At 68.3% G+C, this 57,671-nt stretch carries 49 protein-coding genes and 1 pseudogene (1 of these 50 cut by a window edge); 19 read left to right on the top strand and 31 right to left on the bottom strand.

What is annotated here, in order from left to right; genetic code table 11:
• The 6 genes from SGFS_RS48025 to SGFS_RS48000 all read right to left on the bottom strand — a co-directional run.
• Positions 1–192, bottom strand: the 5' portion of a protein-coding gene (locus SGFS_RS48025; protein ID WP_286259003.1) for a hypothetical protein. The gene continues 579 nt to the left of window position 1, outside the view; the window shows 192 of its 771 coding nt (coding positions 1–192); its start codon is at positions 190–192; its stop codon lies off the left edge, out of view.
• Between the two features lie 531 nt (positions 193–723).
• Positions 724–2,238 (bottom strand): class I adenylate-forming enzyme family protein, encoded by a 1,515-nt coding sequence (locus tag SGFS_RS48020; protein ID WP_286259002.1) that lies wholly within the window; start codon positions 2,236–2,238, stop codon positions 724–726.
• Positions 2,238–2,894, bottom strand: a complete 657-nt coding sequence (locus SGFS_RS48015; protein WP_286259000.1) for a VOC family protein — start codon at positions 2,892–2,894, stop codon at positions 2,238–2,240. The genes SGFS_RS48020 and SGFS_RS48015 overlap by 1 nt, the downstream gene beginning before the upstream one ends.
• Positions 2,895–2,925: 31 nt before the next feature.
• Positions 2,926–4,086 carry an alpha/beta hydrolase gene (locus tag SGFS_RS48010; RefSeq protein WP_286258999.1) on the bottom strand — a complete coding sequence of 387 codons (1,161 nt, stop codon included), beginning with the start codon at positions 4,084–4,086 and terminating at the stop codon, positions 2,926–2,928.
• A 666-nt stretch (positions 4,087–4,752) separates the two neighbouring features.
• Positions 4,753–7,038 carry a cytochrome P450/oxidoreductase gene (locus tag SGFS_RS48005; protein WP_286258998.1) on the bottom strand — a complete coding sequence of 762 codons (2,286 nt, stop codon included), beginning with the start codon at positions 7,036–7,038 and terminating at the stop codon, positions 4,753–4,755.
• Positions 7,039–7,082: 44 nt separating this feature from the next.
• Positions 7,083–7,382 carry an isochorismatase family protein gene (locus tag SGFS_RS48000; protein WP_286258997.1) on the bottom strand — a complete coding sequence of 100 codons (300 nt, stop codon included), beginning with the start codon at positions 7,380–7,382 and terminating at the stop codon, positions 7,083–7,085.
• A 175-nt stretch (positions 7,383–7,557) separates the two neighbouring features.
• Between SGFS_RS48000 and SGFS_RS47995 the strand changes: the two genes are divergently transcribed.
• Positions 7,558–8,865 (top strand): winged helix-turn-helix domain-containing protein, encoded by a 1,308-nt coding sequence (locus SGFS_RS47995; RefSeq protein WP_286258996.1) that lies wholly within the window; start codon positions 7,558–7,560, stop codon positions 8,863–8,865.
• 54 nt (positions 8,866–8,919) lie between these two features.
• On the opposite strand, the gene SGFS_RS47990 is transcribed toward SGFS_RS47995, so the two are convergent.
• Complete coding sequence (locus SGFS_RS47990) at positions 8,920–9,510, bottom strand: CoA transferase (RefSeq protein ID WP_286258995.1); 591 nt, start codon at positions 9,508–9,510, stop codon at positions 8,920–8,922.
• A 430-nt stretch (positions 9,511–9,940) separates the two neighbouring features.
• On the opposite strand from SGFS_RS47990, the gene SGFS_RS47985 reads away from it, so the two are divergent.
• Positions 9,941–12,286, top strand: coding sequence for a transketolase-like TK C-terminal-containing protein (locus SGFS_RS47985; protein ID WP_286258993.1), 2,346 nt, complete (start codon positions 9,941–9,943; stop codon positions 12,284–12,286).
• Positions 12,287–12,463: 177 nt separating this feature from the next.
• Here the strand turns inward: SGFS_RS47985 and SGFS_RS47980 are convergent, their stop codons facing one another.
• A complete protein-coding gene (locus SGFS_RS47980) occupies positions 12,464–13,327 on the bottom strand; it encodes a LysR family transcriptional regulator (RefSeq protein WP_286258990.1) in 864 nt (287 codons plus the stop codon).
• A 213-nt stretch (positions 13,328–13,540) separates the two neighbouring features.
• Here SGFS_RS47980 and SGFS_RS47975 point away from each other — a divergent pair, with 213 nt between their 5' ends.
• The 4 genes from SGFS_RS47975 (at position 13,541) to SGFS_RS47960 (ending at position 17,120) form a co-directional block, all read left to right on the top strand.
• Positions 13,541–14,404 carry an NADP-dependent oxidoreductase gene (locus tag SGFS_RS47975; protein WP_350284061.1) on the top strand — a complete coding sequence of 288 codons (864 nt, stop codon included), beginning with the start codon at positions 13,541–13,543 and terminating at the stop codon, positions 14,402–14,404.
• A gap of 5 nt (positions 14,405–14,409) precedes the next feature.
• Positions 14,410–14,853, top strand: coding sequence for an SRPBCC domain-containing protein (locus SGFS_RS47970; protein ID WP_286258988.1), 444 nt, complete (start codon positions 14,410–14,412; stop codon positions 14,851–14,853).
• A gap of 152 nt (positions 14,854–15,005) precedes the next feature.
• On the top strand, positions 15,006–15,698 hold the full coding sequence (locus SGFS_RS47965; protein ID WP_286258987.1) for an NADPH-dependent F420 reductase: 693 nt from the start codon (positions 15,006–15,008) through the stop codon (positions 15,696–15,698).
• A 390-nt stretch (positions 15,699–16,088) separates the two neighbouring features.
• Entirely contained in the window at positions 16,089–17,120 is a 1,032-nt protein-coding gene (locus tag SGFS_RS47960) for an SMP-30/gluconolactonase/LRE family protein (protein WP_286258986.1), read from the top strand.
• Positions 17,121–17,830: 710 nt separating this feature from the next.
• Here the strand turns inward: SGFS_RS47960 and SGFS_RS47955 are convergent.
• The 8 genes from SGFS_RS47955 to SGFS_RS47920 form a co-directional block, all read right to left on the bottom strand.
• Positions 17,831–18,940, bottom strand: coding sequence for an XdhC family protein (locus tag SGFS_RS47955; RefSeq protein ID WP_286258985.1), 1,110 nt, complete (start codon positions 18,938–18,940; stop codon positions 17,831–17,833).
• 169 nt (positions 18,941–19,109) lie between these two features.
• On the bottom strand, positions 19,110–21,308 hold the full coding sequence (locus tag SGFS_RS47950; protein WP_286258984.1) for a xanthine dehydrogenase family protein molybdopterin-binding subunit: 2,199 nt from the start codon (positions 21,306–21,308) through the stop codon (positions 19,110–19,112).
• Positions 21,305–22,285, bottom strand: coding sequence for an FAD binding domain-containing protein (locus SGFS_RS47945; RefSeq protein ID WP_286258983.1), 981 nt, complete (start codon positions 22,283–22,285; stop codon positions 21,305–21,307). Before SGFS_RS47945 ends, SGFS_RS47950 begins: the two co-directional genes overlap by 4 nt.
• Before the next feature lie 13 nt (positions 22,286–22,298).
• Entirely contained in the window at positions 22,299–22,949 is a 651-nt protein-coding gene (locus SGFS_RS47940; protein WP_286258981.1) for a (2Fe-2S)-binding protein, read from the bottom strand.
• Positions 22,950–23,381: 432 nt separating this feature from the next.
• The gene (locus SGFS_RS47935; RefSeq protein ID WP_286258980.1) at positions 23,382–24,320 is read right to left on the bottom strand and encodes an NADP-dependent oxidoreductase; all 939 of its coding nucleotides are present in this window, start codon (positions 24,318–24,320) and stop codon (positions 23,382–23,384) included.
• A gap of 168 nt (positions 24,321–24,488) precedes the next feature.
• The gene (locus tag SGFS_RS47930) at positions 24,489–25,934 is read right to left on the bottom strand and encodes an aldehyde dehydrogenase family protein (RefSeq protein ID WP_286258978.1); all 1,446 of its coding nucleotides are present in this window, start codon (positions 25,932–25,934) and stop codon (positions 24,489–24,491) included.
• 80 nt (positions 25,935–26,014) lie between these two features.
• Positions 26,015–27,040 carry a cyclase family protein gene (locus SGFS_RS47925; RefSeq protein WP_286258977.1) on the bottom strand — a complete coding sequence of 342 codons (1,026 nt, stop codon included), beginning with the start codon at positions 27,038–27,040 and terminating at the stop codon, positions 26,015–26,017.
• Positions 27,041–27,243: 203 nt separating this feature from the next.
• Positions 27,244–28,044 (bottom strand): HpcH/HpaI aldolase family protein, encoded by an 801-nt coding sequence (locus SGFS_RS47920; protein ID WP_286258976.1) that lies wholly within the window; start codon positions 28,042–28,044, stop codon positions 27,244–27,246.
• Positions 28,045–28,429: 385 nt separating this feature from the next.
• Between SGFS_RS47920 and SGFS_RS47915 the strand changes: the two genes are divergently transcribed.
• Complete coding sequence (locus SGFS_RS47915) at positions 28,430–29,326, top strand: AraC family transcriptional regulator (protein ID WP_286258975.1); 897 nt, start codon at positions 28,430–28,432, stop codon at positions 29,324–29,326.
• 682 nt (positions 29,327–30,008) lie between these two features.
• Positions 30,009–30,608 (top strand): HutD/Ves family protein, encoded by a 600-nt coding sequence (locus SGFS_RS47910; RefSeq protein WP_286258974.1) that lies wholly within the window; start codon positions 30,009–30,011, stop codon positions 30,606–30,608.
• 287 nt (positions 30,609–30,895) lie between these two features.
• On the opposite strand, the gene pruA is transcribed toward SGFS_RS47910, so the two are convergent.
• The 3 genes from pruA to SGFS_RS47895 form a co-directional block, all read right to left on the bottom strand.
• On the bottom strand, positions 30,896–32,542 hold the full coding sequence (pruA, locus tag SGFS_RS47905; protein WP_286258973.1) for an L-glutamate gamma-semialdehyde dehydrogenase: 1,647 nt from the start codon (positions 32,540–32,542) through the stop codon (positions 30,896–30,898).
• A gap of 59 nt (positions 32,543–32,601) precedes the next feature.
• Positions 32,602–33,285, bottom strand: coding sequence for a GntR family transcriptional regulator (locus tag SGFS_RS47900; RefSeq protein ID WP_286258972.1), 684 nt, complete (start codon positions 33,283–33,285; stop codon positions 32,602–32,604).
• An 89-nt stretch (positions 33,286–33,374) separates the two neighbouring features.
• Positions 33,375–34,325, bottom strand: a complete 951-nt coding sequence (locus tag SGFS_RS47895; RefSeq protein ID WP_286258971.1) for a proline dehydrogenase family protein — start codon at positions 34,323–34,325, stop codon at positions 33,375–33,377.
• A gap of 918 nt (positions 34,326–35,243) precedes the next feature.
• Between SGFS_RS47895 and SGFS_RS47890 the strand changes: the two genes are divergently transcribed.
• From SGFS_RS47890 to SGFS_RS47880, 3 genes are all read left to right on the top strand, one after another.
• Positions 35,244–36,422, top strand: a complete 1,179-nt coding sequence (locus tag SGFS_RS47890; protein WP_286258970.1) for an FAD-dependent oxidoreductase — start codon at positions 35,244–35,246, stop codon at positions 36,420–36,422.
• Positions 36,419–37,630 carry an allantoate amidohydrolase gene (locus tag SGFS_RS47885; RefSeq protein ID WP_286258968.1) on the top strand — a complete coding sequence of 404 codons (1,212 nt, stop codon included), beginning with the start codon at positions 36,419–36,421 and terminating at the stop codon, positions 37,628–37,630. The genes SGFS_RS47890 and SGFS_RS47885 overlap by 4 nt, the downstream gene beginning before the upstream one ends.
• A gap of 441 nt (positions 37,631–38,071) precedes the next feature.
• Positions 38,072–38,830, top strand: a complete 759-nt coding sequence (locus SGFS_RS47880) for a GntR family transcriptional regulator (protein ID WP_286258967.1) — start codon at positions 38,072–38,074, stop codon at positions 38,828–38,830.
• Between the two features lie 53 nt (positions 38,831–38,883).
• Here the strand turns inward: SGFS_RS47880 and SGFS_RS47875 are convergent, their stop codons facing one another.
• Complete coding sequence (locus tag SGFS_RS47875) at positions 38,884–40,095, bottom strand: FAD-binding oxidoreductase (RefSeq protein ID WP_286258965.1); 1,212 nt, start codon at positions 40,093–40,095, stop codon at positions 38,884–38,886.
• An 81-nt stretch (positions 40,096–40,176) separates the two neighbouring features.
• Positions 40,177–41,433 carry an aromatic ring-hydroxylating oxygenase subunit alpha gene (locus tag SGFS_RS47870; RefSeq protein WP_286260408.1) on the bottom strand — a complete coding sequence of 419 codons (1,257 nt, stop codon included), beginning with the start codon at positions 41,431–41,433 and terminating at the stop codon, positions 40,177–40,179.
• Between the two features lie 256 nt (positions 41,434–41,689).
• Here SGFS_RS47870 and SGFS_RS47865 point away from each other — a divergent pair.
• Positions 41,690–41,996: pseudogene (locus tag SGFS_RS47865) on the top strand (hypothetical protein); the annotation flags it as partial.
• Here SGFS_RS47865 and SGFS_RS47860 read toward each other — a convergent pair.
• The 6 genes from SGFS_RS47860 to SGFS_RS47835 all read right to left on the bottom strand — a co-directional run bounded on the left by SGFS_RS47860 (position 41,920) and on the right by SGFS_RS47835 (position 47,690).
• Positions 41,920–43,023, bottom strand: coding sequence for a mandelate racemase/muconate lactonizing enzyme family protein (locus SGFS_RS47860; protein ID WP_286258964.1), 1,104 nt, complete (start codon positions 43,021–43,023; stop codon positions 41,920–41,922). The pseudogene SGFS_RS47865 and the gene SGFS_RS47860 sit on opposite strands and share 77 nt — an antisense overlap.
• 67 nt (positions 43,024–43,090) lie before the next feature.
• Positions 43,091–43,312: a hypothetical protein gene (locus tag SGFS_RS47855; protein WP_286258963.1), complete on the bottom strand. Its 222-nt coding sequence runs from the start codon at positions 43,310–43,312 to the stop codon at positions 43,091–43,093.
• 78 nt (positions 43,313–43,390) lie between these two features.
• On the bottom strand, positions 43,391–44,509 hold the full coding sequence (locus SGFS_RS47850) for an alcohol dehydrogenase family protein (protein WP_286258962.1): 1,119 nt from the start codon (positions 44,507–44,509) through the stop codon (positions 43,391–43,393).
• A 151-nt stretch (positions 44,510–44,660) separates the two neighbouring features.
• Positions 44,661–45,584, bottom strand: a complete 924-nt coding sequence (locus SGFS_RS47845) for a glycine betaine ABC transporter substrate-binding protein (protein ID WP_286258961.1) — start codon at positions 45,582–45,584, stop codon at positions 44,661–44,663.
• Between the two features lie 26 nt (positions 45,585–45,610).
• A complete protein-coding gene (locus SGFS_RS47840; protein WP_286258959.1) occupies positions 45,611–46,540 on the bottom strand; it encodes an ABC transporter permease in 930 nt (309 codons plus the stop codon).
• Entirely contained in the window at positions 46,533–47,690 is a 1,158-nt protein-coding gene (locus SGFS_RS47835; RefSeq protein WP_434028162.1) for a quaternary amine ABC transporter ATP-binding protein, read from the bottom strand. The genes SGFS_RS47840 and SGFS_RS47835 overlap by 8 nt, the downstream gene beginning before the upstream one ends.
• Before the next feature lie 254 nt (positions 47,691–47,944).
• Between SGFS_RS47835 and SGFS_RS47830 the strand changes: the two genes are divergently transcribed.
• Both SGFS_RS47830 and SGFS_RS51935 read left to right on the top strand, forming a co-directional pair.
• Positions 47,945–48,727: an IclR family transcriptional regulator gene (locus SGFS_RS47830; RefSeq protein ID WP_286258958.1), complete on the top strand. Its 783-nt coding sequence runs from the start codon at positions 47,945–47,947 to the stop codon at positions 48,725–48,727.
• Positions 48,728–48,878: 151 nt separating this feature from the next.
• Positions 48,879–49,190 (top strand): integrase core domain-containing protein, encoded by a 312-nt coding sequence (locus SGFS_RS51935; protein WP_434028161.1) that lies wholly within the window; start codon positions 48,879–48,881, stop codon positions 49,188–49,190.
• A gap of 832 nt (positions 49,191–50,022) precedes the next feature.
• Here the strand turns inward: SGFS_RS51935 and SGFS_RS47815 are convergent.
• The gene (locus SGFS_RS47815) at positions 50,023–50,988 is read right to left on the bottom strand and encodes a LamG domain-containing protein (protein ID WP_350284060.1); all 966 of its coding nucleotides are present in this window, start codon (positions 50,986–50,988) and stop codon (positions 50,023–50,025) included.
• Between the two features lie 175 nt (positions 50,989–51,163).
• The gene (locus SGFS_RS47810) at positions 51,164–51,616 is read right to left on the bottom strand and encodes a ribosome-inactivating family protein (RefSeq protein WP_286258955.1); all 453 of its coding nucleotides are present in this window, start codon (positions 51,614–51,616) and stop codon (positions 51,164–51,166) included.
• A gap of 42 nt (positions 51,617–51,658) precedes the next feature.
• On the opposite strand from SGFS_RS47810, the gene SGFS_RS47805 reads away from it, so the two are divergent.
• Positions 51,659–52,006 (top strand): hypothetical protein, encoded by a 348-nt coding sequence (locus SGFS_RS47805; RefSeq protein ID WP_286258954.1) that lies wholly within the window; start codon positions 51,659–51,661, stop codon positions 52,004–52,006.
• A 573-nt stretch (positions 52,007–52,579) separates the two neighbouring features.
• On the opposite strand, the gene SGFS_RS47800 is transcribed toward SGFS_RS47805, so the two are convergent.
• Positions 52,580–53,545 (bottom strand): pirin family protein, encoded by a 966-nt coding sequence (locus SGFS_RS47800; RefSeq protein WP_286258953.1) that lies wholly within the window; start codon positions 53,543–53,545, stop codon positions 52,580–52,582.
• Between the two features lie 217 nt (positions 53,546–53,762).
• On the opposite strand from SGFS_RS47800, the gene SGFS_RS47795 reads away from it, so the two are divergent.
• The 3 genes from SGFS_RS47795 (at position 53,763) to SGFS_RS47785 (ending at position 55,141) form a co-directional block, all read left to right on the top strand.
• Positions 53,763–54,248 (top strand): MarR family winged helix-turn-helix transcriptional regulator, encoded by a 486-nt coding sequence (locus SGFS_RS47795; RefSeq protein WP_286258952.1) that lies wholly within the window; start codon positions 53,763–53,765, stop codon positions 54,246–54,248.
• A complete protein-coding gene (locus SGFS_RS47790) occupies positions 54,245–54,718 on the top strand; it encodes a MarR family winged helix-turn-helix transcriptional regulator (protein ID WP_286258950.1) in 474 nt (157 codons plus the stop codon). The genes SGFS_RS47795 and SGFS_RS47790 overlap by 4 nt, the downstream gene beginning before the upstream one ends.
• A 75-nt stretch (positions 54,719–54,793) precedes the next feature.
• Entirely contained in the window at positions 54,794–55,141 is a 348-nt protein-coding gene (locus tag SGFS_RS47785) for a tetratricopeptide repeat protein (protein WP_286258949.1), read from the top strand.
• 163 nt (positions 55,142–55,304) lie between these two features.
• On the opposite strand, the gene SGFS_RS47780 is transcribed toward SGFS_RS47785, so the two are convergent.
• Positions 55,305–56,720, bottom strand: coding sequence for a PepSY-associated TM helix domain-containing protein (locus SGFS_RS47780; RefSeq protein ID WP_286258948.1), 1,416 nt, complete (start codon positions 56,718–56,720; stop codon positions 55,305–55,307).
• 166 nt (positions 56,721–56,886) lie between these two features.
• Between SGFS_RS47780 and def the strand changes: the two genes are divergently transcribed.
• Entirely contained in the window at positions 56,887–57,543 is a 657-nt protein-coding gene (gene def / locus SGFS_RS47775; protein WP_286258947.1) for a peptide deformylase, read from the top strand.
• Positions 57,544–57,671 lie beyond the last annotated feature (128 nt).

Genomic DNA, 57,671 nt, shown 5'->3' with positions numbered 1-57,671 from the left:
CAGTGCCATGAAGACCAAATCCCTTCGTTGGGGCCGGAACAGCACGACAGAATCCGTGCTGACCAGCAGGAACGGAGTGCAGGTGGCGTGACGGTCGGCCTTGTCCCGGGTGGCGGGACGCGCGCAGTGGAGTCCCGGATCTCGCGGCTCCGCGTCGGAGCGGGCTGGGCCGTACCGCTTGGTGTTCGCCATCGACGGCTGCCTGCCTCGTCGCGCCAGGCAGCGGCAGTGGGGCCCGCTTACGCCGACCATGCGCGCCATGTTAGAAGTGGATGGCTGTCGTTGAGATTTCAGTTCCGGGTCGAGCCTGCCGACGGGGGATGTGCTGTCCGCTGTCCGACAGGTCGAGCTCCCGGTGCACCGCGGCGGGGAGGCGGCTGGCCAGGAGGACGCCGACGGGTTCTTCGCGCAGCGTCTCCACGACCAGGCCCGCTGCCGAGCAGGGGGTCCGAAGCACGCCGACCCCGACGCGGCCGTCGAGCAGCTGCTCGACCTGGCGCGGGTCACCATGTGGCTGAAGACCTTGAGCCGCACCTCGGGATGGCGGCGACCTAGGCGCGTACCTGGCTCGGTAACAGCCCGTGGGTTGCCGACCCGGTGTCCGCCGGCCAGTGCGCGGAGCTCGCCGCGTGCCACCTTGCGCGCGGCGTCCGCCGCGGCGGAAGGGGAGCTCTCATCCGACCGCACTCCTTCGTCGACTGCGTGCTGGTCCGGTGCTCGGCGTCAGGTCGATGCGGATCCGAAACGCTCCCGCAGCCGACGCTTGTCGATCTTTCCGTAGGCGTTGCGTGGGATGGCGTCGACGAACTCGAAGCGCCGGGGCACCTTGTACGGTGCGAGCAGCCGCTTGGCGTGCGCGGCGAGCTCGTCTCCCTCGGCGCCGTCGTCGCCGGGCACGACGACCGCGGTGACCGTTTCTCCCCAAGTGCGGTGCGGCGTACCGATCACGGCGACGTCGGCGACGCCGGCGTGCTCGAGCAGCGCCCGCTCGACCTCGATGGCGTAGACGTTCGACCCGCCGGTGATGATCAAATCCTTGGACCGGTCGAGCAGGAACAGCCGGCCCCCGAAGTCGATCCTGCCCAGGTCACCGGTGCGCAGCCAGCCGCCATGCAGGGCCTTCGCCGTCTCCTCCGGCCGCTTCCAGTACCCGGTCATCACAGCCGGCCCGGAAACGGCAACTTCGCCTACTGCGTCGGGACCGAGCACTTCACCGCTGTCGGGATCCACGATCCGCAGGTCCATACCGGGCCGCGGGTAACCCGCCGACCGCAACAGGGCCGTCTCCGGCCCATCCGGGTCCGGGTGGTCGGCGGCGGGCAGCCAGGTCACCGTCATCGGCGACTCGCCCTGTGCGTACAGCTGGACGAGCACCCGCCCGAAGGTCCGCAGAGCGGCGGCGAGTTCGGCCGTCGGGAATGGCGCCCCGCCGTACACGATGTGCCGCAGGTCGGGCAGGACGCAAGCGCCGCCGTCGAGGTGGTCGACGAGCATGGTGATCTGCGTGGGCACCATCCACGTGTTCGTCACGCGCCGCTCCCGCATCAGCGCGAGAATGGCCGGCGGGTCGAACCGTTCCTCGGCCGGGATGACCTGGTGCACCCCGCGGGCTGTCGCGGCGAGTGCGTGGAAACCCGCGCCGTGGCTCAGTGGCGCCGCGTGCAGTGTGACGTCGTGCTCGTCGAGCGGGGTCAGGTCGGCGAGCCAGGAGGCGACCACGAAGGCCAAGCCGCCATGGGTGAGCATCGCGCCCTTGGGCCGCCCGGTTGTGCCGGACGTGTAGAACAACCAGGCCACAGTGTCCGGCCGGACGTCGACGATCCCGTAAGGGCCAACCGCGTGCGAGTCGAGCAGCCGTTCGTAGTCGGGCCCGGTGACGACCAGGGGTACCCCCGGGTCGCCGACCTCGGCCGCGCCCTTCTCGTCGGTCACCAGGACCGCGGCCTCGGAGTCCTCGAGGTGGTAGGCGACCTCGGCCGCCGGGAGCTTCGCATTCAGCGGGACGATCACCATCCCGGCCTTGAACGCGGCGTACATCGCCTCCAGCAGCTCGGGCCGGTTGCGCATGAGGAGCGCGACCCGGCTTCCCGGGGCGGCCCCGAGCAGCCGCAGGTGGCGGGCGAGTGCGTCGGACCGGCGATCGATTTCGGCCCAGGTCAGGGTGCGCTCGCCCCAGGTCACCGCGGAGCGGTTGGGCCACCGCGCCGCCACCTGGGCAAGCGACGTCGCAAGGTTCATCACCTGCTCGCACGGGGCAGGGAGTCGTCCGGGCCCTCCACCGCGCGGTCATGCTGCTCGGCGTCGCGCGCGGCGATGAACTTCAGCAGCGCCTCGGAAACGTCCTGACCAGTCTCCGCGGCCGAGTTCTTCACCTCGACCCAATCCCGCAGATCGCGCGCGGCGGCGTCCTCACGCGCGTTCCAGTCCTCGACCAGCGGGCAGGTGATCTCCAGGCGGATGTCGTTCACGGGATCCCGGAAGTAGATCGACAGGATGATGCCGTGATCGGTCGGCCCGGTGATCTCGACACCGTTCTGCAGCAGCCACGCAGCCCATGCGTGAATGTCCTCGGGCTTGTCCGCCTCGAAAGCCAGGTGGTCGAAGATGTCGTACGCGGGGTGGCCCTTCGGATTCGCCCGCGGAAGCCCCGGAGCCTCGAAGAACGCCAGCGTCGACCCGTCATCCAGCCGGAAGAACACGTGGAAGTACGGGAAGTCGTCACCGGTGGACGGGACCCTGGAGCCGATGACAGTACTCACCATCGGCATGCCCATGACCTGCGTATAGAAGTCCACTGTGCCCTCCACGTCATGAGTGACGTAGGCCAGGTGGTTCAGCATCTTCGGGCGTCCCTGAGCCGGCGGACCCGAGAGGGTGGCATTCGGCTGACTCATATCAACTCTCCTTGATCGATGAATTTCCTGGTCAGAGCTGTGCGCGAACCCATTCGGCGATGTGCTGGCAGGCCTGGTCGCGAAGCTCGGGCTGTCCCTGGAAGTAGTGGCCGGCGCTCTTGATGGGGACCAGGGTGGTGAGCGGCTCGGGTGCCGCTGCGGCCATGTCGAGTGCGTGCTGTGGGTGGGCCGCGGTGTCCCCCGTCCCATAGACGATGAGCACGGGCACCTTGCTCCGGGGCAGCCAGCGCAGTGCATCGCCCTGGGCGTGGTCGATCGACCACTGGTTGAGCCAGCTCCGCGCGGTCGTGTACCGGGCGATCGCGGCCGGCAGGAAGTTCGCCGCGAACGGGTCGCCCCAAAGCGAGACGCCGATTTCGCGGTCACTCGGCTCCAGGCCCGGGTCGAGGCTGCGTAGGTCGGCGTAGGTTCCATGCACGACGAACGGAAAGTCGTCGACCCCGTCGGGGACAGCCCTCAGCATCTGCTCCGCCCACCTGCTGATGCGCCGGTTTCGTTGGACCTGTGCCGCGCGATATCGCGCGACGAACTCGGGCGTGTACGGCGGCCCGTTCCGCTCGTCGAACATGTCCAGGTCGGGATCCCGCACGAAGGGCGAGGCCTCGTCGAGGATGGCGGGATCGAGCCACTCGGTGACGAGACGCGCGCGGCCCGAATGGGCCATCAGCATGACGACCGCGTCCGCCGGCGGAAGGTCGTACTCCGTCAGGTCAGGTCCACCACCGGGCGGGTCGGTGACCGTGGCGTGCTGGGCCTGCGCCTGGTAATAGGGCACCACCGACGCGCCACCCGAGTTTCCGACCAGCACGACGCGCCGGTAGCCCCGCTCCTCTCGCAGGTGCCGGACCATCGAGGCGATGTCCAGCAGCACGTTCTCTGTGACCAGCGACGAGTCGTTGCCGACGTAGCGGGTGGTCAGGCCGACCGCGGCGAACCCGCGCTGGGCCAGCGGGGTCAGGGCGTAGTGCCCCAACATGTTGGATGTCGGATGGACGAACATGATCGCGGTGTCCGGCTGCCTGCCCTCGGCGACCACCTCGCTTGCCCACACGGTCGCCGCGAGGCGGGCGACCCCGGAATAGACGTCGACGCGCGAACTGGGCGCGGACGGCGCCGCGAGAAGGTGACGCTCCACGGTGACCCCGGTTGTCGGGGAGTTCTTCGTGCTCACCCCTCAACGGTGGCAGCTCGCAGATGTCGGCTGTATGTCCGTTCTCGGCAGTCGTCACGGAGTCTGGCGCCCCCACTGACGCGCCAGGGCAGTCTGCGGCTGTCGGCGACGGTGAGTGGAGTTGTGCCGGTACGAGCGATGGATGACGGATGTAGACAGCCGTTAACCCGCGACGTACACGCAATTGCCCGACCAACCGCTCGTGGTCCGCTAAACCCAACGAGGATCAAAACTGTCTCGCCGCGGCGCGGCGTCCCGCGCCGGCTCGGCGAAACCCACCCGCGTCCCACCCGCGAGGTCGGCGGCGCCGATGGCGAGACCGTCGGAGAGGTCGCCCGTGACGACGGCGTACACGCTTCCCGGAATCGACGAGCGTCAAGCGAAGCCTGCGGCGCCGTCAGAGATCCCGCCCGTGAGCGCGGCGCAGAGAGCATTACCCTCGAAATCAGGGCAAAAGCCCATGAACGGCGCCCAAGAACTGCTGGCAGGCGCTGAGAATTCACGTTGTCCACGACCAGGACCACGGAGCGCCGGCCACCCCGCAAGGCCGGGGGGTCCGCCCTATCAGCAGCCGCAACTCGAGATCACGGTACAACCGTTACCAGAGATCGAGGCCGGCCCTCCTGTAGCTTCCCCGGGCGGGAAATGGCCCGGGGTGCACGATCGTCAGATGCGCAGGATCAACCGGTCGCCCGCCGCCCGTGAGCAGCACGACATCATCCGGTCGCCGTGGGCGCGCTCGGACCTCGTCAGCACACTGTCGCGATGGTCGATGTCGCCCGCGAGGACGGGGATCTCGCATGCCCCGCAAAGCCCTTCCTCGCAATCGCTTTGGACGTCTACGTTGGCAGTTCGCAGGGCTTCGAGCACGGTCTGGTCCGCACGGACCTGCACGGTCATGGCCGAGTCGGTCAGCTCGACTTCGAAGTGGTGCTCGACCTTGGGGTCCAGGGTCGGCGCCGTTCCGCTGAACCGCTCGACCCTCAGCGTGTCGTCCGGCCAATCCTCCGACGCGGCCTCGAGAGCCTGGAGCAGGCGGTCCGGGCCGCAGGCATAAACCTGCGTTCCCGCTGGTGCGTCGACGAGGATGCCCTCGACGTCGAGCCGCGCTCCCTCTGCCTTCGGGTAGAGCGTGGTCTGTGGCGCGTGGTCCCGGATGAGCCGGTCCAGCAGGGCCATATCCGATCGGGCGCGGCCCGCGTAGTGGATCTCGTAGGGGCGGCCTGCGGCCGCCAGCTCGTCGGCCATCGCGATGATCGGGGTGATGCCGATGCCGCCCGCGACGAGGAGGTAATGGGAAGCAGCGGGGTCGATCCGGAAGTTGTTCCGCGGTCCGCGAATGACGAGATCGTCACCGACCCGTAGTTGCTCGTGGATCAGTCGCGACCCGCCCCGGCCGCCAGGCTCACGCAGCACGGCGATCTCGTAACTCGCCTTGTCGTCCCGGTCGCCGCAGAGCGTGTACCGCCGGGCGAGGCCGCCGTGTTCGATCTCCACGTGCGCCCCGGCCGCCCATGTCGGCAGCGGCTGCCCGGACACGTCCGTCAGCCGCACGCGGACGACGTCCTCCGTCTCGCGGTGGAGGCTGTCGACGCGGGCCCTTCTGAAGATCGTCTTCTTCGACGGCTCGCCGAGCTTGATCGGGCGACGGCGGTCCAGGATCCCGGGGTCGGTCCGTTCGGGGTTACGGCTCGGGTCCCATTGCACCCAGACGTGATCGGGCCCGCGGAACGACGTGTTGGGCAGGTAGGTGAACTCCTGGTCGGGCACCAGCTCCATGTGCGGAAGCCGTGTCGACAACTCCTCGAGGAAGATCTGCAACTCCATCCGCGCCAGGTTCTTGCCAAGGCACTTGTGGCTCCCGTAGCCGAAGGCGAGGTGCTCGCTCGCATCCTCCCGCCGGATGTCGACTTCCCCCGGAGCATCGAAGCGGCGGGGGTCCTGGTTGGCCGAGGCCATGACGACCAACAGCTTGGCACCGCGCGGCAGCGACACCCCGCCCAGCGTCGTGTCCTCGGTGACGATCCGGCGCCACGAAGCAATCGACGGCGAGATCCGCAGGCACTCCTCGACAGCGTTCGGGATGAGGCTCGAGTCGGCGCAGACCTCGTCCCAGACCGGGCGGTTCTCCAGCAAGAGGCGCAGGGCATTGCCCGCGGCGTTGGCAGTCGTCTCGTGCGCGGCGACCACGACGGCCATCATCACCGAATGCAGGTACGACTCCGTGATGATCTCGGGCGCCTGTTCCTGCGCGCGGATGGTGAACGGCATCCAGCCCTCCGCCGCGGGCTCCTTGCGCATCTTCTCCAGAACCTCGCCGGCGAAGGTCCAGAACTGGGCGACCGACTCGGCCACGGCCATCTGTTCTTCCGGCTTCGGGCGACCCCAGTTGTTGACCGTGTGGGCGACCGAGTACCGGCGCAACTTCGCCATGTCCTCCTCGGGCACTCCGAGGAAGTGCAGAGCGACCGTCAGGGGGATCTCCCAGAACATGGCGTTCACGAGATCGACTCGCCCGGAGTCGACGAACCGATCGACGTATTCTCGCGTGAGCTGGCGCACCATCTCCTCGTGCTGAGCCAGCTGGGGTGGGGTGAACGGCTCGAGCAGGAGCCGCCGCTTCTCCATGTGAGTGGGCTCGTCCTCGTTCACGAGCGTGCGCCCCATCGCGTACCCGGCCCGGTGGAGGACCTCCATGGCCTCGGGTGGTGTCGGAGTGATGCGCTCCAGCGCGATCGACGGCGAGAAGACCCGGTTGTCGCGCAGCACCGTCTTTACGTCGTCATACCTCGCGACGACCCAATACCCCAGTGCCGGACTGTAGAAGACCGGCTCCTGATCACGGGCCCAGCGCAACGCCTCCGCGGGATCGCGCTGATAGGCCTCGCCGAACGGATCGAAGGCCGCCGCCCGGGACGAGACCGGACAGCCTGTGGTGTCGGGTGTCGTCACGTGCGCAACCGGACAGCCACCGGTACCCGGAGTCGCGTCCTTCGTCACCGGACCTCCTCGAGTGTCGCGGAACAGGAATGGAGCCGATCGTCCTGACCGAACGCGGCCAGGACGATCGCCGAGGAAGCCACCTCCCCGGGCAGGCCCATGACGTCGAGGGCAGCCTGGCGTGCATCCAGCGACGCCGCGCTCGTGCCGGCGGCCAGGACGGTGGTGCGGCAGCCGAGGTCGTCAGCGTGCCGGGCCGCGCTCTCGACGGTGACGTCGGTCGCGACACCGGGGGCGACGATGTCGTGGAGCCGATGCAGCCCCAGAACCGCGGTTCGGGTCCGGTCGATGTCCATCGTGGGCGGGTCCCTCCGTCGTCAGCACAACATCGTGTCGAGCGCTGTGGCCACGGTAGGGAGCGCCGCATGTCGGTCGAATGTCGAAATCACGGGCCGCGCAGGGCCGTCACTCCCAACGCCGAGGTCGTACGATTGTGCGGTCGACTCACACTTGCCGCACAAGGATGTGCCCATGGTCGTGACACGCGAACGGCTCTCGGTTTCGTCCGGGGCCCGTCCTGCCCCAGCCTCTCCGGTGCTCGTGGTCGCCCGGACACCGGACGATGCAGGGCTCGCCGACCTGCGCCGGGCGTGCCGGCGGTTCGGATGGGCGGCAGTCGAGCAGATCGGCGAGGAACGCCTGGCGTGGTCCGCCTCTGTGCGCCGGCCCTCGGCAGTCGTGATCAGCGCCGCGGATGCGGCCTGGACGGAGCACGCCGCAGCCGCTGTCCGAGGGAGCACGTCGCGTCCGCTTGTCGTCGTCGGAGACCTGGATTCGGCAGACGTACTGGCGCTTGTCAGGGCCGGCGCGGACGCGGTTCTCCCCACCGGCCTTCCGGACGAAGAGCTCCTGTCTCGCACCTACGCGGTGATGCGCCGTTCGACGGAGCAGCTCGGCCCCGGCACGCGATACCTGGCTGCGGGGCCGCTACGGGTGGACCTGTGGCAGCGAACTGTTCGTCGGGACAACACAGAGGTCCACCTGACCTCGACCGAGTTCGATCTGCTCGCCCTCCTCATGCGCAATGCCGAGGGGACACTGGCCCCGGGCGCGATCCTGCTGCGCGTGTGGGGCCGCGGTGGGGGGCCGGACGGCCTGAACACGCTGCGAATCTGCGTGGGCAGGCTGCGCGCGAAACTCGGTGACGACGCCCGCCACTCGACCATGATCGCGTCGGTCCGGGGATACGGCTACAGGTTCGCACTCCCCGTGCTGGAGATTCCCGACGAGGACCGCGTCAATCTGGCCGCCGCAGGCGAGCAGGCGGACCACATCGACGCCATCGCCGAGATCGCCGAGCAACTCGCCGCCCCGGGCGACGAGCACGGTTTGGCCACTGCTCTGGTGGAGGCACTGCTCGAGCGCGGGCTTGCCGACGGAGCCGGCGTGCACCAGGTGGACGGCGACGTGCTCCGACTGGTCGCCCACCGCGGCCTTTCCGAGGAGTGGGTCTCCCGGGTGGCGCCCGGAGTTCGGCCGGGAGACGGCTACGCCAGCGTGCACGCGGTACAGACCGCCGCTCCGGTCCAGCTGACGAAGCTGTCCGCACGGCACCACCGTGGGACCTACTGGCTCCTGCAGAGCGAGAAACCCATGTCCTGCCTATTCGTTCCCATCGGGCGGAGCGGCCGCATCGAAGGCTGCCTCGGCATACTGAGGCGAACCAGCACTCCACACGGACCGGCCGCGATAGCCGTCCTTCGAGCATTGTGCTCGGTCTACGCCGCCGAGTCGGCGGCTCGACGCGCGATGCGCGAGATCGAGGGAGCGAGGCCCTGACACCGCGCCGGCCGCGAAACCGGTGCGCGAGGCAGTGAGGTTGTTTGAGCTGCCTCACACGGCGGATTCGGCGTGCAAACGACCCCGCGCCGGACCGTCATATCCCAGCTCCTCCAGGATGGCGTCCGTGTGCTCTCCAAGTGCGGGAATCGGGTCCATGCGCGATGAACGTCCCTCCAGGCCGATGACCGGCCGCACGGCAGTCAACGGACCCACCGGGGACTGCACCTCGGTCAGTCGGTCCCGGGCCACGAGTTGAGGGTGCACACCGATCTCTCCGACATCGCGCTGCCGGGCATGGGCGATCCGCGCTTCGGTGAGGCGCTGTTCGAGCTGTTCACCGGTCAAGCCGGAGAAGACATCAGCAAAAATCTCTTCCAGGACGCGGCGGTTCACCACCCGTCGGCTGCCGCTGTCGAATCGCCCGTCGCTTGCCAACTCGGGGCGGTCAAGCACGGTCCGGCAGCAGGAGACCCATTCACGTTCGTTCTGAACCGAGAGAACGATCTCGGTGCCGTCGCCGGCGACGAACGTGCCGTACGGCGCGATCGCGGCGTGGCTGGTTCCCGCGCGCTGGGGGTGTTCCGCCGTACTCGGGGTCAACCAGTGAGGCGACGCGGTAGCCGCCGGAGTCGTCACCACCACGCCTGCCTTTCCTCATCATCGGACCCGCACGTCATGGGCAGGGCGTCCGTCCGCCAGGGCCAGCATGCATTCTCCCCCAGACGATGCACGGTCACGCGCCGGGGCCGATCGCCGTGAGGAGGACGCCGTGCGCTTCGCCGACCGTCTGCTCAACGCCCGAACATTCCTTTTGGTGCATGGCAACCGCCCCGACCGGGGCGACAAGGCGCTCGCGTGCGGCGCGGATGCGATGGTGCTCGACCTTTGATCGAGCAGCTGGTCCTGCGGCTCCACGTCCTCGCTGATGTCGTACTTGCCCCAGTACGGCTCGAAGATCGCGTCGAACTGGTCGGAGCCGGTCGTCGCGGCTGAAGGCTGGTGGTTCGGCATCTCACCGACATGTGATGCGGCATACGTTGCTTCGCGATCGGGGTCAACAGGGAGGCACGTCATGGTCAGTGGTGTCACTGCGACGGATCCGGAGATTCGGGACGCTGCGCGCCAGGAGGTCTTGCGCCTGCTCGGCAACATCGAGCGCCGTGTTCTGTGGCTCTCGACCGCCATCATCGATCACGCCAATCGGGTGCGGCCCAACCCATCGGGGCTCAAGGTCGGTGGCCATCAGGCGTCCAGCGCTTCGATGACGTCCATCATGACCGCTCTGTGGTTCCACGAACTCACCCGGCACGACCGGGTGTCGGTCAAGCCGCACGCCTCTCCCGTCCTGCACGCCATCAACTACCTGCTCGGTGAGCTCGACCCGTCGTACCTCACCGAGCTGCGCTCCTTCGGCGGTCTGCAGAGCTACCCCAGCCGTTCCAAGGACCCCGATCCCGTCGACTACTCGACCGGGTCGGTGGGCATCGGGGCGACCGCGCCTGTATGGGGTGCCATCGCCCGGCGCTACGTCGACGGGCGCTTCGTCGGCACGGGCGGCGGCCGGCAGTACTCGCTGCTCGGCGACGCGGAACTGGACGAGGGCGCCATCTGGGAGGCCGTACAGGATCCCACCGTGGCAGGACTGGGCGAGATCGTCTGGGTCGTCGACCTCAACCGGCAGTCACTCGACCGCGTGGTGCCCGGCCCGGCGGCGGAACGGCTTCGCGGCATGTTCATCGCGGCCGGCTGGCAGGTCCTGACCCTCAAGTACGGCCGGCTCCTGGACGAACTCTTCGCCCGGCCCGGCGGCGTCGAGCTGCGCCTGCGTCTGGACACCATGGAAAACCCCGAGTACCAGCGGCTGCTGCGCTGCACCCCGCAGCAGCTGCGCGACCGGCTGCCCGGCCCGGGAACGGGTTCCGAACCCATCGCCCAACTGATCTCGGACGTCGACGACGACACCCTGCACAGCGCGGTCCGCAACCTCGGCGGCCACGATCTCGGAGCCCTGCTGGACGCCTACGACAACATCGACGACACCCGCCCGACCGTGATCTTCGCCTACACGGTGAAGGGCCACGGTCTGCCCACGGAGGGCCATCCGCAGAACCACTCCGCCCTCCTCACCGGCGATCAGATGGCAGAACTCGCCACCCGCCTGGGCGAGGATCCCGGCCATCCCTGGTCGGATTTCCCCGCGGGGTCCGCGGAGGCGGCGCTATGCACTGCCTCGGCCGAGCGACTGCGCAGGCCCCATCAGGAGGCGCTGGCTCCACCCGCAGTCCCCTCCGACCTCGGCCGGCCCGCTCCTGGCGGCACCGGCAACACCCAGCAGGCCCTGGGGCGTGTGCTGCTGGACCTGACCCGCAAGGCCCCGGAGGCGGCAGGCCGGATCGTCACGGTGAGCCCGGACGTCAGTTCGTCCACCAACCTGGGCGGCTGGCTCAACAAAGTGGGGGTCTGGTCGCCCGCCGAGCGCACCGACTGGTTCGCCGACGACGCCGAGACGATCCTCCACTGGCGGGAGAAACCCTCCGGCCAGCACGTGGAGCTGGGCATCGCCGAGACGAACCTGGTCGGGCTGCTCGGCGAGCTGGGCGCCACCTGGAGCCGCTGGGGACAGCCGCTGCTCCCCATCGGCGTCGTCTACGACCCCTTCGTCAACCGGGCCCTGGAACCCTGGTCGTTCGGCATCTACGCCGGCGGCCAGTCCATCCTGGTCGGCACCCCCTCCGGCGTCACTCTCGCCTCCGAAGGCGGCGCCCACCAGTCGATCACCACCCCGTCGCTGGGCATTGAACAGCCCGGGTGCGTCTCGTACGAGCCCGCGTTCGGGATCGACACCGAGTGGTGCCTGCTGGCGGCCCTGTCCAACCTCGGTAAGCCTGACGGCAGTTCGGCCTATCTGCGGCTGTCCACCCGACCGGTGGACCAGAGCCTGGCCGCAGTCCCCACCGACCCGGCCGCACGCGAGCGGCGACGCCGTCAGACGGTCGCCGGTGCCTACACACTGCGGCAGAGCGACCGGCCCGTGGTCACCTTCGCCGTCATGGGCGCCCTGGTCCCTGAGGCGCTGGCCGCCGCCGACCGCCTCGCCGCACTCGGGCATCAGGCCGACGTGGTCTGCGTGACCAGCCCGGACCTCCTTTTCCGGGCCCTGCGGGGCAGGCGGGGCCAGGAGGAGGCCCCCACCTGGATTCTCGACCAGGTCTTCCCGGCCGAGCAGGCGACGCCCCTGGTCACCCTGGTCGACGGGCACCCACACACGCTGGCCTTCCTGGGCATGGTCAACAACGTGCCGGTGACGACGCTGGGTGTGAGCCGTTTCGGCCAGTCGGGATCACTCGAGGACGTGTACCGCTACCACGGCATCGACACCGACAGCGTCGTACGGGCCGCCCTCGATCTCATCGACTGAAAAACCCGGGTCAACCGCTGGCCGATCCCTGTCCTGCCCGGCACTCGGCCGGCGGTTCCACATCCGTGAGAACGACGTAGCCTCCAGGCGTAGCGGTGCGCGCGGCCATCGAGCACCACGGCGCCGCCGACGACGTAGCCGGCCACCCTGTCGGCCGCTCAAGCTCGCCGTCTTCACTCACTTTCTTACGTCGGCCGAGCCCCCGTGGTCCGTGCTCGCCAGCACTGGGGGTCGCGGCGTGCGTCGTTCCATCACGGCGTGGGCGGTCGCGGTGAGACGGGACGCGGCCGGGCGCGCGTCCGGGAGCCAGGCCAGCACCAGTTGGGTGACCGGGTACCCGTAGACGGGCACTGCTCGTACGGATCTGCCGAGGCGGTCGCGGACGCTGTCGCCCACGACGACCGCGAGCCGGCCGAGGGCGACGCGGTCGACCATGGTGTCCAGCGCCTCGTTGGGCAGTTGCGCCTCGTAGCCCGGCAGCGCCTGAACCTCGGTGAGTGTCAAAAACGGGCGGTCGGCCAGGGGGTGGCCCGCCGGGAGCAGGACGACCGGTTCCTCCGGGCCGAGCTCCATCAGTTCAACACCGGGGACGGCAACCGACTGGCACATGAGGGCGACGTCGGCGGTGCCGTCCCGAAGGGCGCCGATCTCGTCGTAGGTGAACACGACGTCGGTGAGCACGCCGTCCGGGCCCTGGGCGTCGGCGGCGAGCAGGGCGGGCAGGATGCCGGGGGCGGCTGCGGGGCGTGTCGCGATGGTGACCCGTTGCTGCCCGGCGGCTTTGCGCGCCTTGCGTACGGCGGTGTCCATCGCCGCCAGGATCGTGCGGCACTCGGTCAGGAAGACCTCGCCCGCTTCCGTCAGCCTCACCTGTCGTGTGGTGCGTTCCAGGAGGGGGACGCCCACGCGCCTCTCCAGATGGGCGATGGCGCGGGACAGGGGCGGCTGGGTGATGCCGAGGTTCTCCGCCGCCTGGCTGAAGTGCAGCGTCTCGGCCACGGCCACGAAGTAGGTGAGTTCCCGGGTCTCCAGATGATTCATGCTTCCAAGGTATTACCTGTTGCCCAGACAGTCATTGCTCCGCCACTGAGGCCCTGGTCAGCTTGGTGGTGCGCCCCCCGGCCCCCGCCGGATGAGGTGCCTACGCCGTGCCGACCCGCACGCATCACGAGAGGCAGAGCTGTGAAGGCTGTTCAGTACCAGAGTTTCGGTGGGCCCGAGGTCCTTGAGGTTGTCGAGGTTCCGGATCCGAAGATGTTCGCCGATCTCGTTCTGGTGAGGATCGAGGCCGCTGCCCTCAACCCGGCGGATCTGGCGTTCCAGGGCGGACACGCGGATCCCGTCATGGACTCTCTCTTTCCGGTGACCCCCGGATGGGACCTCGCCGGGGTCGTCGAGCAGGCCGGACCCGCCGTGGCAGGATTCCGGCCGGGCGACGAGGTGATCGGGTACGTGCGCGGCCAGGCCATGCACTACGGCACCTACGCAGAGAAGATCTCGGCCGAACCGCGCCAACTGGTGCGCAAGCCGAGGAACCTGAGCTGGGCGCAGGCCGCCGGGCTGCCGGTCGCCGGGCTCACCGCCTACCAGGCCATCGTGCACAGCCTCGAGGTGACCGCCGGTGACACCGTGCTGGTGCACGGCGCGGCGGGCGGCGTGGGACACCTCGCCGTCCAGATCGCCGTCGCGCGCGGCGCGCGGGTGATCGGGACCGGCTCCGAGGCCAGCCAGGAGTTCATCGAGTCCTTGGGCGCGACGCCGGTGCGCTACGGCGACGAACTGGTCGAGCAGGTGCACAAGATCGCCCCGGGCGGGGTCGACGCGGTCCTCGACACCGCCGGACGCGGCTCCCTGTCCACGACGAAGGAAGTCGCCGCCCTCGGGGCGCGGGTCGCTTCCATCACGCGGTCCGCCGCCGAGTACGCGGGGGCCATCGACGTCTACCTCCACCTCGACGGCGACGACCTGACCCGGCTGGTGGAACTCGCCGAAGAGGGCAAGCTCACCGTCCACATCGACCGGACCTTCCCCCTCGACCAGGCCGCGCAGGCCCAGCGGCAGCTGGCCGGCGGCCACACCCACGGCAAGATCATCCTGGAAAACCACAAGGAAGCATGACAAATATGAACAACAATCCAGTCATCACCGCGGTCACCGAAATCGCCTCTCCCCCCGAAGACGTATGGAAGGAACTGACCGACTTCGCCGGATACGCGCAATGGCACCCCTCACTGAGTTTCGTCGATGTCCCCACCGAAATCCTTCCCGGAAGCCAGCTGCGGGCCAAGGTGTCACTGGGAACCGAAATCGACGGGGAATACAGTTTCACGGTCCTCCACTACGAGGCGCCGCGACGGCTTGCCTGGGAAGGCGGCATTCCCGACGTCCTCATGGGTCAGCACTCCTTCCTCCTCGACCCGCATGACGGCGGAACGCGATTCACGGAATCCGAGGAGTTCACCGGCCCGGCAGCCGTGGAGACCGTGGAGTCCGCCCGGCCTCAAATGGAGGAGCGCTACGCGAGCTACGGCAGTGCTCTGAAGGAACGACTCCTTTCCGGGCACTGACCACCCCGCGCAACCCACACTACGGACATCCCGTCCACATGCCGGAACACGTCCACGTCCACGCCCGCAGACCGCAGTTACACACCCCGCCACGGTCTGCGGGCGCCGAGAGGTCCGTCCAAAGACGAAGGCCATCACCACAAGGAACAGCAATGAACCACACGCTCGGCATCATCGGAAGCGGCAACATCGGCGGCGCGGTCGCACGCCTGGCCGTCAACGCGGGAATCGACGTGGTGCTCAGCAACTCTCGCGGTCCCCAGACCCTGCGAGGCCTCACCGACCGCCTCGGCCCCCGGGCGCGTGCGGCCACTCCGGCAGAGGCCGCAGAGGCCGGCGACTGGACGGTCGTCGCCGTCCCCTTCAGCGCCGTACCCCACCTGCCCGCGCACGCCCTGGCTGGGAAGACCGTCATCGACACGAACAACTACTACCGGATGCGGGACGGCGTCATCGCCGAACTGGAGACGGGCAGCCTGACCGCGGGAGAGCTGTTCCAGCGGTACGTGCCGGGAGCACGGACGGTCAAGACGTTCAACACCATCTACTTCGAACACCTCGTCTCCCTCGCCCGCCCCACCGGATCCCCCGACCGCAGCGCGCTCCCGATCGCCGGCGACGACGACGCGGCCAAAAAGTCCGTCACCGCGCTGCTCGACCGCCTGGGCTACGACACGGTCGACGTCGGCGCCACGACGGAGAGCTGGCGCATCCAGGAGGGCAGCCCCGCCTACGTCCTCCCCTACCTGTCCGACCCCCGGCTGCCCTTTTTCCGGGACCCGGGGAAGCGGGCCGACACCGAGGAGATTCGTACGGCCCTGGAACAGGCACGCAGCAAGCCCTGAGAAGGAACGGGCCAGACCCCACGCACCGAGACCGGCCGCCGGGCCCGGAGGAGATGCCGACGATCAGCCAGTACCCACGCCAAGGACACCTCCAACAGCAACAGTGTCCGTCTGGGTCCGACACCGGTACCGACATGGCCCGCCTGACGCTCCTCTCCCAGCGCCCGTCGGCTGCCTCACAGCGCAATGCTACGGAGGCCCCGCCATGCCCGACCGCAATCCGCCCCTCGTCCTTCTTGGGCAGGAAGCCGAGTTCAAACCACTGGCTGTCGGAGAGTGCGTCGATCCGCCTGAGCCTGTGAGTCCCCACCTCGCTGCACCCCCTGTCCGAGCCCGGAACGTTCGTCCCCGGTCAGCGCAAGACGTCATCACCATATGAAGGAGCACACCTTGAGCGCGTCAGTCCCGGCCTCCCGCCGGAACCTGCTGAAGCTCGCTACCGCGGTAACTGTGGGCGCCACGCTCGCCGCCACCCCCCTGCCGGCGTCGGCCGCCTCCGCCCGTTCTTCGCTGCCGCAGACCCTCACCGTCAGCGCCCCGGGAGTGTTCCCGGAGGGCGTCGCCTGGGACCCCACGCGAAAGGCGTTCCTGGTTGGGTCGGTCGCGCAGGGCACGATCTCGGTGGTCCGGGCGGACGGATCGGTCACCCCGCTGGTGGCCCCGTTCGCTCAGGTGTCGGTGTTCGGCATCACGGTGGACGTGCCCGGCCGCCAGGTGGTGGCCGCCTACAGCGACCACTTCTTCCGACGGATGCGCACCGTGGATCCTTCACTACCGCCGGTGTCCGGGGTCGGTGTCTTCGATCTGGCCACCGGTGCCGTACGGCACCTGGTCGACCTCTCCGACGGACAGGCTCAGACGAGCGCCAACGACGTCACCGTCGACGTCGACGGCACCATCCACGTCACCGACCCCGTGGTCGACACGCTCAACTCGGTGAGCCGCGACGGCAACGTTTTGCATGTCATCCGGGACGACCGCTTCCGCACCGATGGCAGCGGCCCGAACGGCATCGTCCAGCACCCGGCCGGATTCCTCCTCATGGGCAAGTACGACGGCGGTCGGCTCTTCCGCATCGACCGCCCCCGTTCGGCGCGGCCGATGGTCAGCGAGGTCCGTCTGGACCGCGCGCCGGCCTCCATCGACGGCATCGCCCTGCGCCCGGACGGCTCGCTGGTCGTCGTGGCCAACGACCTGGCGCTGCCCGACGAAAGTCAGGGCCGGGAGGCCGTCCTGGTGCTGCGGTCCACCGACGGCTGGCGCACCGCGCACACGGTGCGGGACCAGACCTGGCCGTTCCAGGAGCCCACGACGGTCGCCGTCACCCCGTACGGCGACTACGTCATCAGCGGCGGGCTCCGGGAGATGCTCACCGGCTTCCCCTCGTCCACGCCCGGCCAGTTCCAGCTGCATCGCCGCTGACTGTGCGAGGCGGTACTCGCCGCCGAGTCGCGGCGTGAGCAACGAGGAACGCGGGCCGCCCGGGCGTCGAACAGTTCGTGGTGGACTGCGAGTTGAACGGACAGGCCGCGGCCGACCTTCGCGGCCTGTCCCCGCAGATGACGCTGGAGTTTCAGTACGGGCTGCATGCCGGGCCGACGCCCACGGCCGCACCATCCCTACCCGCTACGTGATGCAGGCCGTCCGGTCCGCCAGGATGGCCGGGGTGACGTCGCTGCTGGACCTCACGGAGGAACAGTGGCGTGAGCAAGCAAGGTCATCAGGTTGGTGCGTCATCAGTGTGTCGGGACCGGGAAGAGCGGTTCTTGACGCTCGACTCGTGAGATGAGGAAGCTTTCAGTCGTCGTCCACGGCTTCCGGGTCACCTTCTGCCTGTCGTCTGTCGCTGTGGGTCGTCCCGCAAATGGTGGGCCGGTCCGGGGGCGTGGGTGAGCTGCCGGGCCGGGGCTGGAGCGCACTGGGCTGTGGACCGAAGGCGCAGGTCGGCGCCGGAGATGGCGAGTTGGTCGAAGGCAGAAGCGTTCGTGATGCCTGCCTGATCCTCTTTTCGAGACTCGGCCGCTGACCCACCTCAGTCAGGAGTTCTGCGAGCATGGGCCGGAGTCGGGCAGCGAGTGCGGGATCGGTTCGTTCCACGACGGCCGTTGACCAGGAAGGGCCGTAGCCGTCGACTACCTCTGGTGAATCGGGCCGGTGCGTAGAGACAGGGGCAGGCCGCCGGCGCGGTTGGTGTGGGCGATGATCTCGGCGGTGATGGAGATCGCTGTCTCCTCGGGGGTACGGGCGCCGAGGTCGAGGCCGATCGGGGAGCGCAGCCGGGTCAATTGCTCGTCGCTGACGTCGGCTTCGCGCAGGAGCCGGTGGCGTTCGTCGTGCGTGCGGCGGGAGCCCATGGCGCCGATGTAGCCCACGGGCAGGCCGAGGGCGAGCTGGAGCAGGGGGATGTCGAACTTGGCGTCGTGGGTGAGGACGCAGACGGCGGTGCGCTCGTCCACGGTCGCGCGTTCCAGGTAGCGGTGGGGCCAGTCGACGACGACCTCGTCGGCGTACGGGAAGCGCGCGGCGGTGGCGAAGACGGGCCGGGCGTCGCAGACGGTGACGCGATAGCCGAGGAAGTGGCCGGTCTGGCTGAGGGAGGCGGCGAAGTCGACGGCGCCGAAGATCAGCATGCGAGGGCGGCTGGCCGCCACGTGGACGAGGACGGACAGCTGGTCGGGGCAGGTGTCGGCGTCACCGCCGAGCGGCACGAGGGCGGTGCGGCCGGTTCGTAGCTGGGCTGTGGCCCGGTCCGCCACCGTCAGGCCGATGGGTCCTTCGTCCAGCGCGCCGTCGGCGATCCATCTGTCGCCGAGAACGCTCAGGGTGGCGCCGATCAGGTCGCCGGGACCGTCGACGACCTGGGCGACGGCGGCGGGCCGGCCTGCGGTCACCTCGGTGAGGGCCGCGTACAGATGCGGTTGGTCGGCGGGGTCGATGTGCTGGACGAGGACGTCGAGTTCACCGCCGCAGGTGAGGCCGACGGCGAAAGCGTCGTCGTCGGAGTAGCCGAACCAGGCGCGCTGGGGCGGTCCCTGGTCGTGGAGGACCTGTCGGCACAGTTCGTACACCGCGCCCTCGACGCAGCCGCCGGAAATGCTGCCGACGGCATTGCCGTCTTCGTCCACGGCGACCGAGGTGCCGACAGGCAGGGGCGCGCTGCCGGTGACGTCGACGACGGTGGCCAGGGCGAAGGGGCGTGCCTCGCGGCACCAGCGGTGCAGTGTGTCCGCGATGTTCAGCATGGCCTTTCTCCGTGGGTCGCTGTGAGAACGGTGGGGGAACAGGTGGGCAGGCCGCCGCCGCGTCATGTGGGGTATGAGCGGCGGCGGCCCTGGGAGGTCCGGATGCAGCGGGGGAGAGGCGCCGGACCGTCCCGGTCGATGGGCACGTCCCGGAAGGGAGTACCAGGGGTCAGAGCAACGCCTCGGCGGTGATGGGCAGTTCGCGGATGCGGCGGCCGGTGGCGTTGAAGACCGCGTTGGCAATGGCGGGCGCCACGCCGATCAACACGAGTTCGCCCAGACCCTTGACGCCGAGCGGGTCGGCCTGCTGGTCGTCGCCGTCGAGGTAGATCGCCTTGAGGTCGGTGATGTCGGCGTTCACCGGGACCAGGTAGTCGGCGAGGTTGGCGTTGACGATGCGGCCGTCGCGGTGGTCGGTGACGGTGTGTTCCAGCAGGGCCTGGCCGATGCCGCCGACCATGCCGCCGAGGGCCTGGCTGTCGGCGAGCTTGGGGCTGATGATGCGGCCCGCGTCGTACACGCCGAGCATGCGCCGTACCCGTACCAGGCCGAGCCTCGCGTCGACGGCCACCTCGGCGAAGGTCGCGTTGTAGACGTAGACGGAGAGCGGGTCCTGGCCCCACGGGGGCGGTGTGAAGATGCCGTCCGCCGCGAGGTGGGTGCGGTTGTTGCGGGCCAGCAACCGCTGGTACGTCTCACCGCGGGCCGGATCCTTCTTCGCGTGCAGCCGGCCGCCCCGCACCACGACCTCGCCGGCCGGCACGCCGTACAGCGGTGATCCCTCGTCCCCGACGGCCAGTTCGATGGCCTGACGCCGGACCTTGTTGCAGGCGTCCAGCACGGCGGAGCCGACACTGGCCATGGTCAACGAGCCGCCGTGGGGCGGAGTCGGCGGATAGAGGGAGTCGCCCATCCGGACGGTGACGGTGCGCATGGTCAGTCCGAGCGCGTCGGCGGCGACCTGGGTCTGGGAGGTGTACGTGCCCGGCCCCATGTCACTGGTGGCCGACTCGACCACCGCGGTGCCGTCGGCATCCAGACGGGCTCGGGCCTCGGACTGGAACCGTCCGCCGTCGTACACGCCCGCGGCCATGCCCCTGCCGATCAGCCAGTCCCCGTCGCGCGTCGAGCGGGGCTTGGGGTTGCGGCGGTGCCAGCCGAACTCGCGGGCGCCGACCGTGTAGCACTCCCGCAGCCGCCGGGTCGAGAATGGCAGCCCGCTCGCCGGGTCCTCGTTCGGTTCGTTGCGCCGACGCAATTCGATGGGGTCGACGCCGAGTTTGTGCGCGAGCTCGTCCAGCGCCGACTCGATGACGAACGACGAGTTGGCGAAGCCCGGACCACGCATCCACAGCGGGGTGTTCACGTCCAACGGCACCGTCCGGTACGCCTGGCTCACGTTGGGCATGCTGTAGAGCATCTGCCCGGCCGTCATGATGCCGTCGAAGAACTTCTCGTACGACGAGGTCTCGTGCTCCATCTCGTGGGCCATGGCCGCCAGTCGGCCCTTCCGGTCGCTGCCCACACGCAGCCGGTACTCGTAGGCGGGCCGGTAACCCGTACCGAAGTACTGCTGCCTGCGGCTGAGCACGAGCTTGACCGGACGGCCCGTCTCCCGCGCCGCCAGGGCGGCGACGACCGTGTGCGGCCAGGAGCGCGAAGCGCTGCCAAAACCGCCGCCGACGAACGGGTTGATGACCCGCACCGAGGCCATGGGGAGGTCGAAGACCGTGGAGAGTTCGGTCTGTGTGCCGACGATCCACTGGGTCTTGTCCCACACGGTGAGCTTGTCGCCGTCCCAGCGGGCGATGGTGGCGTGCGGCTCCAGCGCATTGTGGTGGTTGCGCGCCATCCGATAAGTGACATCCAGCCGTACGGCCGCGTCGCGCAAACCTGCCTCGGCGTCGCCGCGCGCGTAGAGTGTCGGAGCGTCCGGCTCGCCCTTGGTGAGGTCGGTCGAAACCTGTTCGGCTTCGTAGGCGACCTCGACCAGGCCCGCGCCGTGCTGCGCGGCCTCCAGGGTGGTGGCGATGACGACGGCGACGGGCTGCCCGTGGAAGAGGACCAGATCGTCCTGGAAGACGCGGAGCCGTCGGCCGGGCGGGTTGTTCGAGCCGGGGTTGTCGAGGTACGGCAGCTTCGGCGCGTCGCGGTGGCTGATCACCCGCAGCACACCCGGGTGTGCCAGTGCGGCGCGGGTGTCGAGAGACGTGATGCGTCCGCGCCCGATGCTCGCGTCGACGATCACGGCGTGCACGACCCCCTCGACGTCGAACTCGGCGGCGAACAGTGCCTTGCCGGTGACCTTGAGCCGGCCGTCCACGCGGGACAGCGGCGCACCCACGGCTGTCTGTGGCTGGGGGCTCACTTCGTACCTCCTACGATGCGCAGTTGACGCTCGACGGTCCGCTTCAACAACTCGACCTTGAATCCGTTCTGTTGAAGGGGGTGGGCGCCGGACGCCGCCTTCTCGGCAGCGGCTGCCCACAACGACTCCGAGGGACGCTCACCGACAAGGTGGCGCTCGACGGCGGGCAGTTTCCATGGCACGGTGCCCACCCCGCCGGCGGCAACTTTCGCCTCCCGGATGACCCCGCCCCGCACGTGCAGGGCGATGGCCGCCGAGGTCAGGGCGAACTCGTACGACTGCCGGTCGCGCACCTTCAGGTAGCCGGACCTGAGCGGACGCGGAAGCGCCGGGATCTCCACCGCCGTGATCAACTCCCCTCGCCTGATGGCCTGTTCGCGCTGTGGGGTGGTGCCCGGTCGCAGTAGGAAGTCGGCGAAGGGGACCTGGCGGTTTCCGTCCGGTCCGAGCAGGTGCACGCGTGCCTCCAGGGCCGCGAAGGCCACGGCCACGTCGGAGGGGTGGGTGGCCACGCAGGCATCCGAGGTGCCGAGGATGGCGTGGGTCCGGTTGACGCCCTCCCGCGCGGCACAACCGGAGCCGGGCTCGCGCTTGTTGCAGTCGGCGGTCACGTCACGGAAGTAGGTGCAGCGGGTGCGCTGCATGATGTTGCCGCCGATGGTGGCCATGTTCCGCAGCTGGGCGGACGCACTCAGCTCCAGGGCCTGTGAGACGACGGGATACAGGGTGCGGACCTTGGAGTGGGCGGCGGCCTCGGCCATGGTCACCAGGGCGCCGATCCGCAGGCCCCCGCGCTCGGTGACGGTGACTTCGTCCAGCGGCAGACCACTTATGTCGACCAGGGTGCCGGGGCGCTCGACGGTCTCGCGCATCAGGTCGACCAGAGTGGTGCCGCCGGCGATGTAACGACCGCCTGCGCGACCGGCGTTGAGGGCCCCACGGATGTCGGCGACGCGGGTGTAGGTGAAGGGATGCATGGCGGGCCGCTCCTTACTTCCGGCCCGCGGTCGATTCGACCGCGCGCACGATTTTCACGTAACAGCCGCAGCGGCAGATGTTGCCGCTCATCCACTCCCGGATCTCCTCCGGCGAGTCGGTGTGGCCCTCCTGGATGCATCCGACTCCGGAGAGGATCTGGCCGGGTGTGCAGTAGCCGCACTGGAAGGCGTCCTCGTCGATGAAGGCCTGCTGCAGCGGGTGGAGTTTGTCGCCCTTCGCCAGCCCCTCGATCGTGGTGACCTCGGCGCCCTCCAGCCGCACGGCCAGCGTCAGACAGGAGTTGACCCGCTGCCCGTCGACCAGCACCGTGCACGCACCACAAGCCCCGGCGTTGCAGCCCTTCTTCGAACCGGTCAGCTCGAAGTGTTCACGCAGCAGGTCCAGCAGCGACGTCCGGTTGTCGACCGTCACGGTCCGGCGCGTACCGTTGACCGTCAACGAGACCCGGCTGGAGGGTGACGTCTCCGCGGCGCTCGCTTCCTCCGCGCCGGCGAAAACCGTTCCCCCGATCACACCGCCCGCCACGACGGCACCGCCGACCGCGGCACCGGTGGCGATGAAGGTACGCCGAGTGGGTGGAGAGGCGGAGTCGTCGGATTCGACAGGGGGTGGGACAGCGGATTCAGGGAGTTCAGTAGACATTCGTACGCCTTCGCATCACAGACGGATCAGTCGTACACAGCAGTGGGACAGCAGGCGCGGGATCGTCGTCACCGCGGGAAACCGGGCGACCGCGTGCCTTGGCAACGACGATGGCTTGGCACTCGGGAAGGTCTTGCGACAGCGGGACCAGCGTGGAGGGGAGGGCTATGTTCCACCCCTGGTCTTCTCGCCCGCGAGTACGGGTAATGGAGGGTTTGGCGTCCACCCGTGGCGGCACCGCGCCACCGATCCGGACGGCCAGGTTCGTCAACGACGTGCCGGTACCCCAGCCAGCGGGGCGGAGACGGTTCGCGGCACTCCAGGGTGGCGACGTGAAACCGCGACGGTTGTCGTGCGAAGCACCGGCGACGGGCCAGGCCCTTGCTCATCGCGTAAGCCCTGTGGGCACGGACGCCTCCCCCTACGCAGGACTCAGTCCATCGTGAGGACGATGCGGCCCGACAGCCCGCCCTTGGCCAGGCGTGCGTGCGCCTTGGCCGCCTCCTGGAGCGGGTAGGTCTCTGCAACCCGCAGCGCCAGCTCTCCCGAGGCAGCCAGGTCGGACAGCGTCGTGAGGATCGACGCGTCCCCAGCCACCTGCGTCAGGCGGACCCGGATGTTCCGCTCCGTCTTGGGCAGCGCGTCCATCCGGGTCGTCACGAAGGTGCCTCCGTCGACCACGGCGCCGATGACGGCCTGGCCGAGCGTGGCCGTGTCGAGGACGGCATCGACACCCTCGGGGCGCAGCGCGCGGAGAGCATCGACCGGTGATTCCGAGGCGGGCACGTAGGCATCGGCCCCGGCCACCTCGGTGGCGAACGTGCCGTCCGTGGAGAGGTCACTGGCGATGACCACCAATCCCCGCCGCTTGGCGAGTTGGACGGCGTAGCCCCCGACGGCCCCCTCCGCACCGGTCACGAGCACGCTTTGGCCCGGCTGCAGTCCGAGCAGTTCGACGGATTGGGCTGCGGTCAGTCCATTCAGCGGGATGGTGGAGGCATGGATGGAATCGACGCCTTCCGGTGCCTCCGCGACCACATTGGTGGGGACGACCACGTACTCGGCCTGCGCCCGGTTGAGCCCCGGGGGCACCGCATGGCTGAACGCGATGACCCGCTGTCCGGGCTGCCAGTTGGCCCCCCGCCCAACGGCGTCGACGACGCCGGCGATGTCCCAGCCCAGTCCGTGGAAGCTGCCCTCCGGAGGGGCGGGGAGCAAGCCACCACCACGCCAGGCCGATGCGTCGCTCGGGTTCAACGCGGCTGCCTGGACCTTGATGCGGATCTCCGCCAGACCCGGCTCAGGTTTGTCGATGTCTACGACCTCGACGACGTCCGGGCTTCCCTGGGTACGGTAAACGGCTGCGAGCATGAATGTTCCTTATGACGAGCGTGAACCTGATGGGTGTGTCAGGCGCGGAGACTGATGACGAGGGAAATGCACGAGTGACGTCGGATATGAATCCGACTGCGCCTACTCGTATCCACTTGTCCCCCACATCACCTTGACCGCCACGCGGTGTGGAGGTCGGGGCAGGCACTAACGCCGGCGGGACGGCGAATGGATCACCTGGGTCTCGGTGAACGAGTAGTAGCCCCACGGGCCGTTCTCGACCCCCATGCCGCTGAGCTTGTGTCCGCCGAACGGGAGGTTGGGCTGGACGCCGCCACCGTGGCTGTTGATCGAGATCTGCCCTGCGTCGATCTGCGCCGCGAGGTCGGAGGCGCGGTCGAGGTCGCCGGACCAAACGGAGGCAGTGAGTCCGAATTCGGAGGCGTTGGCTCGGGTCACAGCGTCGTCCTCGTCACGGAACGACAGGATCGGGAGCGCCGGCCCGAACTGCTCCTCGTCGACGATCCGTGTGCCGTCGGTGACGTGGTCGAGGATGGTGGGCTCGTAGAAGAAGCCGGGCCGGTCGAGCGGCTTGCCGCCGGTAACGGCGCGCGCACCGTGGGCGAGCGCATCCGAGACCAGCTCGCTGACCCGGTCGAACTGCGGCCGGTTGTTGAGGGGACCGAGTTGCGCCCCGGGAACGTTCCCCGCATCGACCCGCACGGACTTCACGATGTCAGCCATCGCTTCGACAAGCTCGGCGTGGATGCTCTCGTGGGCGTACACGCGCTTGGTGGCCAGGCAGATCTGTCCCGCGTTGTAGAAGGAGGAGGCATACAACCCCTGGGCGGTCGCGGTGATATCGGCATCGGCGAGGACGATGGCGGGATCGTTGCCGCCGAGTTCCAGGGTGAGGCGCTTGAGGTCGCTCGCTGCCGCGGCGGCGATCTTCTTGCCGGTGGGGGTCGATCCGGTGAAGCTGATCTTCCGGGGGATCGCGTGGGATGTCATCGCGGCGCCGAGGGGGTCTGGCCCCGATACGACGTTCAGCACGCCCTTGGGCAGCACGTCACTCAGGATCGTGCCCATCATCAGCGTGCTCAGCGGTGTGAAGGGCGACGGCTTGAGCACCATGGTGTTCCCGGCCAGAAGCGCGGGTGCGATCTTCCATATCGCCAGATTGAGCGGGAAGTTCCAGGGCGCGATCGCGGCCACGACACCGAGGGGGACCCTGTTGACGACCGCATAGCCTTGGTCGTCGTCCTGGACGACTTCCGGTGCCAGCTTGAGGTCGGCGAAGTAGCGAAGCCATGTGGTGCCGATGCCTATTTCTTCGAGCGACTGGTTCAGCGGCTTGCCCTGTTCGGCCGTCAGCAGTGACGCCAGACTCGCGGCGGACGCGTCGATGGCATCGGCGGCGGCAGTGAGGGCGGCACGGCGAGCAGGTTCGTCGCGCTGCCAGGTGGTGAAAGCACGCTGTGCGGAGGCGAACGCCTCATCGAGCTGCTCCGGCGTCACGGACGGCGCCTGGGCGAAAACGTCTCCGGTCGCCGGGTTGATCACCGAGAAAGTACCGGTGGTCTTGACGGCTGCTCCGTCTATCGTGACCGTCGCCTGGTCGAGAGGCAAAGAGGATGTTTCTGCCGTGGTCATAACGGTTTTCCTTATAATTATTCGGATTGTGGTGAATCTACGTATTCACGCGCTCGGTCTTGGTCCGCCCTGCGGAGTTGTCAGAACACGGCGACCGGGTTGAGCGGGCTGGAGGTCGAACCCACGAACCGCCAGGGCAGTGCCGCGAAGAGGAAGTCCCACCGCTGCTCCGCGGCGGATACGCGAGCCAGCTCGGTCAGGTCAAGGTTGTCCATCAGCCACAGACCCATCGCCACGAGGCAGACACTGTGGATCGGGCGCGCGAAATCGAAATCCTCGTGCTGCGGGGGCTGCACGTCGTGGATGCCGTCTGTGCCCATGACCGCCACATCCCGCTCCTTCAGCCAAGGCAGGCAGGAGGCGTCGAGGCCCGTCTGAACGCTGTCCAGCGGACCGGGTGTGTCCGTACGGTACAGAGGGCCGTCCTTGAGGATGGCTGCCGCGTTACCCGTGTGAATGAGGAGTGCGTCCCCGGCGCGGACGCTCACGCCCTGTCGCTTCTCGGCGGCGAGCAGATCCTCGGGGCGGATGGCATAGCCCCGCTCGACGTGGTCTGCTTCGAACAGAGCGGCGATGTCCAGGAGAACACCACGGGTGATGATGCCGTCGGCTGCGTGCTGCATCGCGAGGTGGACAGCGCCGTCGGTCTCGGTCGAGTCGCCGGCATCGAAACCGTTGTAGTTCCTTCCGTCCCATTGGTAGTGCCCGAGGCCGTCGAGGTGTGCGTTGCCGCCGTGAGGCCCGATCGTGATGTGTTCGGCCACGCCGTCCCATCGGGCCTTGATCCCGAGGTGGTGTTCGACCTCAGCGACCTGGGTGTGCCGTTCGACCTTCGAAATGCCGGAGTGGAGCGGGTCCGGCGTGCGCGGGTCGATATCGCGAGCGAGCGAAACGGCCTGTCCCGTGCGGACGGTCGCGGCCGCGGCGCGGCGTACCTCTGGGGTGATGAGGTTGAGCGTGCCGCGCCGGTCGTGCTGTCCCCACCTCCCCCAGTTGGAAAGAGAGGTGAAGAACCCCTCGATCGTGCTGGTGGAGATTGCTTCCGTGGTGTCGGTCATGTCGGGTTGCTCTTCCATGTCGGGGATGTGCACGTCGTTCTGTCGCATGGCGGTTGTGGCAAGGTGAAAAAAGGGGGTGGGTGCGCTGTGAGCAGAGGCGTTGGAGGAGAGCTGCGGACTTCAGGGATGCGCGGTTCTGAACCGCGAGCATGTGCGTGGTGAGGCATTCGCCGGCAGGCGAGCAACTCGTCGGCGTCGCTGACGAACCTCCCTGCAGCGGAAGCCTGTTGTGTGTGCCAGAGGCACAGCGATCAGTCGGCGATTGCCTGGAGCGGGAATTGGCTGAGTGTGCTCCGGACGTCCTGCAGGGCCTTGCCCCACGCTTCGAAGATGCTTCCGCGGTCCCCGACAACGGTGATGACGCGTGACCCGTTCGTGGCCTCGGCGCCGAACTCCCAGGCGACCCCGGCGGTGACGTACTCGATGCCGGCCTTGCGGCACGCCTCGACCACGCGGTCATGCATGTCGCGCACCGTCGGATGGGAGACGTCCGCTTCCAGGCCGAGGGCCTGTCCCAGGTCGAAGGGACCGCAGAGCAGAGCGTCCAGGCCGGAGTCGGCAGCGATCGCCTCCAGGTTCTCGACGCCTTCGATGTCCTCGATCAGACCGAACACCAGCACGTCCCTGTCGGCACGGGTGTAGTCGGCAGGCCAGTCGGTGCTGACGTGGTTCACCGATCGCGTGAAGGGGCAGGCCCCGCGAACGCCGACGGGACTGTACTTCGCTGACGCGACCAGTGCGGTGGCCTCTTCGAGGGTCCGCACATGCGGGGCCATGATCCCCGTTGCGCCGAGGTCGAGGACCCGCTGGATGAAGGACGGGGTGTGGTCCGGGACGCGGACGATGCTGTCGATACCGGACGCGTCGGCGGCGCGGATCATCTCCCGGAGGTCCGAGAGATCAAGAGAACCGTGCTCGGCGTCGATCCAGACGTAGTCGTAACCGGCCGCAGCGCCCAGTTCGACGAGTTCAGGGCTGGGGAACTGCACCGCGAATCCGTACGCGCGTTGTCCAGCCTCCAGCTTGGCGCGGATGTTGCGAGGTCGTCCCACGGCGATGGCCTTTCTGAAATGGCTGATGGGAGCGCTTGGTATCCCATCGGTGGAGGGACCGGTGAACAGGGCCGCGGCCTTTGCGGGCATCAAGCTCTGGAGCTGCTGCGAAGACGGGCCCCGCTGACGGGGGTACAGCTAATGTTTCCGCGTCAGGCCTGGGAAGCGATCGATGTGCGCTCTGATGGCCTGACGTCTGGCGGGCGCCTCATGCCCTGCTGTCCGGACCCGTCTCGTCGGCCCGCCGGCCCTGGCCGTCGGTCGTGCGGCGGAGAGCCTGCGAGGTGTGCTGTGTCATGCCCCGACGGTAGGCACCGGGCCCAGGGGGCGTCACGGGGCAGCAATCTCATACCATTGCCCGATCCTCTCAAGCAAAGGAGCGGCCGTGCTTGACCGACTGAACGCGGCAGTCGACCGGCACTGCGAAGGATTGATCTCGGATACCGGGGTGCCCCGGCTTACGCTGATCTCGGTCGACCAACCCATCGGGCCTATCGATCAGTTGTACGACCCGATGATCTGCTTCGTCGTCAGTGGCGCCAAACGCACCGACGCGGGAGAGCTCATCCAGTCCGTACAGGCCGGCGAGATGCTCCTCACGAAGCTGTACCTGCCCGTTGTCGTCGCACTTGAGAAGGTGCCCTACCGGACCGCCGTCATGCGGCTGGACGGCCGAATGCTCGCCGAGTTGCTTGTCGAGCTGGACGAGACGGGGCCGGTTGCTCCATCGGCCGCGGGCGGACAGGTCACCACGTCGATGTCGCCGGAAGTCGTCGATGCGGTCACCCGCTGGGTCGAGCTGCTGGACACCCCGCACGACATCCGCCCGCTCGCCTCCCGGGTCGAGAGCGAGATTCTTTACCGGCTGCTTCGCAGTTCCTTCGGCCCTGCCTTGCGCCAGTGGTCACTGGCCGACTCAACCATGACCCGGATGCGGGAAGTAGCTCGTTGGGTGTGCGAACGCTACACCGAACCGCTCAGTATCGAAGCGATCGCAGCCGTGGCGCGCATGAGCCCGGCCAGCCTGCACCGGCACTTCAAGGCGACCACCGGGATGAGTCCTGTCAACTACCAAAAGCAGCTCCGGTTACAGGAGGCACGGCGCCGCCTGGTCGTCGGTGGCGTTACGGTGGCCCAGGCCGCACAGGCGGTCGGATACGTGAGTGCGACGCAGTTCAATCGTGACTACCGCCGCAGGTACGGTCTCCCGCCCGGCCAGGACGCTGCCCGGCTGCGCGCTCGCCCTGACCGCGCCATCGCTGCCGCAACCGCACCGGCATAGCTCCGGACCACACGCTGATTGCCGCAACCACCATTGCCGGGCACCGTAAGTCGCCAACGGAGTCGCCGCTGATGCAGCTGTTCACCGAACCTTCAGAGGGGCAGGTCCGGCGCCCTTGCCGCAGCCACGGCAGCGCCAAGGGGGTCTCACCCCAAAAGGCTCGCACCTGACGCTGGCGTGCGGTTTTGGCGTAGCTGCTGTCGGTCGCTCTCGTGGACGCTCCCGACGACGGATTGGCCCACGTCGGTCCTGGGACTCGACACCCCGCGGAGGTGTCGGTCTCGGGACCACCATGGATATCGAGAGCACGCCTGTGCCCGGAGAGTCGGGGAGCAGGTGGGCCGGCGATTCGGTGAAACGCGCGGAAGTCGGCATAGGTGTCGAGCACTGGCTTGGTCTGTTGACAGCAGGGCACCTTGGTCTGCCTGCGCCAGTGCGTGTGGGAGGACCGGTCCTGACTCCATGTGGCCCGGCGCTCGGAACCGCGCCGAGCCTCGCGGTCGCGGGTCGACCTGTCCAGTGAGACACCCCCGCCCTCCGCGCGTGGTCGGCGCGTAGGCTGGCCCCGCACTCGATGATCACGTGCCTGGACGCTCCTGCCGTCCGACGATCGAGAGGCCAGTGGCCCGGGTTCGCCGATGAAGGCGGCCGGCCGGATGACGGAGCAAGGAGGCGGCGTCGGATGGGCGGAGATGCTCTGCGCTGGAGCGAGTACCGCAGCGTGCCGTGGAAGAACGGAGGCGGTATGACCCGAGAGGTCGCGTCGGGCACCGTGCAAGCGCCCCTGACCTCGGCGGAGCCCGCGGACGGCTTCGACTGGCGGGTGAGCGTTGCGGACGTGGGCACGGCAGGTTCCTTCTCCGTCTTTCCCGGGATCGACCGCGTGATCACCCTTGTCGAGGGCGAGGGCATGGTGCTGACAGTGGACGGGACACCGCATCCGGTCGGGCCGTTGAGTCCCTTCGCCTTCTCCGGCGACGCGGCAACGGACTGTCAGCTGGAGGCGGGCGCAGTCCGCAATGTGAACGTGATGACCCGCAGGAGCCGGGCGACGGCACAGGTGCGGATCATCACCGTCGCCGCCGAGGGGGCGGAGATGGCGTGCGCCCTGGGCGACACCCTGGTCGTCATGGCGGCCACCGACGGGATCACCGTCGGCGGACAGGACGGCCAGGAGACCAGGCTCGGCCGTCTCGACTGCGTGCGCCACGAAGGCCCGGCGGCGCTGACGCTACGGGGCGACGGCGCGGTGGCCGGGATCACGATCACTGCGGTGTGCTGACGGCGGGAACCAGCGCCCAACCGGTCGTCTCGCCCTCGGTGTCGGCGATGTGCTGACGCTCCCGCGTCGTGGCGCACTCGCCGCACCGGTGTCGCTGCGATGACAACGTGGCGGGGCGCCTCGGGGGGATCCACCTCCTGCGCGCCCCGCCCTGCGGTCACAAGTCGCCGGCGCAGTCATCAGACATGACCGGTTCGCACATGGGACAGCAGCGAACACCACAGCGAGGGCCACAGACGAGTCCGGCGCGGCGGTGACGCGTCATGGTCGAGCTCGCGGCCATGACGTCACCGCTGGAGGTACGGGTAGGTCCAGTCCGTGGTGGAGGTGAGGCTCTCCTTGATGAACCGCGGCGAGATCCAGCGCTGCAGCGCCAGACGCGAACCCGTTCGGTCGTTGGTGCCCGACGCCCGGCCGCCGCCGAAGGAGACCTGGCCCATGAGCGCACCGGTCGGCTTGTCGTTGACGTAGGTCATGCCGGCCGTGTTGCGGAGCACGTCGAGGGCGCTCGAGATCGCCCGGCGGTCGGAGGCGAAGACAGACAGCGTCAACGCGTAGCCGCTGGCACGGTCGACCTCGCGGAGGACCGTGTCCCACTCGCTGTCCTCGTAGACGTACACGCTGAGCAGCGGACCGAAGAACTCCTCCGACAGGGTGAACGCCGTCGGGTCGGTCGTGGTGTAGATCGTCGGGTCGACGAACCAGCCTGTCGATGTGTCGGTCCTGCCGCCCACCAGGAGTTCGTGGGTGTCGAGCGCGTTCGCACGGTCGAATGCCGACTGGAGGCGGTCCGCGGCGGTCCGGTCGATCACCGCGCCGACGTATGTCTCGTGCTTGGTCGGGTCACCGACGGGCAGCTCGCGGACGATGTCGACCAGCTCGTCACGGAGCTTGTTCCACACCGAGCGCGCGATGTACGCGCGCGAGGCCGCGGAGCACTTCTGGCCCTGGTACTCGAAGGCCGAACGGATCAGCGCGGTGCGGACAGCGTCGATGTCCGCCGTCGGGTGCACGAGGACTGCGTTCTTGCCGCCGGTCTCGCCGACCAGCCGGGGGAAGGAACGATAGGTGTCGATGTTGTCGCCGATGGCGCGCCACAGGCTGCGGAAGACCGCCGTGGAGCCCGTGAAGGTGAGGCCGGCGAAGTCCGGGTCCGCGATGGCGGTGGAGGACACCGCGGCACCCGAACCGTGAACCAGGTTGATGACACCCGGCGGCAGCCCGGCCTCCTCGAGCACCCGCATCGTGACCTCGGCCGCGAGAGCCGCCTTCTCCGCGGGCTTCCACACGACGGTGTTACCCATGAGGGCGGGAGTCGTCGGCAGGTTGACGCCGATCGCGGTGAAGTTGAACGGGGTGATCGCCAGGACGAATCCCTCCAGCGGACGCTGGTCGAGGATGTTGATGTCACCGGGAAGCGACGCCGGCTGGTCGGCATAGATCTGCTGCGCGAGGTGCGCGTTGAAACGCATGAAGTCCGCGAACTCGCTTGCGGCGTCGATCTCGGACTGGTGGAACGTCTTGGACTGTCCCGTCATCGTCGCGGCGACCAGCTCGTCGCGGTACTTCCCCGCGGCCAGGTCACCCGCGCGCAGCATGATCGCCGCGCGCTCCCACCAGGGGGTGCGGGACCACTCGTGCGCTGTCGCGAGGGAGGCAGCGATCGCCTTCTTCGTCACGGTCTCGTCCGCCACGGCCAGGGTGCCGATGACGCTCTGATGGGCGTGCGGCTCGACGACGCGCGTGGTGTCGGCAGTCATGATCCGCTCGCCGTTGACGACGTGGGGGATCTCTCGCGGGTTCACGCGGATGTTCTCGATCGCGGCCGACACCGATCGCGACTCCGGCGAGCCGGGCACGAAGTCCCGCGACGGTTCGTTCTTCGGCGCGGGCATCCGCGGGTTCGCGGCGATGCTGACGGGTGTGGCGGACATGAGGAGTTCCCTTTCAGATGGGTTGCTTGGCGTACGGCCCACGGTGGACGGTGCTGAGGTCAGTGAGCGACGATCTGGTTCTCGAGGCGTCGGCGAGCGCTCGCGACCGAACGTCGGGTGATCGCGATCGCCGCGTCGAGGTCTCGTTCCTCGAGCGCACCGATCAGTGCCGGCTGGGGCTCCCACAGCGTTGCGTCACGCGACTGGATCGCGGCGCGGGCACCGATGACCTTGTAGGGGCGGCACTGGGTCCACAGTGAGCCGACGGTCCGGACGAGGACGTCATTGCCTCCGGCGAGGTAGAGCTGCCGGAGCAGGACCTCGTCGGCCTCGAGTGCGTCGTGGACGTCCTCGCGAACCACTGCGCGGAAGATCCGGTCGCACGCTTCACGCATGAGCGCGAGATCCGAGTCGGTCACCCGGGGCGCTCCGAGCCGTGTGGCCTCGATCTCCAGGACGGCTCGGACGTCGTAGATCTCGATGAGCTCGCGGACGGTGAACTCACGGACCCTGGCCCCGCGATGCGGGTGGCTGACGGCCAGCCCGTTCTCGACGAGCAGACGGACCGCCTCCCGAACCGGCATGACGCTGGTTCCCACCTGACCCGCGATGTCACGGACCCGCAGCCGCGCGCCCGCGTGCAGCTCACCGGTGAAGATGCGGCCCGCGAGCACCTCGTAGACCTGGTCGGCCACGAGCGTGGGGCTGACTCCAGTCGAGATCTCGGCGGCATGGGTGGTCATGGTCGTCCGCACGGACTGTTCACGTGCGCTGGGGGAAGCGAGTCGATGCCGATCGTCCGCCCGCCCTTGAGGACGCCGAGTGAGCTGCATCATGAACCGACGACGGACCGGAGGAAGAGAAGGAGGTTGGCGGGCTTCTCGGCCATGCGGCGCGTCAGATACGGATACCACTCGGTGCCGTAGGGCAGGTACACACGGACGCGGTAGCCCTCGCGGACCAGCTCCTCCTGCAGTTCGCGACGCACGCCTTGGAGCATCTGGAACTCGAACGAGCGCTTGTCGATGCCGAGTTCGCGAGCCGTCCGCTTCACAGTCTCGATACAGGCGTCGTCATGGGTACCGAAGGCGGGGTCGGGAAGGTTGGCGAGTGCCCACTTGGCGAAGTGCTGGTACTGCGCCGTCACGTCGTCGCGGTCCAGGATGGCCACGTCCACCTTCTCGTCGAAGGCACCCTTGACGAGCCGGATCTTCGGCGGCTTGTCACCGAACTCGTACAGGTCCTGAAAGGTGCTGCGCATACAGGCCTGAATGGCCACGCGCGTCTCCGGGTACTCCACGTGGCAGCGCCGGAAGATCTCCAACGTCTCCCGCCCGACGGAGCTGTGCTCCATGTCGACCTCGACCTCGCAGCCGTGGGCACGGGCGGCCTCGAGAAGCCGGCGCAGGTTCTTCTCACAGCTCTCCGAGGAAATGACGATGCCGAGCTGGGACAGCTTGACCGACACGGTCGCACTCGCGCTCCGCGGCGCCATGCCCTCGATGACACGGATGTACTCTGCCGTCGCGGCCTCCGACTGCTTCAGGTCGTGGACGGACTCACCCAGCAGATCCAGGCTCACATCGATCCCGACGGAGTTGAGCTGCTCGGTCACGTCGAGCGCCTCGGCGAGGGTGGTGCCCGCGACGTAGCGCTGCACGATGGGTCGGGTCAGCTTGCTCTTGGTGGCGATCCGTTCGAGCTTCTTGTTCTCGGACGCCGCAAGAAGGAGTTTGTTCGGCACGGGGATGCCCTTCTGATCGGAGTAGAGCGTCTGGGGCACCGTGGATGCGCGACGGCTCCGGGCTCTCCGCGAGGAGGTCTTCGACGGGTGAACCGCATCGGTCTCGCACGAATAGCGGGTGCGCACCGCTCACCGTAGTTTGTGATCACACATCACACAAGACCCCCTTTCGCGAAAGTGCCGCCCACCACCCAATCGATCTGCGATCGCGGCACTCACCACATGTCACCATCGACCTCTACTCGCCATTTTTGCAGGTCAATCCCCGTCTCAGCCCACCGAAGGGCCCGAATCACCGAGCAGGTCAAACTTCGGCGACCCTTGAATCGAGGCCGCAATCATCACCCTCCGAAGTTTCCAGCGAATCTCCATGGACACCATATGTGATCACATGCGAGGCTCACGTTGCCGTCATAGCGCGCAGGACCGACCGTGCGCCACGGCGGGTCCGGTGCCACGACCTGATCCCCAGAACCGCACTGGAGCTGAGACCTCTGTGACACAGACCGACACGGCAGCCCTCTCCCCTACGCGCGCTGCCCCAGAAGCCGCGCTGATGGGAAACCCCGGCACGCAGGCGCTCACCCATGCCCGGAACAACTTGCCCACGCGGTCGACGTCCTCGGCTGCGACCCCGCTTTCACGGATTCCCTCGTCACGTCGCGCCGCGAGCCCCGAGTGAACACCCCACTTCGGTGTGACAAAGGGGGCGAACGGCCTCACCAGCGGCGGACCAGATCCTCAGCGACCGGGGCATCGTGGTGGTACCCGACATCCTGCCTGCGGGTTTCCTGCCAGGGAGTCTCTGACACATCCCGTCTTCGAGGCCCGACCTTGCGCCATGCCGCCGCGACGACGGCCGTCGAGCGCGTGGCCGAGGCACAAGTCCGCCGAGGTCTCCATCCGTAGGCATCGCGACCTTTCTCCGTCACGAACCCAACTCACCGGGAACACACCATGGCAACTGAGCAGTCCACCTTTGCCGTTGTCGGCGCGGGGCTGGCCGGCGCCGCTACCGCATGGCGCCTCGCGGAAGCCGGCCATGACGTCACGCTCGTCGAGCGCGGCCTGCCGGCCGACCACGAAGGCAGCTCGCACGGCTCCGCACGGATCTTCCGTTACGCCTACCCGTCCACGCTGTACACCGATCTGGTCCTCCGCTCGCGACCCCTTTGGTCGGAGCTGGAGGCAGCAGCCGGGGAGCAGCTGATCAGCCGGACCGGGTGCCTGGACTGGGGCGAGCAGCGCGACCCGGGCGCGCTCGCGCGCTCCCTGGAGGAGGCCGGCATCGAGCACGAACTGCTCAGTCCTGCGACGGCCTCGGAGCGCTGGCAGATCGAGTTCGACTCGCCGGTGCTGTGGCATCCGGACGCCGGGGTGATCGACGCGGAGAGGTCGGTCAACGCGATGGTCTCTCTCGCGACCTCCCATGGTGCCCGACTGCGCACGGGATGGGACGTACAGAGAATCGAGAGGACGACGTCCGGCTATCGCCTGCACGCAGCCGCGGGTGACACCCTCGATGCCGAGCGAGTGGTCATCTGCGCCGGCGGCTTCCTGCCTCGGCTCCTGCAGAACGCCGGGGTCGACGAGCGGTTCCTAGCCGCGATGCCGCGGTTCGCGGTCACCCAGGAGCAGGCCTACCACTTCCCCTACCGCGACGGGGCCGAGGACTGGCCCACCTTCATCCACAAGACCGAGGCGATCCAGACCTACAGCCTTCCGGGTGGCCGCGACGCGGATTTCCGCGGCCAGAAGCTGGCGGAGTACGCCGTGGGGAAGGCGCTGCCCTCGGCATACGAGCAGGACGGGCAGATCGATCCGGCGAACCGCGAACGGCTGATCGCCTATGTCAAGGACAACCTCCCCGGCCTCGTGCCCGAGCCGTACGCGGAGACGACCTGCCTTTTCACGACGACGCCGAGCGAGGACTTCGTGCTCGACCGCACCGAGAACCTCACGGTGATCTCTCCGTGCTCCGGGCACGGCGCGAAGTTCGCTCCACTTATCGGCGTTCTCGCCGCCCATCTCGCCGGCGCCGGCACTCCTGCCGCCGGTCGCGCCGCCCTCCCCCGGGAGTTTCTGGTCGGCGGCAGCCTGGGCGCCGCTTCCCTCCGGGACGGGGGACGGCGATGACCGCCTCGTCGATGATGGCCCGCCTGTCCGGAATCGGCCGCGATCCAAAGCGCGGAGGCTACAGCCGTCCCGTGTTCTCGCCTGCGGAGCTCGAGCTGCGGGAGTGGTTCGTCGGGGAGGCCCAGCGTCTGGGGCTCGACGTGGAAACGGACCGGAACGGCATTATCTGGGCCTGGTGGGATGGGCCGGGCAGAGCTCGTGAGAATGCTGTCGCGACCGGGAGTCATCTCGACTCGGTGCCCGGAGGCGGCGCGTTCGACGGTCCGCTGGGAGTCGTCTCGGCGCTCGCGGCGGTCGAGCTGATGCAAGCCTCCGGCTTCCGCCCGAACCGCCCCGTCGTCATCGTTGTCTTCCCGGAGGAGGAAGGCTCGAGGTACGGCCTGCCCTGTCTCGGCTCCGGACTCATGGCCGGCACGGTCTCCGCGGACCGAGCCCTTGCGCTCAAGGACGAGAACGGCGACACCCTCGCCGACCTCTTCGGCCGCAACGGAATCGACCCCGACCGGGTCGGACCCGACGCGAAGGCCGTGGAGCGCATCGGCGCCTTCGTGGAACTCCACGTCGAGCAGGGCCGAGGCCTCGTCGACCTGTCCGAGCCCGTGGCCATCGGTCGTAGCATCATCGGGCACGGCCGCTGGAAGCTTCGCTTCGAAGGTCAGGGCAACCATGCCGGAACCACGTTGATGTCGGACCGCCGCGACCCGATGATCCCCGCAGCCCGGACGATCCTCGCAGTACAGGAGGCTGCGTGGGCCGTCCCGGGTGCCCGGGCGACCGTCGGGAAGGTGACTCCGGTGCCCGGCGGCTCCAACGTCATCGCCTCAGCCGTGGACGTCTGGCTCGACGTACGGCACGCGGACGAGTCGGCTCTGCAGCCCCTCGTCGACGAGATCACCGCCCATGCAAGCGGACTCGCGCGCGCGGCGGCCTGCCGCTCGTCGGTCAGTCGCGAGTCGTACAGCCCGACCGCAGCCTTCGATACCGACCTGATCCAGCGCTTTACGAAAGTCCTTCCGTCCGCGCCGCTGCTCGACACAGGTGCCGGTCACGACGCGGGAGTACTGGCGCCATTCACCCCCTCGGCGATGCTGTTCGTGCGCAACCCCAGCGGAATCTCACACTCCCCCGAGGAGTACGCCGAGGACGCCGATGTGGACACCGGCGCACACGCGCTCGCCCTGATCCTGATGGATCTGTCGTCCGAGTAGCCTCGTCCTCCCCTCTCGGCCTGGCTGTAGGCCCGGGATGCTGTGGACGGGCAAGGGATGAGAGATCTCGAACGACGAATAGGGGCCTTTCGGGTTCGGTTCGGATGGCGACATCCGAACCGAACCCGAAACTCTGGTGCCCCACCCCCGATGCCGGCGCCGTCGCCCGGCCGCCGACGTCTCCGACTCTCGCCCGCCACGGCCCAGCGACGAACGGCCCGCCACACGAGCGGTGGGCGAGGTGATGATGAGCGACCGCGCCCGCACCACAGCTTCCGGCGGACACCGACCCACGCCGAGCGACGGATCTCCAGGATCGGCCGGCCCCAGAGGCTCGGACCGCGTTTCTCCTGGGCCTGGTGCCATCGACCATGCACCGGGGCCTGCCCGTTTCGGTCTGGCCTGCCTGGACCGTACAGCCGGCCGGGTCGGGCCGCTCCCGTGCGCGGCTATCGTATTCCTGTCTTCTCTGCTGTCGACGCGATGGAGTTCTCAGTGGTCACAGGAACTGGCCGCGGGAGCCAGAACGTCAACCCGACACTCGTCGCGGACCAGGTCTACGAGGTCCTCGCCAAACGCATCTTCGACGGCGAACTCGCTGCGGGAGATCGACTGCCCGTCCGGGACCTGGCCGAGCAAGTGGGAACGAGCGTCATGCCGGTTCGAGAGGCGATCCGACTCCTCGTGAAGAACGGCCTCGCCGTGGCGCACCCGCATCGTGGCGCCCGGGTCCGCGAGTTCACCGTTCACGAGCTGTTGAATCTCTATGAGGTCCGGACAATCCTCGAGGTCGAGGCCACCCGGAAGGGCGCGGCGTCCGTCACCGGCGATGAACTGGACAAGATGCGGGGCGCTTGTGAACGGATGTACCGGGCCGTCGTCCAGGGGCGCGTCACGGATGCTCTCGATGAGGATGAGGACCTCCTCCGGCACCTGTACCGCGCAAGCAGCAACGATGTCCTGGTATCGACCATCGACTCCTTGTGGATCCAATGCCGCCCCTACAAGGTGATCGGTGCACGTGTGGCCCTGAAAGCTCACGACTCGTCCCTGTGGACCCCTCAGCCTGCGCTGATCGACGCTCTGTCGGCCGGCGACACGGAACTGGCCGTCACGATCACGCGTGATTCCCTTCTCAGCGCCCGCCAACGCCTCGTGCGACAGATGCGCGTCCCGGAGGGCTCGGACCAGACCGGCTGAGTCCGTGGGCCGATCAGCCGCGTCCGCAGACAGGGGCAGAAGGCACCCGCACGTCACCCGTCGATGCGTAGATCGCTCAAGGGCCTGGAGCAGCAGATCAGGATCTTGTTCTGCGCGACCTCCCTGGGGCGGATTCCTCCGTTGTGCTGCATGTCGACCTCACCGGACAGCATGGTCGTCTTGCACGTGCCGCACATGCCCTGGCTGCAGGAGGACGGCGGTCGGAGCCCTGCCGCCAGTGCCGCGTCGAGCACGCTCTCGTCCGTGCGACAGGCGACGGTCCGGCCGCTCTTGACGAACTCGACGGTGTACGTCGTCACCGCCTCGACCGGAGAGACCGACGAGGAGTCGGCGTCGGCCTCCAGAACCGGCTCAGCGGGGGTCTCGTCGGCATCACGGGAGGCCTGAGGCAATTGCCCGGAGGTCGGCAGTGTCTCGAACGAGAAGCTCTCCTCGTAGTAGTTCCGCATGTCGTAGCCGGACTCCTCAAGGATGCGACGCACCTCGCTCATGTAGGGCGCCGGGCCACAGGTGAAGGTCACGCGCTCGTGCAGGTCTGGAGCGAGCGATTGCAGGACCGCGGTGGAGATACGGCCGCGGAGTCCCGCCCAGCGTTCGGAGGGGTAGTCGCCCTCGCAGATGTGCACCACCCTGATGTTGGGCATGACGGCGGGCATCGCCTCGAGTTCGCGGCGGAAGATGATGTCCGCCGGCGTGCGCGCACTGTGCACGAACAGGATGTCCGCGTCCGAGCCGAGGTCGAACAGAGTCCGTGTCATCGACATGACGGGGGTGATGCCGCTGCCGGCCGAGAGGAAGAGGTATTTCGCAGCCGGAGCGCCGGAGAGAGTGAACGCCCCGAGAGGCGCAAGGGCAGAGACACGCGTCCCTGGCAGGACATGGTCATGGAGCCAGTTCGACACGGGGCCGCCCACTACGCGCTTGACCGTGATCGTCAGGGTGTGTGGCCGGGTGGGCGGCGACGAGATCGTGTAGCAACGGCTGATCTGCTGCCCGTCGACCTCGAATTGCAACGTCACGAATTGTCCTGGGACGAACCGGAAGACCTGGCCTCCCTCGGCTTCGAAGACGAAACTCTTCACGTCGTGGGTGATGTCGAGGACGTTCCGGCAGACCAGTTCGGTCTGGTCGCTTTCGCTCCAGCACTCGGTCGCCCATGCGGGCTTCACCAGGCCGTTGTCGTCCACCATGCCGTCAGTTCGAGCATCGCCCCGAGGCGGAACGCCGGTACGTGCGACCGTCATGTCAAGGACCTTCCCTGTGCTCGGCGCGATGCCGCCGAGGCTGTGCTTCCAACGCCGCGCCGATACGGATCGGCTGTTGACTTACGAGGTGACGTACTTGTGGAGTCGCCCGATGTACCAGTTGGCGAAGGCCTCCACGTCGTCCTCGACCAGCGAGTACGGGCCCGGCTCGTATCCGGGGTTGGCGACACCGCACTGCGTTCCGGCGACCAGGACCCTGTCCTGGTCATTGGTGGTTCGCCACACGGACGTGAGGGAGTCGACGTCGTAGTCGACACCCTCCACCGCGTCCGAGTGCACCAGCCACGTGGTGCGCACGATGCTCTTGTCAGGTGACACCGGAAGCACACGGAACACGATTGCGTGGTCGCTCAGCAGGTGGAACCAGGAGTTCGGCTGCATGTGCATGGAAAGGTCCCCGAAGCGCGCCTGCGTGATCGAGCCCATCAGCTTCGCGCAGACGGGCTTGCCGTCCGGTCCGAACGATGAGCCCTCCCCGTCCAGGGGCAGATGGGAAACCCGGAAACCGGTGATACGCGTGTCCGGCTCGTACCAGGTGTCACGAGGGAACTGACTGGCGGCACATGCCGCTCCCAGATCCTCAGCGGCGGCCTGGTACCGCTCGAAGACCGGGCGCAGGCGAGGGGTGACGTCGTCCGCCGTGTAACCGAACAACGGGAAGTACGCGGTGATCAGCTCCGGGTGGGCGCTGTCGCAGTGGTGGCACTCCCGGTTGTTCTCCATGACCAGCTTCCAGTTCCCCTCCTCGACGAGGTCGACCTGGTGCGCGACCTTGGCGTGGCGCAGGTCATAGGGAGTGAGGTAAGGCTCGATGTTGCCGGCCACCTCGTCGAAGTCCTCGGGTGGTTCCTCGCCGAGGCAGATGAAGACGAGCCCGCCAACAGTGCGAACGTGGACCGGTTTGAGGCCGAAGCGGTCCCGCTCGAACGACGGTGGCTGGGACTCCGCGTGGATGAGGCTGCCGTCCGTGCGGTAGGTCCACTGGTGGTAGGGGCACACCAGGTTTCCCACGGAACCGCACGGAGAGTCCAGCAGCCGCGAGCCCCGGTGCCGGCAGACGTTACGGAAGGCTCGGACCTCCTCGTCGTCGTCACGGAGGATGATCACGGAATGCGGGCCGATGTCGACCGTGACGAAGTCCCCGGGCTCGGCGATCTCCGCCTCCGTCGTGCTGAACAGCCAGTGCTTCGCGAAGATCGCCTCGACATCGAGGTCGAAGATCTCCTGGCTCGCGTAGAACGGCGCCTCGAGGCTGTACCCCACCGCACGGTTGTTGATCAGGGACTCTGTCTCCGCCGTCAGCTTGAGGGTGCTCATGTGACTCACTTGGTTTCTCCATCACGATGACTGCGGCTGCGCCGCTGAGAGTCCACACGGGTCTATGTTTCGCATTGCGAAACTGTCTTGCCTTGTGAAACAAGGTTAGCTTCCACGCACCAGGATCCGTCAAGACTTGCACCGCCCCGGGAGCCCCCAAACAACCGAAATGCCGTGATCTTCATGCCGAATAGCGCACTTGTATCGCATAGCGAAACCCTGATGGCGTTGAAGGGGACAGCCAGGTTGGCCGTCAGCCCTGATGCAGCACTTGGACCTGACCGGGGTCATAGTGGGGCGGGAGCCGGCCACCGTTGTCCATGTCCGCGACCCGTTCCCCGTCGGCGACGTCGTCGAGGACCCGACAGCCGGCGCCGCGGCCGTCGCTCCGTGAGTTCGCACTGGCCCGAAGGGACGCCGTCCTCACCCTGTATCAGGGCGACGGCCTGGGCCGCCCCGGCAAGCGCACGGGCCCGCATCGGCTGATCAGAAAGACGCCGCCGGGGCGCCGAACAGGCTTTCATCGGGCACGACGCCCAGGCCGGGGCCTTGTGGTCGCTTGATGTAGCCGCCTTCGATCCGGATGCCGTTCTCGTGATCGTAGTGTCCTTCGATGCTGGGCGCCGCCAGCCAGACGCCTTCGAGCAGCTCGGGGGCCACCGTCGCGCCGATATGGGTGCAGGCGGCGGCGATGATGTCGCCGCCCCAGGCATCGTCGCAGGTGTGCGGCAGTTTGCGGGCCGCACAGATGTCGCGGAACGCGCGCATCGGATGCAGTCCGCCGATCATGGTGACCTTCATGCCGAAGCCGTCGACCAGGCCGGTGCCGGCGGCGGTGATCACCGTGTTCAGGCTGGTGCTGCTCTCGTCCATGTAGATGCCGTGGCTGACCTGCGGACGGATCTTCTGCAGGTCCTCGACGGTATTGCAGGGCTGTTCCAGGATGAAGGGGATGTCCGGGCATTCGCGGCTGAGCCGCAGCGCGTCGCGGGTCGTCAGGCAGCGGTTGCCGTCCACCGCCAGACGCATCCCCGAGCCGCCGATGACCTCCCAGACCTTGCGGACGGCCTCGATGTCCTCCTCGACGGGCCGCCCGCCGATCTTGACCTGCAGGCGCGGGTATCCCTCGGCGCGCTTCTCCGCCGCGATGCGGGCCGTGTCGTCCGGCGTGCCGACGCCGATGGCGTAGTAGGACGGCACTAGGTCCGTCACCGCGCCCCCGAGAAGATCGGAGACGCTGACGCCGAAATGCTTGCCCAGGAGGTCATGGATGGCGATGTCGAGGGCGGCCTTGGCGTAGTTGTGACCGTTGAGCAGGCCGTCCATGCGCCGGTGCAACGGCACCGGCAGCACCTCGGCTCCGATCAGCCCCGGCGCCAGTTCGGTCAGAGCCGCCACGGCTCCGGCGGCGTACGACTCGGAATAGGTGGGGCCGACCGGGCAGGTCTCACCCCAGCCGACGAGCCCGTTGTCGGCGACCAGCTTGACCAAAGTGGTGGAAAGCGACCAGATTTCCGCATGGCCCATCCTGTAGGGGCCGTTGAGGACCGGCAGATCGTGTCGATAGATGTGGATCTCGGCGATCCTCATCGTCCAACCTCCTGGATGGTGAGTACGAGCTTGCAGTGAACGAGGACAGGCTCTCGGTCGCCCCACGTCATGACCGGGTCGCCGAGCACGACTTCGTCGGCGGTGATGCCCAGTCCCGGTGCGGCGGGGGCAGGATTCCGTCGCCGGTGTACACGGCAGCGGATTCCGCCGTCTTCAGCGTCACCATGTCCTCGCAGTTCAGCACGGCTTGCAGCAACTGCTCGGGAACGGTCGCGCCCAGATGGACGATCACGGAGAAGGTGATGGCGAATCCGGTGGTCTCCGGCACGTTCATCCTGAGTCCGATGGCCCGGGCGATGCCGCGGTGGCGGCGGCCGGGGGTCAGCCCCGTCGGCCTTGGAGATCTTCATGCCTTTCTTTCCTTACGGGCCGGTGAGGGCTCGGGTGCTGTCACATGCGGGGCGGGCGGAACGAGCACGAGCTTTCCCAGATGCTTCTTGGCGAGGAAGTCCTCCTGCGCCCGCGCGATCTCCTCCAGGGGGTACGTGCCGGAGACCACCGGCCGTACCTCGCCGCGCTCGACGTACTTGACCAGGTTCTCGAACACCTCGTCCTCCTGGAACGTGCAGCCGATGAGAGAAAGGTCCTTCAGGTACAGCGTGCGCAGATCGATCTGAGCGACCGGCCCTCCGATGGCTCCCGCGATGGCGTACCGGCCGCCCGGGCGCAGCAGGTCGAGCAGCTGCGCGAACTGCGGGCCGCCGACGAGATCGACCACCACGTCGACGGATCCGCCGAGGGCGGCGATCAGGTCCGCGCCCCGGTCGAGGGTCCGGTCTGCGCCCTGGGCCAGGACCTCGGCGGCCTTCGCGGCCGAGCAGACCGCGGTCACCGTGGCGCCCCGGCGCTTGGCGAGCTGCACCGCGGCGAGCCCGACTCCGCCCGACGCGCCCGTCACCAGCACCCGCTCCGCCCCGACGGCGGCCCGGTGCAGCATGTTCTCCGCCGTCGAGTAGGCACACGGCAGCGCCGCGAGCTCCTCGTCGCTCAGGTCGCTGTGGACGGCGTGCGTCTCCCGAGAGGGCGCGACGGCGAACTGCGCGAACCCGCCGTCGCACTCACTGCCGAAGGTCCAGCACTCGAACGGCCGGTAGTCGACCGGCGTGCGCAGCATGTTCCGTACGAGAACCCGCTCGCCGATCCGCTCGCCCGGCACGCCCTCACCCACGGCGACGATCCGGCCGCACACGTCCGCGCCCTGGATACGCGGAAATTCCAGCGCCGTACCCGACCACGTGGCGTCCACGTCGTCGACGACGTCGAAACCCGTTGCGCCGCCCGCACCCGTCTCCGAGGCGACGGCCTTCGAATACCAGCCGATCCGGGTGTTCACATCCGTGTTGTTGATCCCCGCAGCGGCGACCTGGAGGAGAACCTCACCCTTCTTGGGGTGCGGAACCGGCACATCCGTCCGGTACTCGAGTTTCTCCAGCCCCCCGTGACCCGTCAGCAGGACAGCGGCCATCGTCCTTGGCAACAAACGTGCGTTCCCTTCACTGTGCTCGGCTCTCGATGGGCGGCCGGGGAGCTGGTCGTCGGCCATGGCCGACGACCAGCTCCCCGGCGGCACGAACAGTCGAGAGTCCGGAGCCGGGTCTGTGTCGACGCGTCGTGGCTCAGGTGAGCCAGGCGTCCACGACCGACTTGTTCTCGGCGATCCACTCCTTGGCCGCTTCCTGCTCGTGACCCGTGCCCTTCTTCTGAATCAGCAGTTCGAGGCTGCCCAGTTGGGCCGAGGTGAGCTTGAAATTCTTGAGCCAGCCGGCCAGTTCGGGGCGGTCGGCGGCGAAGCCCTTGGCGGCGATGGCCTGGACGCTGTCGGGTTTGCCGTATGCGCCCTCGGGGTCCTTGAGGACCTTCAACGGCAGCTTGGCGTACGCCCAGTGCGGCCGCCACAGGGTGACCACGATCGGCTTCTTCTTCGCGATCGCGCTCTGCAGCGCGGAGAGCATGGCGGAGCTGCTGCTCTCGGTGAGCTGGTAGTCGTCGTCGAGACCGTAGGCGGGCATGACGCTCTCACGTGTGAGCCGCATCAGGCCGGAGCCTGCCTCGATGCCTACGATGTCACCGCCGAACTCGGAAGCGTGCGCCTTTAGATCGGCGATCGAGTTGACGTCCTTGACGTACGTGGGGACGGTCAGATTCAGGTCGGCCGGTTCGTACCAGGTGGAGGTGACCTCCAGCTTGGAGCCGAGCTTCTTCCAGTACGACTCGTGGGTGCTGGGCAGCCAGGCATCGAGATAGAGGTCGACCTGCTTGTTGGCGACGCCGGCGAAGGTGCTGGCGACGTCCAGTGACTGGACGTCGACCTTGTAGCCGCGGTCTTCGAGGATCTCCTTCCACAGGTATGTGGCGGCGATGTCCTCGTCCCAGCCCTCGACGAGGGCGATCTTCACTGTCTTGGAATTGGCTTTTTCGCCGCCGGAGCCGGAGTCCACGGACGCGGTCTGTCCGCTGCACGCGGTGGTGACCAGGGTGAGTGCGACGGCGATACAGCCGAGGAGGAGTGTGCCGCGGGAGCGGCGTGAGGTGTGGTTCATGCGGTTTTCCTGTTCCTTGGCAGTTCTCACGCCGAAGCGGAGACGGGCTCGGGGGCGGAAGCGGGAGCGGATGTGGTGTCGGCTGCTGCGGCGGGCCGGGTGCGGTTCTTGCGGGCCCGGCGTCGCCTCGGTGTGGCCAGGGCGCCGGTGACGCGGTCGAGGAAGATGGCGAGGAAGACGACGGCGAGTCCGCCCTGGAAGCCGACGCCCACGTCGAGTTGGCTGATGCCGCGGACGACGACGGTGCCGAGGCCGGCGGCGCCGACCATGCCGGCGATGACCACCATGGACAGCGCGAGCATGATCACCTGGTTGACGCCGGCCATGATCGAGGGCAGGGCGAGCGGGAGTTGGACCTCACGCAGGATCTGGCGGGGCTTGGCGCCGAAGGCACGGGCGGCCTCGACGACCTCCTTGTCGACCTGCCGGATGCCCAGTTCAGTGAGGCGCACGGCGGGCGGGACGGCGAAGACGGTGGTCGCGACGACTCCGGGGACGAGGCCGATGCCGAAGAAGAAGACGGCCGGGATGAGGTAGACGAACACCGGCAGGGTCTGCATGAAGTCGAGCACCGGTCGGACGACGGCGCTGGCCACCGGACCCCTGGCGGCCCAGACACCTATGGGTACCCCGATGGCCACGGCGAGGACGGACGCCACCGTGACGACTGCGAGGGACTGCATCGCCTCGGTCCACAGGCCCATGCCCTGGATGATCAGGAAGGCGACGACGGTGAAGGCGCCGAAGCCCCACTTGCCGGCGACGTACGCGAGTGCCGTGAACACCGCTGTCACGACGAGCGGATGCGGTGCGGTGAGGACGAAGAGCACGGCGTTGACCAGCTCGGTCATCACCGAGGAGATGGCGTCGAAGACGCCGCCCAGGTGCAGGGTGAGCCAGTCGACCGCCTCGCTGACGGGCGTGCCGAAGTCGACGGTGAACAAGGGCTTATACATCAGCCGCTACCTTCCGTGAATCACTGGGGTCCGACGTGCGCGGGTCGGACAGCGCCGTGAGGAGTGCCGCACGGGGGACGACGCCGAGGAGCCGGCCGTCGTCGTCGGTGACGGCAAGGGGCACGGCGTGCCGTCCGACCAGCGGACACAGGTCCACGAGCAAGGTGTCGGGGCCGGTGCGCTCGTACTCCTCGACCAGGCACTCGCCGAGAGACGTACGGCCCTGCCCGGCCGCCTCGGCGAGCAGATCGTCGCTCGCCACGCCGGCGATCTGGCCGTCGGAGTCCACTACGTAGACGCCGGCGGCCTCGGCGTTCGACAGCCTCCTCAGGACGTCCCGGGGTTCGTCGTCCGCACGCGCCGTCATCAGCGGTTCCCGCATGATCTCCCGCGCGGTGAGCACACGGGAGCGGTCGACGTCCGAGACGAAGTCGCGGACGTAGTCGCTGGACGGTGTGTGCAGGATCTCGGACGCGGTACCGAGCTGTACGGCGCGTCCGTCCCGCATCACCATGATCCGGTCGCCCAGCCGCATCGCCTCGTTGAGGTCGTGGGTGACGAAGACGATCGTGCGGCGCAGGTCCCGCTGCAGCGTCAGCAGCAGGTCCTGCATGTCGCGGCGGATCAGCGGGTCAAGCGCGCTGAACGGCTCGTCCATGAGCAGGATCTCGGCGTCCGTGGCGAGCGCACGGGCCAGGCCGACGCGCTGGCGCTGGCCGCCGGACAGCTGATCGGGGTAGGCGTCACCACGGTCACCGAGACCGACCGTCTTCAACGCCCAGTCGGCCCGCTCCAGCCGTTCCGCGTCGGCCACTCCGCGGACCCGCATGCCGTAGGCGGCGTTTTGGCGGACCGTGCGGTGCGGGAACAGCGCGAAATGCTGAAAGACCATGTTGATCTTTTGGTTGCGCAGCTCTCTGAGGTCCGCATCGCCCATCCCCAGCACATCGCGGCCGTCGATGCGCAGTTCACCTGAGGTCGGCTCCACCAGCCGGTTCAGCATGCGGAGCAGGGTCGATTTTCCAGAACCCGACAGCCCCATGATCACGAAGAGCTCTCCCGGCGCCACGTCGAACGTCACGCCGTCGACCGCGCGCACTCCGTCGGATGTCGTGCCGTACACCTTCTCCAGCCGAGATGCCTCAATCACCGCGCCTCACCTCCAAGGGGTCCGCACGGGGCGGAAGGATAAGAGCCGTTGTCCCGCATTGCGAAACAAGTGTGCAATGCGGTACGACCATGACTCGACACCGAGCGATCCGTCAAGGCCCTTGCGTGGAGGAAATGGGAAATTAACCCCGGCCGTCACCGCGGGCCGGTGCAGCGTGCGGCAGCAATACAGGCGTAAAAACGGGTGGCCAGGGGGCTCACGGATGGCGTCTGCCACTCGGCTACTCTTCCGCCATGACCAGCAATGGGAGCCGCCCACGTGACCACTCGGTGCAGTCAGTCGAACGGGCAGTGTCGATCCTGCAGGTATTGGCCACCCAGGGCCCCAGCGGCGTGACCGAGGTCGCCGAGGCGCTGGGCATCCACAAGTCGACCGTGTTCCGGCTGCTGGCGACCCTGGAGTCCCGGGGCATGGTCGAGCAGGACACCGAGCGCGGTCGGTACCGCATCGGCTACACGATGGTCGAACTCGCGGCCGGGGCGAGCAAGGTGAACGACCTGTCCGTGTTGAGCCACCCCATCTGCCAAGAACTGGCCGCGGCCGTGGGCGACACCGTGAATGTCGCGGTCCGGGACGGGGACGACGTGGTCACCATCGACCAGGCGATCGGCATGTCGATCATGAGCATCGACTGGCTCGGCAAGAGCTCCCCGATACACGCCACCTCGGCGGGCAAGCTCTTCATGGCACACATGACCCCGGACGAAGTCGCCGAGATCCTCGCGAAGCGACCGAAGAAGTACACCCCGCATACCATCGTCGATCCAGTGCGCTTTGCGGCGGAACTAGAAGCGGTCCGCGAGCGGGGCTACGCCGCTACCAGCGAGGAGCACGAGATCGGACTGGCGGCCATCGCCGCTCCGATCCGCGCCCTGGACGGGAAGGTCATCGCGGCAGTGACGCTGTCCGGCCCAACCTTCCGCATCAACGAGGACACCATTCCCGATCTCGCCGAGCAGCTGATGGGGGCCGGCGCGAAGATCTCCTGGCGTCGGGGCTACGTCAAGCGCGAATGAACATGACAGAGAGCTGACCCGGGCCCGCGACCCCCATCAACCTGCGGAACCCACCGCCGGGTGGCGAGGATGTCGTCGGGAGGTAGTGGATGCCGACCTGCCCCAACCAGCTTGTCAGACGTCTCCGGCCAGTTGACACAAGACGACAGTGTTGCGACGACTCCTTGAACCCAAGCAATACACGTCGTTCCGGCTGGCCGAGCACCTGAACGCGGCCCAGATCGCGGCCTCCATCGGCTCGGTCGGCGACGCGTACGACAACGCGCTCACGGAGTCGACGATCGGCCTGTTCAAGACCGAAGTCATCAAGCCGCAGCGGCCGTGGAAGACGCTCTCACACGTCGAGCTCGCCACCGCCGAGTGGGGCGACTGGTGCAATCACCGCCGACTCCACGGTGAGACATCCCGCCCGTCGAATACGAAGCCAACTACTACCGAGCAACCACGCACCCCCATCTCATAGCCACCGACTGAGATCTCCACCGAACCCGGCACGGTGTGCTCACCGGCGCTGTCAAAGGCTGAAGGCAGGCCTGAGGGGCGAGGATCGGGATGCAGGTCCTCCCCCTCAGGCCTCCCTGATTTTCGGTCCGCCGGTCTAGCTGTCGCTGAAGGTGACTGCGGCCGGGGCGGTGATCACCACCTTGTCGGGGTAGGCGGCCACCAACGGGTCGGTGACGGATGCGGGAGCGTCGGTTTTCACCACCACCCTGTCGTTCGGGCCGTCGTAGTGGACGGTCACGCTGTAGTTGGTGGTCTCGTCGCTGGCGCCCGCGATCCGGTCGACGGCCGCGGTCTGGATGGCCTTGATCTGGGCGAAGGTGAACTGAGGGCTCTTCGCGGTGGTCGGGGTGGGCCAGTCGGCGGGGATCTGGGCGTTCTTGCCGGTCCAGTGGGGCGGCTTCGCCTGGTTGTCGATGTCGCCGGTGTAGTCGGAGGGGAAGATGATCACCGGTCCCATGTCGGGGTCGTCGAACGCAGTGAGCGCGCAGTTGTAGTCGGCCAGGGCCTGGACCTGCTGCCACTGCAGCGACGTCCGTCCGTCGTCGACATCGGTCTCCGGCACCGCGGGAGTGGTGATGTCGTTGGCCACGGCGGTCTCGTGCGGCGCGCACCTGCCGTCCGGTGCCTTGTCGCTCTCGATCACGAGCTTGCCCTCGTACTGGGTGGCCAGCGGGTCGGTGACGGAGGAGGGGGCGTTGGTCTGTGCCACGACCTGGTCGATCGACCCGTCGTAGAAGACGTTCAGCCGGTAGGTGCTGTCGCCGTCCGGCTGTACCTGGGCGGTGACCGCGTCAATAAGATCGGAGATGTCGGCGAGCGTGAACAGCTGACTGATCCCGGTCGCGTAGTCGGGCCAGGAGGTGGGGGTGTTCCCGTATTCGTCGATCCAGTCCGGCGGGGTCTCCGGGTCGCCGATGTCGCCGGCGTAGTCCTTGGGGAAAATGATCACCGGTCCGTAGTCGGTGTCCTGGAAGGCCGCGAGCGCGCCGTTGTAGGCACTCCAGCTCGGTGGCGGAGGCGTTCGTCTGCACCTCGGAGGGGGACAGCGCCCGGTTGTAGAGGCGGAAGTCCCGCATCCGGCCCTTGAAGTACTTGTCGTTGGCGAACAGCGACCGGCCGATGTAGTTCGCGACGGTCGTCCCGCCGCCGATCGAGCCGGGGGTGATGGTCACGTTGGTGTTGCGGGCCTTCTCCACGCCGTTCTCGTACAGGACGCCGGTGGTGCCGGTCTGGGTGTACGTGATGTGCTTCCACATGCCGCGCGCCAGCTGGTACGTCGTGTCCGACGGGCGGGTGTTCTGCTCGTTGGCGTAGGTGTTCGGCGTGATCGCGGTGCGGAACTCGTTGCCGGTGGTGAACAGGTAGCCGTAGCCGCTGACGCCGGTGCCGCTCTTGTTGCCCATCCCGTACAGGAAGTAAGGCTTGCCCATGGTCGGATCGATCCACGTGTCGAAGTCGACGGTGATCGAGTTCAGGCCGACCATGATGTTGTCCGGCATCTTGACGTAGGTGTTGGAGCCGTTGAAGCCCAGCCCCTGGTCGCCCTCCCAGTCTGCGGTGCCGTTGACCGTGCCGTCGTGGTTCTGACCGGAGGAGTCCCGGGCAACCGTGCCGGAGGTCTCGTCCAGCTTGTAGCGCAGGATCAGACCGTCGGTGATGTCGGCCTGTGCGGGTGTGGCGGTCGTCAGCGCCGTGCCGGTGGCGAGCACCACGGCGGCGAGGAGACCTGCGGACGTCCGCCGTCGTGTCTTGGCCATGGCAGCAGCGGCTGCACGCCATGCCGTGGCCACGTTTCTTCTTCGCATCATGTTCCTTTCGAAGCGGCGGCGGCCATCTCGCTCGTTCCCTGCTCGGAAAGAAGGAGTCGCGGGTCCGCCGGCCTTGGCTCCTGCGCACATCCCTCGCGCAGGAGCCGGAGCGGAGGAGGGCAGGTCAGCGATCCTTCGAGGTGGCGAGGATGTACTGCGCGTACAGGACGGCTGTGGTGAGCACGATCCTCACGACCTGGTTGAAGCCGTCCCGCCGGTAGCCGACGAGAGGGTTGGGGTCCCGGAAACCGGCACGCTGGCGCAGGAGCCAGTTGAAGCGCCGGCTGAGGTTGTCCCAGTTGTTCTCCTGCCGAACGAGCTCCGGAGACATCACGAAGCCGAAGGACGTGGGACTGAGGGACAGGGCTATCTCATCGCGGATGGGACGGAATCGGGCTGCCTCGGAGATGAACTGGGTCATCCTCAGGGCACCGCGCGCTCTGTCCTGGTTGTTGAAGTTGCTGTTGTCGCCATAGAGCCACATCGCCGCCGCGTTCATGCGCGTGGTGGTGATCTGCATCCTCTCGCGCCGCTCACCGGCGGTGGTCTCGAGCCTGGAGTAGTTCTCGTCGGCCACCCTGTGCCACGACTCGGGCGCTCGCCAGACCGTTTTCCCGTCGTGTATCTCGTTGCGTCCGCGCTCGCCGTCGAACGGTCCGTGTCACCGGAGACCCGTCGCGATCTCTACCGGATGCGCCACGACGTCTGGGTCAGCTTGTACCGCGAGGACGAGGCTGTCGTCGAGGACACGCTCGCGCTCCTCGACGAGGCGCTGGCGCGACTGCCGCACGAGGGCGGAGAAGCGGCCGCTCGAGTGCGCGAAATGAGAAACTTCTACGCGTTCCTGTTCCGGGACCTGTCCGAGCTGGTCACTCCGTACGAGAAGTGGCGCGAGGAGCAGAGCGCGAGCCCGGAGGTCCGACCGCTCGGCCGGGGCGAGGCTACACGGTCGATGCCCGAAAAGTAGTGAGCGCGATAACGCCGCAAGGGGGCTGAAGTTTGGGCTTCCGCCCATTCCCGGGCCAGCGATCCGCTTGATGCCTCACCGAGCACTGTTTCCGCTGGTCAACAGCACACAAAGCCTGTACCACCAGCAGACGAAGAACCTGCTGACCCCCCTGAAACACCATCGCCCTCAGCGGAGCAACACCAGGGCACTCATCACCACGGCCAGCCGCCACTTGTCAATCTTCCACAAAACGACGGGGTGAAGCCGAACATTCTCGCCGAGGCACGGCTCAACCGCCCGCAAGGTCAGCACTCGGCCGCCGCCGTTCCGAACCTGCAGAGACCGCTGCGTGCCACGAAGCGGCGGCAAAGAGAGACGCCGACATCTGACGGAGCATCAGAAAAGTTGGCATTGAGTGAGCAAGAGTCCTGCCACAGCTGCCCACACACGGCCAGACTGTGGGCTCACCCAGCCCTCCACAGCGGGCCTGCGGCCAGCGCTGCCACCCTCCCGTGATCGGTCGAAGCGCGGGAGGTGGCACCACAGGACAGCTCGCCCACCCATCACCGACGTATCAGCGATTTCCGCAGGTCAACGGGCCCTTCCGCGTGGTTTCAGAGGCGTCGGCGGCAGCTCGGGGGCGGGCAGCGGAGCCCCGTCGTACCCTTTCACCTCCCCGAATCTTGACCCTTCCATCCAGTCCCGGCGGGCTTGCACGATCTCTTCCTGGGACCGCCCGATCCAGTTCCAGAACATGATCAGCTCCTCCTCGAAGGGTTCGCCGCCTAGGAGCATCAGGGCGGCGTCCGACTCGGCGCGCAGCGGGAGTTCGGTGCGGCCGCAGCCGAGGTAGAGCATGGCGCCGGGGAGGACCGGCACTCCGTCGACGTGGGCCTCGCCGGACATGGACAGCACGGCGTACTCGAAGTCCGGTTCGAGCGGAAGGCGTAGGTCCGCGCCCTGGCTCAGGGCCAGGTCGGCGCCCACGATCGGGGTGTACGTCGTGCCGGGCGAGGTCGCGCCGTCGAGGCTGCCGAGGAGCAGCGTGGCGCGCAGGCCGGGGGCGGCGACCACGGGCAGCTCGGCGTGGTGCTCGAAGTGCGGGTCGGTGTGGCGGTGACCGTCCGGCAGCGCCACCCACAGCTGGGCGCCGTGCAGGAAGCGGGCGTGCGACTTCGGGCTCTCCTCCGAGTGGCTGATGGCCCGACCCGAGGTCATCAGGCCCAGCTCTCTCGGCCGGATCGTCTGGAGGCTGCCGGTGGAGTCACGGTGCAGCACCTCGCCCTGGTGCAGCCAGCTGACGGTCTGCAACCCCATGTGCGGGTGGGGCGGCACCTGCATGCCGGGCTCGTCGGCGATGTCGTCGGGACCGTAGTGATCGACAAAGCACCAGGCGCCGACCATGCGGCGGCCCAGGTTGGGCAGCAGACGTCGCACTTCGGTGGACTCGCCGAGCCGCACCCGGCGCGGGCTGAGAAGTTCACGCACCGGCTCGGCGACGACGAACCCCCGGCCGCCGCACACCGCGGGCACCGCTTCGCGATCAAGATTGCTCATGGCCACAACCTAGACCCGTCGACCGCCCCGCGTCAGTCCGTCCCCCCTCCCCTCACGGGGCACTTGGCTCAGAACCGGCGCGGACACGGCGGCCTCGGCGGGTGTACGGGGACGGCGTGGGGCGCCCGCCCACCGTGCGCTCGGGGGCCTTCCCGACGGCGGTCGACCTCTCCTCGGATAGTAGCCATGGACATAGTAGCCATGTACTGTATCTTTCATGAGTACCGCATCCGAAGGCGCAACGCCCGGTTTCCTCGTCTGGCGCCTGTCCATGAAGTGGCGGGTCGCGGTCGACCGCGCGGTCGCACCCCTAGGGCTGACCCATGCGCAGTATTCGCTGGTGGCGTCGTTGTACGGCATGCATCGCGCCGGACGGCGGCCGAGCCAGCGGCAGCTCGCCGACCACACCGGCCTGGAGGCGCTCTACGTCTCCAAGCTGGCCCGCTCCCTGGAGGGCGCCGGGCTCGTCGAGCGCGCCCGGGACCCCCGGGATCCGCGCGCCGTACAGCTGGCGCTCACCGAGGAGGGGCGCGAGGTCACCCGACGGGCCATCGATGTCGTACAGGGACTCCTCGGACGGCTGCTCGAACCCCTCGGTGGCCTCGACAGCCCCCGCGTCCAGGAGTTCACCCGCGATCTGACAGCCCTGCTCGACGCACCGCTCGACCCCCTTGATCCACCCAACGACAAGGAGCAGTCATGACCACCGCAGGACCCACCGCCGCCCCCTCCACCACGCCCTCCGTCGACGGCCGCGTCATCGGCCTGGCCCACTACGCCGGCCGTGCCGTCCTGGAGAGCGTGCTGGCTGGTCACGCCATCACGTTCCAGCAGTCGGTGACCCTCCGGCTCGTCGCGGTCGCCGCCGAACCCGTGGACCGCGATCGACTCGCCGGCCAGATCGTCGACTCCCTCAAGATCGACGAGACGGCCGCACGCGCCGTCGTCGAGGAGTTGGTGTCCGCGAAATTGGTGGAACCGGACTCCGCGCGGCCGTCCCGGCTGCGGGTGACGGACGCCGGACGGGAGCTGTACGACCGCTCCTCCACCGAGACAGGCGTTATCTCCGCGAGGATCTACGCCGGCATCCCGGCGGAGGATCTGACGGTCGCGGGCCGCGTCCTGGCCCTCGTCACCGAGCGGGCCAACAGCGAGCTGGCCGCCAGGAAGTAGCCCCTGAGACGCACACCTCGGTAGTGGAATATTCAACAGCCAGCCGGGGTTGTGGGCCGTCGAAGGAGGTCAGCAGTGGACATGACGTACTACGACCACGGGACGCAGGCCGAGCGCTGGGATCGCGCGCAGATGTTCTTCGACGCCAAGGACTATGCCGCCGCCACGCGCGTCCTCAGCGGGCTGGTCGAGGAGGTGCCGGAGCAGACGGGCCCCAGGCTGCTGCTGGCCCGCGCCTACTACCACTCGGCTCAACTGCGCCGCGCCGAGGCCGAGTTGCGCGTTCTCGTCGAGCGCGACCCGGTGGAGCAGTACGCCCGGCTGCTGCTCGGCCGCACACTCCAGCGGCAGGCCCGGTACGACGAGGCGGAGGCCCATCTGCGGATGGCCTCGGCCCTCGCGGGCGACTTCGATCGGCTGTAGAGCGCATCGGCCGCAGAGCGCATGCCCAGCGGTGTCGAGCACAGCCGTGGTGCGCGAAAGGGCGGTCTCCTGATGAGGAAACCGCCCTTTCGGACGTACTGGGGGTCCGCCCCCCTCGGCCATACCTGAGGAGAACCGCCCTCTCGGATCTACCCCCTCGCCGCTACTTCGCCTCCGCCCGGCCGCCGTTCGTCCGCTTGCCCCTGCGGTGGGCGAGCTCGCCGAGCACCACGTCCACGACGATGAACGCGGCGAGCGGTAGGCCCAGAAGGGGCACGTAGTAGCCGAGAACGGCGATCACGGCCAGCGCGGGGACCAGGATGTACGGCGGCACCTGCTGCCAGGCACCGCGCGGGATCGGACGGCCGAAGGCCGAGGCACGGCCGCGCTGCCACCACATGCGGTAGCCCCAGACGATCAGCAACACCAACGACAGCGCCAGGGCCATCAGGACGAGCTGGTTGACGATGCCGAACAGCACGCCGGTGTGCGCGTCGATGCCCCAGCGGGTCAGCTTGGCGAGTACCGGGAAGTCGGCGAACCGCAGCGTGTCGGTGACCTCGGCGGTCGCCGGGTCGACGGCTACCGCGTCCTGCTTCGTGGGCCAACTGCGCTGGACCTGCTTCACCACGTACGCGGAGGACTCGTCGGCGGGCGGCACGATCTCCACGGGGTCACCCAGGCCCTTGGCGCGCGCCGCGTCGAGGATCTTGTCCAGGTCCCCCTCGGCGGCCCCTCCGTCCGCCGAGCCGCTGTCGTGACCCCCGTGCCCGCCGTGATCGCCGCTCGCCGCGGCGGAGATGGCCGGCGTCGCCTGGTGCAGCTCGGTCCGTAGGACGTCGATGTTCGCGCCGGCGTACGCCGACCAGGTGAGGCCCGTCGCCGAGAGGAAGAAGAAGCCCGCCGCCGCCCATACGCCGACCGTGCCGTGCAGTCCCAGGGTGCGGCGCCGCCCGCTGGTGCCACGCACCTTGCGCAGGGCGCGGCGGCGGGAGAACCAGAGCACGAGACCGCCGCCCGAGATCACCCACAGCCAGCTGGCGGCGAGTTCGCTGTAGAGGCGTCCGGTCTCGCCGAGGTGGAGGTTGGCGTGCAACTGGTCGATCCAGGTGCGCACCGGCAGCGCCCCGGTGGCCCCGTACTGCTCCAGTGCCCCACGGACCTCCGCCGTGTACGGGTCGACGAACACCGCGAGAGTGGCGCTCTCGTCGACACCCTCGACACCCGACAGCATCACCCGGGTCGTCGCGTCGTCCTCCGGTGAGGGACGCACTGCGGCGATGGTCCCCTCAGGGTGCTCCTTGCGGGCGGCAGCCACCTGCTCGGAGATCGGCAGCTTCGTGTCACCGACCTCGGAAACGGTCATCTCGTCCGCGTACACGATCTTCTCGATCTGGAACGAGGCGGCGTACAGCCCACCGGTCAGCGCGGCGACGAGCAGGAACGGGGCGACGAGGACGCCCGCGTAGAAGTGCAGCCGCAGGACGAGCGGCCTGAGCGAGGCCCAACCCTTCGTGGTGGCGACGGGTTTGACGGATTGCTGGGGCTCATCCGTCTCGGTCGAGGGAGCGGTGGTCATCGGCGGGACACTCCGGGGTACGGGGACGTCGTGGCGGTTCAGTAGTCGGGACGTGAAGCCATCAAGTTCCCGGCGAGTTCTATGACCTACGTCACACCTCGACGGTGTCCGAGGGCGCCCCGAGAGCCGTCTCGCTTCGGGCCGTTCCGCTTGGCATGCTGGCGCGATGGTTTTCGAACGTGATCGTGCCGCGTCGCGCCCGCTGAGCGACCAGGTCGAGGAACTCCTCACCCACGAGGGGCCGTTGCAGATCGTGGCGGCCGGCGACCCGGTGCTGCGCCGCCCCGCCGAGCCCTTCGAGGGTCAGCTGGACCCGGCTCTCCTGGCCCGCTTCGTCGCCGCGCTGCGGGCCACCATGCACGCGGCGCCAGGGGTCGGCCTGGCCGCTCCCCAGGTCGGAATCCCGCTGCGGCTCGCGGTGATCGAGGACCCGGCGCCGGTGCCCGAGGAGATCCGCGTAGCCCGTGCCCGGGTGCCGCAGCCGTTCCGGGTGCTGGTCAATCCGTCGTACGAGGCGGTGGGCGCCGAGCGTGCCGCGTTCTACGAGGGCTGTCTGAGCGTGCCGGGCTGGCAGGCCGTGGTGGCCCGAGCCGCCCGGGTGCGGCTGCGGGCGCTGGACGAGCACGGCATCGCCGTGGACGAGGAGTTCACGGGCTGGCCGGCGCGGATCGTGCAGCACGAGACGGATCATCTGGACGGCATGCTCTACCTCGATCGGGCAGAACTCCGCTCTCTCTCCTCGAACCAGTCGATCGCCGACCGCTGGAACGCCCCTACCCCGCACCGCGCGGCGGACGCCCTCGGCTTCGCCCTGCCCGACTAGGGCCTGCCGCACCGGCCTTCCCGACCAACCAATCGGCCCGCCCGCCTTCTGTCATCCCGAACCGCCAACGGCGCGAGAACCTCGTCGACATCGAGCAGGTCCACGAGCCTCGCAGGATGTCGGCGGGG

Source organism: Streptomyces graminofaciens (genome assembly GCF_030294945.1).
GTDB lineage: Bacteria > Actinomycetota > Actinomycetes > Streptomycetales > Streptomycetaceae > Streptomyces > Streptomyces graminofaciens.
The sequence above is the reverse complement of the archived record's forward strand: the minus strand, read 5'-3'. Positions and strand labels throughout refer to the sequence as shown.

What these genes read in the sequence shown, in the direction of transcription:
- SGFS_RS48020 (WP_286259002.1), bottom strand. Translation starts at nt 2,238, where the DNA reads ATGAACCTTGCGACGTCGCTTGCCCAGGTGGCGGCGCGGTGGCCCAAC.
- SGFS_RS48015 (WP_286259000.1), bottom strand. Translation starts at nt 2,894, where the DNA reads ATGAGTCAGCCGAATGCCACCCTCTCGGGTCCGCCGGCTCAGGGACGC.
- SGFS_RS48000 (WP_286258997.1), bottom strand. Translation starts at nt 7,382, where the DNA reads ATGGACATCGACCGGACCCGAACCGCGGTTCTGGGGCTGCATCGGCTC.
- SGFS_RS47995 (WP_286258996.1), top strand. Translation starts at nt 7,558, where the DNA reads ATGGTCGTGACACGCGAACGGCTCTCGGTTTCGTCCGGGGCCCGTCCT.
- SGFS_RS47985 (WP_286258993.1), top strand. Translation starts at nt 9,941, where the DNA reads ATGGTCAGTGGTGTCACTGCGACGGATCCGGAGATTCGGGACGCTGCG.
- SGFS_RS47980 (WP_286258990.1), bottom strand. Translation starts at nt 13,327, where the DNA reads ATGAATCATCTGGAGACCCGGGAACTCACCTACTTCGTGGCCGTGGCC.
- SGFS_RS47975 (WP_350284061.1), top strand. Translation starts at nt 13,541, where the DNA reads ATGTTCGCCGATCTCGTTCTGGTGAGGATCGAGGCCGCTGCCCTCAAC.
- SGFS_RS47970 (WP_286258988.1), top strand. Translation starts at nt 14,410, where the DNA reads ATGAACAACAATCCAGTCATCACCGCGGTCACCGAAATCGCCTCTCCC.
- SGFS_RS47965 (WP_286258987.1), top strand. Translation starts at nt 15,006, where the DNA reads ATGAACCACACGCTCGGCATCATCGGAAGCGGCAACATCGGCGGCGCG.
- SGFS_RS47955 (WP_286258985.1), bottom strand. Translation starts at nt 18,940, where the DNA reads ATGCTGAACATCGCGGACACACTGCACCGCTGGTGCCGCGAGGCACGC.
- SGFS_RS47945 (WP_286258983.1), bottom strand. Translation starts at nt 22,285, where the DNA reads ATGCATCCCTTCACCTACACCCGCGTCGCCGACATCCGTGGGGCCCTC.
- SGFS_RS47940 (WP_286258981.1), bottom strand. Translation starts at nt 22,949, where the DNA reads ATGTCTACTGAACTCCCTGAATCCGCTGTCCCACCCCCTGTCGAATCC.
- SGFS_RS47935 (WP_286258980.1), bottom strand. Translation starts at nt 24,320, where the DNA reads ATGCTCGCAGCCGTTTACCGTACCCAGGGAAGCCCGGACGTCGTCGAG.
- SGFS_RS47930 (WP_286258978.1), bottom strand. Translation starts at nt 25,934, where the DNA reads ATGACCACGGCAGAAACATCCTCTTTGCCTCTCGACCAGGCGACGGTC.
- SGFS_RS47925 (WP_286258977.1), bottom strand. Translation starts at nt 27,040, where the DNA reads ATGCGACAGAACGACGTGCACATCCCCGACATGGAAGAGCAACCCGAC.
- SGFS_RS47910 (WP_286258974.1), top strand. Translation starts at nt 30,009, where the DNA reads ATGGGCGGAGATGCTCTGCGCTGGAGCGAGTACCGCAGCGTGCCGTGG.
- pruA (WP_286258973.1), bottom strand. Translation starts at nt 32,542, where the DNA reads ATGTCCGCCACACCCGTCAGCATCGCCGCGAACCCGCGGATGCCCGCG.
- SGFS_RS47900 (WP_286258972.1), bottom strand. Translation starts at nt 33,285, where the DNA reads ATGACCACCCATGCCGCCGAGATCTCGACTGGAGTCAGCCCCACGCTC.
- SGFS_RS47890 (WP_286258970.1), top strand. Translation starts at nt 35,244, where the DNA reads ATGGCAACTGAGCAGTCCACCTTTGCCGTTGTCGGCGCGGGGCTGGCC.
- SGFS_RS47885 (WP_286258968.1), top strand. Translation starts at nt 36,419, where the DNA reads ATGACCGCCTCGTCGATGATGGCCCGCCTGTCCGGAATCGGCCGCGAT.
- SGFS_RS47875 (WP_286258965.1), bottom strand. Translation starts at nt 40,095, where the DNA reads ATGACGGTCGCACGTACCGGCGTTCCGCCTCGGGGCGATGCTCGAACT.
- SGFS_RS47870 (WP_286260408.1), bottom strand. Translation starts at nt 41,433, where the DNA reads ATGAGCACCCTCAAGCTGACGGCGGAGACAGAGTCCCTGATCAACAAC.
- SGFS_RS47860 (WP_286258964.1), bottom strand. Translation starts at nt 43,023, where the DNA reads ATGAGGATCGCCGAGATCCACATCTATCGACACGATCTGCCGGTCCTC.
- SGFS_RS47850 (WP_286258962.1), bottom strand. Translation starts at nt 44,509, where the DNA reads ATGGCCGCTGTCCTGCTGACGGGTCACGGGGGGCTGGAGAAACTCGAG.
- SGFS_RS47845 (WP_286258961.1), bottom strand. Translation starts at nt 45,584, where the DNA reads ATGAACCACACCTCACGCCGCTCCCGCGGCACACTCCTCCTCGGCTGT.
- SGFS_RS47840 (WP_286258959.1), bottom strand. Translation starts at nt 46,540, where the DNA reads ATGTATAAGCCCTTGTTCACCGTCGACTTCGGCACGCCCGTCAGCGAG.
- SGFS_RS47830 (WP_286258958.1), top strand. Translation starts at nt 47,945, where the DNA reads ATGACCAGCAATGGGAGCCGCCCACGTGACCACTCGGTGCAGTCAGTC.
- SGFS_RS47815 (WP_350284060.1), bottom strand. Translation starts at nt 50,988, where the DNA reads ATGGCCAAGACACGACGGCGGACGTCCGCAGGTCTCCTCGCCGCCGTG.
- SGFS_RS47800 (WP_286258953.1), bottom strand. Translation starts at nt 53,545, where the DNA reads ATGAGCAATCTTGATCGCGAAGCGGTGCCCGCGGTGTGCGGCGGCCGG.
- SGFS_RS47795 (WP_286258952.1), top strand. Translation starts at nt 53,763, where the DNA reads ATGAGTACCGCATCCGAAGGCGCAACGCCCGGTTTCCTCGTCTGGCGC.
- SGFS_RS47790 (WP_286258950.1), top strand. Translation starts at nt 54,245, where the DNA reads ATGACCACCGCAGGACCCACCGCCGCCCCCTCCACCACGCCCTCCGTC.
- SGFS_RS47780 (WP_286258948.1), bottom strand. Translation starts at nt 56,720, where the DNA reads ATGACCACCGCTCCCTCGACCGAGACGGATGAGCCCCAGCAATCCGTC.
- def (WP_286258947.1), top strand. Translation starts at nt 56,887, where the DNA reads ATGGTTTTCGAACGTGATCGTGCCGCGTCGCGCCCGCTGAGCGACCAG.